A 41,821-nucleotide genomic window follows, 5' to 3' on the forward strand; every position below is an offset into this window, starting at 1 on the left:
TTATATTCTTTATTAATCACCCAGTTACCCCATTTATCTTTTTCTAATAATGATGGTGCAAGGCGATAATAACGAAATCCGCCGCCACCTTTCCAGTTAACAGTTTGGGTAATACCTCCTTTATCTTCACCATCAATTACTTTTTTGAGTCGGGGAATAATATGGGTATGACAATGTTCGCCTAGTTCTATCATTATCCAGCGTCTTCCCATTTTTTGTGCAACTGCGCCTGTTGTTCCTGAACCTGCGAAGGAATCTAATACTAAATCACCTGGATTTGTGGCAATTTCCAAAATTCTTTTGAGTAACCGTTCGGGTTTTGGAGTTGAAAATGCACTGTTAGGAAAAAGTGATTTCTGTTCTTTTCGTGATTCATCATTATGACCGACTTCATCATGAGGCCACCATGAAATAGGAACTACGCCTTGTTGAACTTCATTTAAATATCGTTTAAGTTGTGGTGCGCCTTTACCATCTTTTCCCCAAAAAACTCTATTATTCTCAATCATTACTTGCATTTTATCTTTACTTGTACACCATGATCTTCCTTTAGGTGGCCAATAACTTATACCCGTTATAGGATTAATAATTTCATAATCATAATTAGCAGAATAAGTTTTTACGCTTAGATTATCGGTTCTCCATAAACCACGACCATCATTATCATCATATTTATAAAGTGAGTTTTGTTTATCTGTTCTTGGCAATAAATTACGGTAGTAACTACTTGTTTTACTGAAAACTAAAATATGATCATGAGAATCAGGGATACCTTTAGAATCACTAGCTGATGTATATTTTTTTTGCCACACAATATTTCTAACAAAATTTGCACGCCCAAAAATCTCATCACACATGACTTTTAAATAATGTGCTTCATTGTCATCAATGGTAATCCAAATAGAACCATCTTCAGATAATAAATTATGCAGAATTTCTAGACGATCTCGCATTAAACCAAGCCAGATAGAATGCTCAACTCCATCATCATAATGTTCAAAAGCTGAACCTGTATTATAGGGAGGATCAATAAAAATACATTTAACCTTTCCTGTAAATTCCTGTTCTAAAGCCTTGAGGGCTAACAAGTTATCCCCAAAAATTAAGCGATTATCAAAAATATCATTTTCACTGACTCGATGTGTAGCATGATAAGATTTTTCAGTGTCTTCTAATAAAATTCGCGGTTCTAACTTGGGGCGAATTTCTTTACCTATCCATGTTAATTCTAGTCTCTGTTTTTTAGTCATAATTAGGGTTTGCTTTTATCGGAAAATCAAATTTTAAAGGTTAATTTAATATTAAAAATATTATAAACCATTATTTGATGTTTGTCATTAACTGGCTGATAATTAAATTAATGCTTGTATACTGATAATTTGAGTTTAAGAATTATTTTGTGCTAATTCTTGCATTACTTTAGTCATTAATTGTTGAACATCCGTTAAACTCCTAAAAATAGCAAGATAGCCTTTTTCATCACTAGCAAACTGAGATTCAGCAAGAGTATAAATTAACTCAGCAAGTTCTATACCAACATTGGAAAACTCAGTCATATCATCTTGAGATAAATTAACCTCCGGTTTATTGATTAAAGATTTATAGCGTCTTGATAAAATATTCAATATAAATAATCTACCATGTTGATAGAAATTTTTACGTCGAGTTTCTGTTTCTGCTTTGCGAGAATCTTCAAAAATCTGATCAAGATATTGAAATATACGCACATAACGACAAAGTGTAATTCCTGAAAGTTCATTACTAAAAAGTGTAGAATAATGATCCTTATACAAAAGATTCAAGTTTTTCTTAGCTGCAACAATTATTTCAGCATTACCACTAAAACAAGCAAGTGCTATTGCAGCTTGTTCAATGGTAATAGCATCTTGATTATCTGCTGATGGACGATATTGATAAACAATATTTGATACCATACATTCTTGCCGCAACCGTTCCTGATTGGGATCTAATGCTGCAAAATAAATATCACGGACTGTATTTTGTGTATTTCTCGCTTTGGTAATTTCTATCCCTATAGTATCTGATTGTGTGCCTACTTCAATGATGGTAACTAATAATTTTGCATTGGGAGATATTGCACGATTGTCATTAAATACAGATGCAATAGATCCCACTGTTTGCGCTCCATTGACTATCGAAAACCCCTCTAAAGTAAATTGAGTTGAGTCCTGATTGTGTCCAGATGGTAAACTAACTTTTGCACAAGTAATAGTTAATCCATTATTGAGATAAAAAAGTTCTAATGGTTGTTCTTTAACAGTTTGAGCAATTGCTTCATTAACATCTTGTGTACCCAGATAATAACGGATATTTCTCTCGAATAATAATTTATTATGCTGTTTATATAAATCTGCTAGTTCAGCAGCATTAACTAATCCATAAAAAGCTCTACGTTTATGTTCTAAACAATGCCATTTTTCTAATGTTAATTTAACTTCAATAGGTGCATTTTCTTGTTTTGCTGTCAACCAGCGATAAATATTTTCAAAATTCAAATCTCGCCATTCAAAACGCGAATCAAATTGATTGAGTTCATCTTTTAATTGATTGAGATCATTAACTACATGAGTTCCCAAACTATCATCTAAATATATATTACAACCAACTATTTTGACTCCATTTCTGTCTAAAGCATCTTCAACATCATGCTGCAAGCGTGAAAAACTGGAATTAAATTTTTGAAACCGTTTATGGACAAGATCCCTAATTCCATCACAGAATTTCTTATTATCACCCATATTTGGGGCTTTCCCCGCTTTAGCCTGTACTAACCAAAGCCGATTATTAACCCGATCAAAATAAACTGCATCAATACCATTATCATCTCCTCCATTGATAATCGAGTGAGCAGCTTGAGAAGGAGTAAGATCAGCAAGATTAGCGATCGCAAATGCAGCCAAAGAACGACTTAAACGATTTTTATCATGTTGTTCTGGTGTCCAATTTCTCTCAAGTTGAGGGATCATGGGAAAATAATCCTGTTTTAGCACTTCAATAATTTGGGTTTTTTGGGCTTTAGTATTCGGCTTTGACATTTTTAGACATTGAGTGATTAGAATTGTTTTTAATATATCATCCCAGAATTAGGTACAGGTAGGATACTTATTTTCAAAACAGCCATAACCAAAGAGGGAGAGTAAATAACAAGACTATAATCCCCATTGCTAAAGCGGTGACAGCCAAATCACGATCTAAATCAAAGGTTTCTGCTATTACCAGTGTAGCTAAGGCTGGAGGCATGGCCATTTGCAAAACTATCACCTGCGCTGCTTTACCAGTGACACCAAAAAGAGAGAGGGTACTACCTAAAATCAGGGGAACTAGTACCATTTTAATGAAGATACTACTCCCCGCTTGTGGTAATTTAGTCCAAGATTTTAATTGTGAAAGTCTCATACCAATTAACATTAAGGATAAAGCTACTGTACTCCAAGCCAATTTTTCTAACAAAAATACTACTGACTCAGGAAGCGCGACTTGACGCAACAGTAAACCAAATCCAAAACTCCACAGCGCGGGGTTAATAAAAATTACCTTTGCTACTTGGATGCGATTTTGGATATTATTGCCGAATTTAGCGGCTAAAACCACACCTAAACCATAAGCACCAAAGAGTGACCCTAACATATCATAAAATAAAGCCCAGGCAAAATATTCTTTACCTACCATTGCTAAAGTTATGGGAAAACCCAGATAACCTGTATTACCTACCATTGCTGCTAGAATCAGACTACCTTGAGTTGCTCTTTGGGGGACTGAGTTGGTGAAATGACCTTTTACTTTGATTCTTAACCAAGCTAATAATGCCCCCAAAAAGATTGCCAAATGAGCTATTATCGGTGCAATCCAAATTTGTCCTGATAAGTCTGTTTGCAGTAAAAAACCAATAATACCAATAGGTACTCCCACCCAATAGAGAAACTGACCTATGTAAATGGAAGCACTACCGGGTAATTTACGTCCTAGTATAAATCCTATCAGGATTAATCCTACTAATCGGAGATATAGTTCTAAAATATCTATCAAAATTACACCTAAAATAATTAAGAATTAAAAATGCAAAAAACTCGTGCCTTTGACCTTCTTTAACCATTAAACACAAATAGGAGCAAAAACTTGAATAAAGCTGGGTTTCCCAAAAAACCACACAATTCCTCTCCTCACTCTGATGATGATATTCCCATAGCTATTCGTGATAATTCTGATGCTGTAAGTAGTATAAAATTAAAGCCACAAGTTTTAATCATCAGTGGATTTGCTGGATTTTTGCTGCTGGCTGTCTCTAGTGGTTTTTTATTTTCTCTGACAACACCTCAGCAAACTCCCAATTCCGAGCCGGAAGCGATTAGCTCTACATCGGTAGCTAATAATACTCCCGCTAGTGATGATACAGTTCTGGGACATTTCCCATATTCAGAAGCACCAGAGTCAGAATTAGCCCCAATTACGGCTGACAATAGGATCAGAATGCGAAAATCTGCTGCTGTCAAATTTCAAGCCATGGTACAAGCGGCCAGGAGTGCGGGTGTAATTTTAGTGCCAATTTCTGGCTTTCGTTCCGTAGAAGAGCAAAAGCAGTTATTTTTTGATATTGGCGCACAACGTAACCAAACTCCAGCAGAAAGAGCGTCTCTAAGCGCACCTCCTAATCATAGTGAACATCATACAGGCTATGCTGTAGATATTGGCGATGGTGCAGTACCAGCCACTAATTTACAAGCTAATTTTGAAAATACTAAAGCTTATCAGTGGTTACAAGACAATGCTGCCAGATTTAGTTTTGAAATTTCCTTTCCTCAAGATAATCTTCAAGGTGTCAGTTATGAACCTTGGCATTGGCGTTTTGTGGGTGATAGTGATAGTTTAGAAACATTTTATAAAGCCAAAAATATTAAACCTATAAAAACACCATAATGATAGTCAGAGAATATCAGATATTTGACACTGAAGCCATTATGAAACTGTTTTATGACACAGTTCATCAAATCAATATTTTTGATTACACTCAAGAACAAGTAAATGCTTGGACTGGCGAAACTATGGATTATGAATTTTGGCATGAAAGGTTAAAATCCAAGCTGCCTTTTATTGCAGAAAAGCATGGTGAAATAGTTGGTTTTGCAGAATTAGAAGCAAATGGGCATATTGATTGTTTTTATTGTCATAGCCAATACCAAAGGCAAGGTATAGGTTCAAAACTCTTGACTCATATAGAAAATATGGCAAAATCTAGAAAAATTAATCGGCTATATGCAGAAGTAAGTATTACCGCAAAACCATTTTTTCAATACTGGGGATTTACTGTAGTCAAAGAACAAGAAGTAGAACGTCGAGGAATAAAATTTAAAAATTATGTAATGGAAAAATATTTATAATTTCTAGTTTTACATTAGTTCAGATTTCATGTATTTATTTCTTCCTTTGCCTCTTTGCGCGAAATAAAATTAAATGTAGTTTATCGGTGCAGTTTTCCCACACCGATTTGCATAGCTTAACTCTAATTTTCCGTGGTTTATCTGTTACGCTAAGGCAGAAGCTTGGGGTTTGGCAAAAATCATTCTCCCAGCGGAAGTTTGTAAAGCGCTGGTAACTACTACCCGTAATTCACCACCCACATAAGGACTACCTTCTTCCACTACTACCATTGTGCCATCATCTAAATAACCAATTCCTTGACTTGGTTCTTTACCTTCTTTGAGAATTTTCAAATCAAGATTATCACCAGGTAAATAAGTTGGTCTGACGGCATTTACTAAATCATTAACATTCAAAACCGGGACTTTTTGCACACTAGCAACCTTTGATAAGTTATAATCATTAGTGAGTAATGTGCCATTAATTTCCTGAGCAAAACGGATTAATTTCGCATCAACATTAGGAGTGTCTTCATAATCTACAGTGTTAATTACAATACGCTCCGGGTAAGTTTCTCGAATGCGGTTGAGAATTTCTAGTCCTCTTCTGCCCCTGACCCGTTTTTGGTCTTTAGTAGCATCAGCTACTTGCTGTAATTCCTGTAAAACAAATTGGGGAACAAGAATTAACCCCTCTAAAAATCCGGTTTCTAGTAGTGTTTCAATGCGGCCATCTATAATGCAGCTAGTATCTAAAACTTTGGTATTAGCAGGTTTAAGAGTTCCTTCTACTACCATACTTTCTACCGTATTGGGGTTAATTAATCTTAACAAACCCCGTCCATGGGTATCGGCCAAGTTCATGCCTGTAACAGAGAGGATAATACTGCCAACAACAGCTACAAGGGGTTTAATAAAGCTAAAATCTGGAGGAATGGGTAGTAAAAATAGAGGTGCTAACATCAAGTTAGCTAATAGTAGTCCAATTATTAAGCCAATAGACCGGGTTAAAATCGCTTCTAGAGGCATTTCCCGGACTTGTGATTCTAAACGACGGTATGTAGTTTGGAAACTTAGCCCTACAGCACCGCCAATAATGGCAGCAAAGACGGCTATAACTAAGCGTAAGGCCTCTACATTCGTGACTCCATGGAGAGTACCTGGGGAGAGTAGATCAGTGCTGAAATAACCTATCCCTGACGCTGCTAAGATAAATGAGAGAATAATAAAGACATCCAGCATGGTGGTGTTGTGTTCCTACAACGGTATTTATTTGATAAAGTAAAGTATGTTTGCTTCTATCCTGTTGGGTAAATTCAGAAATATGAAATCATATTATCTGATCAGACCGAGAAAATATGCCAACATTATAACTAAAGAGTTTTAACTGCATATTATTTTTATTTTTAGGCAAAAAGGCCAAAATTTTGGCAACAAACTCCTCATTTTCATGATTTTTAATATTCAAATCATATTCACCTCACAATTTTTAAAAGAATGAGTCAACAAAATACTGATTGGGAAATTCCTCGTTCTGCTTATGTACATATTCCCTTTTGTCGGCGACGGTGTTATTATTGTGATTTTCCCGTATTCGTGGTAGGCGATCGCTCGCGGGGTGAAAATTCTGGGACAATTAGCGAATATGTGGAATTTTTATGTCAAGAAATCAGAATTGCGCCAGTTTATGGTCAACCTTTAGAAACAATTTTTTTTGGCGGTGGTACTCCTTCGCTGTTATCAACAGAACAGTTACAATGTATATTAACAACCTTAGAAAAGCGGTTTGGGATCACATCTAGGGTAGAGATATCTATGGAAATTGATCCAGGGACCTTTGATTTAGCACATATCGCTGGTTATTGCAGCTTAGGAGTAAATCGCGTAAGTTTGGGTGTACAAGCTTTCCAAGCAGAATTGTTGAAAACCGCAGGGCGATCGCATACACTGATGGATATTATTACAGCTATAGAGTTAATCCATAAAGTCGAGATTCCCGAATTTAGCTTAGACTTAATTTCCGGCTTACCACACCAGAGTTTAGAATCATGGCAAGATTCCTTAACTCAAGCTATAGCAGCCGCACCAACCCACATTTCTGTCTATGATCTTACCATTGAACCGGGAACAGTCTTCAACCGTTATTATCGGCCGGGAGATCATCCCCTACCCACAGATGAAACCACAGTTAAAATGTATCATCTAGGGCATAAAATGTTAACACAGGCTGGTTACGAACATTACGAAATTTCCAATTATGCCCAACCAGGACACCAATGTAGACATAATCGAGTCTACTGGGAAAATCGTCCTTATTATGGTTTTGGTATGGGCGCTGCCAGCTATACTCAAGGTAAACGCTTTACTCGTCCCCGCAAAACCCAGGAATATTACCAATGGTTAAAAGCCGGTGCTGTCATGGATTGTCCAGTCACTTCTGCAAATGATATTTTATTAGAAACTTTAATGCTAGGACTACGGTTAGCGGAAGGAGTTAGTTTAAATTCCCTAGTCGCAAAATTTGGTAATCATCAAGTTGAGAAAATTCAAAGCTGTTTGCAACCATACTTTGATAGAGGTTGGGTAAAAATTGTTAAAGATAGGTTACGCTTTAGCGATACCGATGGTTTTATATTTTCTAACGTCATGTTGGCGAAATTGTTTGAAAAATTAGGAGAATAAGTCGAAGAGTATAAGTAGGTAAACGGGAAAAACCCGACATAAGTAACGAAAAGTAAAGTTGCCCAAAACCTGTAACCTGTAACCTGTAACCTGTAACCTGTTCCCTATTCCCTGTTCCCTTTAAAATACAGGCTGCTCAAACAATAGTAACGCCAATATAAAATCCATCATAAAAATTGCCACCCAGGTAGTAACAACAGCGGTAGTTGCTGACTCTCCCACTTCCTTTGCTCCCCCTTGAGTTGTCAGTCCCCAACTACAGCCATTAACAGCAACTATAGCCCCAAAAATTAACCCTTTAAGTAAAATAATAAAAATATCTGAGGGTACTAAAAACTCTCTCACTGATTCTAAAAATGTTTCGGGAACAACTTGATAAAACTGCATGGCCGCAAAAGTACCGCCCATAATACCTACAATTAAGGAAAAAATCATCATGATAGGCATCATTAAACAGCAAGCAATAACTCTAGGTAAAACTAAATAGTCAATAGGGTCTGTTCTGAGTATATATAAAGCGTCAATTTGTTCTGTTACTCGCATTGCTCCCAATTCCGCCGCAAAAGCTGAACCAACTTGTCCAGCGATAATACTAGCAGTTAAAATTGGCGCTAATTCCCGACAAAATGCTACAGCAAATGCACCGCCAACAGTATTTACAGCCCCAAATCTCACTAATTCCCTAGCAGTTTGAATAGTGAAAATCATCCCCGCAAAACCACTGACTAATAAAACTGGGTAAATTGCACCCGGTCCTGCTTTTACTGTATGTTCTAATATCTTGCGATAATAAGTTTTTCCGCACAGAAAATGTAATGAAATTTGACCTAACAACAGAAATGCTGACAAACACCGAATTAGCCAAGATTGCTCTGAATTTCTTTTTGGTTGCAAGTTTACGGCCACTAATTGAAACTAATTGAATTTTTTAACTGGGGAATTATGACAATTTAATTTTCTATTTTAATTTTCTATGAATAAGGTATTCCAATCACTAATTGCATTTCTTTGAGCAATTAATAATTGCTGAATTCCTTGTTCAGAAAAATCTAAAATTTGATTCAATTGTTGACGACTAAAACTTCCCTCCTCCGCTGTTCCCTGAACTTCAATAATTTGCATTTTATGATTCATAACTACATTAAAATCCACTTCTGCTGACACATCCTCAATATAGTTTAGATCCAAATATGGTTCACCTTGTAATAAGCCTACAGAAATCGCCGCTATTTGTCTACATAAAGGCGATCGCTCTAACACCCCTTGCTGCAATAATTGAGATATAGCATGAGCTAAAGCCACAAAACCCCCTGTAATTGCCATTGTCCTCGTTCCCGCGTCGGCTTGTAATACGTCTGTGTCCACCATTAGCGTCCGTTCTCCTAAAACCTCAAAATCTAACGCAGCCCTTAAACTTCTGCCAATTAAACGCTGAATTTCCTGGGTTCTCCCTGATAATTTCATTAATTCCCGTTCCTGACGTTTTTGGGTAGCAGAAGGTAGCATTCTATACTCTGCCGTTAACCAACCTTGACCAGTTCCCGCCAAAAATTTAGGTACTCCTTCAGCTACACTCACGGTACAAAGAACTTGAGTATCACCACATTTAGCCAAAACCGAACCAGGGGCAAAGCGGGTGAAATTAGGATAAAAACTATGGGGACGGAGTTCGCTGGGTTTTCTGCCGTCAGGACGTTGCCAAGCCATTACAATTGCCTTTTGAATTTTTGCTTACTGCCTTATACATATTAACCGCATCAAGTCAGAATATTTTACTATGGGAATCCTAAATACTGCTGTAGGATGATTATGTGTTTTGCTATCAATTGACCCGTAAATTATTAAATTGGCTTCAATGGATTTAAGGATGAATCTTTCTCACTCCCAAACGCAAAGACGCAGAGGGTAAAAATTTGAGCAATGCAATTTTTGATTTTTATACGTCAATTTAGTAACACCATTTTAGTAACACCATTAAATTTATCACCAAGTTTTCAAGTTTGTCCTATGGTTGCCCAATTAGAAATTTCAGCCTCAAATTCTACTCTCAGTTTACCATATTCCGTAGCAGGATTAGTGCAAGTTTTTACTAGTTCTCAACGTAGCTTTTTTACAAGCGTCATGGCACAAGTGCTGAGAATTGCTGGACAAGGTACACCAGTACTAATAGTTCAGTTTCTTAAAGGTGGTATCCGTCAAGGGCATGAACGACCCATTACAATGGGACAAAACTTAGATTGGATTCGCTGTGATTTGCCTCGTTATATTGATAATTCCGATTTGGACGAAGGGGAAAAGCTTTCCCTAGAAAAACTGTGGCAATATACTCAACAGGTAGTTAATCAAGGTAAGTATTCTTTACTGGTATTAGATGAGTTGAGTTTAGCGGTTAATTTCGGTTTAATTCCTGAAAGTGAGGTTTTAGATTTTCTTTCTCACCGTCCTCCTCATCTTGATATTATTCTTACAGGTTCTCAAATGCCAAAGTCTCTTTTAGATGTAGCAGATCAGATTACAGAAGTTCGTCGCTCTCATCAACCTTAAGTATTTTTACAACAGTAATAATCTTTACCAACAAAAAGAAACTCTATTGACGACGATTTTATCGGGTTGTACCGATATTTCTCGCAAGAGAAAAAAATCAGAGATATTCCATGGGTAAAAGCCAAAAATTGTAAAATATTGTTACAGGATTCATCAATTCTACAATCAAGTTTGATAGAGTAATTGAGAATTAAGTACAAAAACACTCATGTCACAAAACCATGTCAGACATATATAATATTGCTGTCGTAGGAATGGGTTGCTGTTATCCTGGGGCTAAAACTTTATTAGAACTTTGGGAAAATATACTTACTCGCAAACAACAATTTCGTTCCAATCCAGATGTAAGATTACCTTTATCTGAATATTATGACCCAAATCCGCAAACACCGGATCACACTTATGGAAGTCGTATGGCTGTGATTGATGGTTTTGACTTTGATTGGCGCAAACATCGCATTCCTAAAAGTACCATAGATTCTACTGATATAGTGCTAATAAATCTCCTATTCCGGGGCTTTATTTTGCCTCAGCTTGGACTTATCCAGGACATGGGTTTGGAGGAACTATTATAAGTGGCTATTTATGTGCTAGACAAGTTCATAAATTTCTCAATATTAAAAATTAAAATACAACTTAAAGGTATATTAAGATAATAACACAATTAAAAACGTGAGAAAATATGAATTCACAACTATTCAATTCTTTCAAAAAGAGCGGTACAACTACCTTAATTATTGCTATAGTCAGTTCAGGATTTGTGATGGCGATCGCCTACTCTATAGTTAAAAAACAGTTACCTAATCAAACATCTTTACCAGTTTCTTTGCAAAATCAAAATCTTCCTCAAGCAATAGCAGCTTTAGGATATTTAGAACCCCAGGGAGAAGTTATTCAACTATCAGCCCCCGCTTTTATGGAAGGTGCAAGAGTTAAAAAACTTTTAGTTAAACGTGGACAACAAATAAATGCGGGACAAATCATTGCAATTCTTGATAATAGCGATCGCCTCACTGCAATTTTAGAAGAAGCTAAAACAAACGTTAAAGTTGCCAATGCACGTTTACAACAAGTAAAAGCTGGTGCAAAACAAGGCGAAATTACTGCTCAAAAATCCAAATTTCAAGCAACTCAAGCCGAATTACAAGGACAAATTACCACCCAAAAAGCCACCATTGCTAGTTTAAAATACGATTTAGAAGGGCAAAAAAATACTCAAAAAGCTGTCATTCAGAGAATTGAATCTGAATTAAAAAATGCCCAAACAGAATGTAGTCGCTATGAAAATTTATATACAGATGGTGCTGTTTCCACTTCTCAAAAAGATAACATTTGTCTGCAAAAAGAAATCAAAGAAAATCAACTAAAAGAAGCAAAATCAACTTTAAATCAAGTTATTACCACTAAACAAGAGCAAATTAATCAAGCCACGGCAAATCTTAATCGTACTATTAACACAGTTAGTCGTCAAATCAGTCAGGATCAAGCAACTTTAGCCGCAGTATCAGAAGTAAGACCTACAGATGTAATTTTAGCAAATACACAATTAGAAGCTGCACAAAAAGCCGTCAAAACTGCTCAAGCTAATTTAGATTTATCCTATGTTCGTTCCCCTCAAAATGGGCAAATTATTAAAATTCACACTTGGCCTGGTGAACTTATTAGCAATAAAGGCATTGTTGCGATTGGTAATACTCAGCAAATGTATGTCACAACTGAAATATATGAAACCGATATTAATAAAGTAAAATTAGGGCAAATTGCCACCATAAAAGGCGATGGTATTGTGGAAGAATTAACGGGAATTGTGGACGAAATTGGCTTAGAAATTAGTAGTAAAAATGTATTAGGTACAGATCCAGTAGCAGACGCAGACGCTAGAGTTGTAGAGGTAAAAATTAAGTTGAATCCCCAAGACAGTATCAAAGTTTCTCGGTTGACTAATTTACAAGTTAATGTCATTATTAATCCTGGAAAAACTGATAATTAATATCTTGTTTAATATCTCAATTATCACTCATAAAATCAATCATGTTTAACAAATTACCCACAGCTTGGTTACAACTAAGATATCAAAAAATTAGACTAATTGTCGCCCTTTCTGGCGTAATTTTTGCCGTAGTTATTGTTTTTATGCAGTTAGGTATTCGTGATGCTTTATTTGATAGTGCTGTTCATTTACATCAGGGATTAAATGGAGATTGTTTTTTAATTAGTCCTCGTAGTACCGCTTTAATTGCTATGGAAAGTTTTCCTGAACGTCGTTTAACTCAAACTTTAGCTTTTCCAGAAGTAGATTTTGTTACCCCAATTTATTTGGGTTTTGGTCAATGGAAAAATCCTCAAACCAGAAATAATTGGCGGAATATTTTTGTTATTGGTTTTGATATTAGACATCAAATTTTTGATTTACCAGGTGTTAATGAAAATATAGATAAATTAAAAATACCCGATCAAGTACTATTCGATCAAGGTTCAAGAAGTGAATTTGGTCCGGTTGTTGCTGAATTTCAAAAACAACAAAAGGTAATTACTGAAATAACAGCTAGTGGAAATAATCGGAAAATCAAAGTAGCTGGTTTATTTCAATTAGGTACATCTTTTGGTTCAGATGGTAATTTAATTACCAGTCATCTGAATTTTCAAAGGATTTTTTCTAATCGTAAAAAAGGTATCATAGAGGTTGGTTTTATTAAATTAAAAAGTAATGCAAATGTAGAAAATTTTGGCAAAAAAATTAAGCAGTATTTACCCAAAGATGTGAAAATTTTAAGTAAACAAGAATTTATTAACTTTGAAAAAAATTACTGGCAAACTAGCACAGCAATTGGCTTTATTTTTAACTTAGGAGTTGCATTAGGAATTATCGTAGGAATTGTCGTTGTTTATCAAATTCTTTATTCTAATGTTTCTGAACATTTACCCCAATATGCTACATTAAAAGCCATTGGTTATCGTAATAAATACCTCCTATCAATGGTATTACAACAAGCTGTTTTAATTGCTATTTTAGGCTATATTCCCGGCTTTCTCATTGCCATAATTCAATATCATTTTACAAAAGCAGCTACTCTTTTACCTATAATTATGACTTGGGAAAGAGGAATCTTTGTCTTCGTTGCCACCATGTTAATGTGTTTTATTTCTGGTGCAACCGCCGTTGCTAAACTAAAATCTGCCGATCCTGCTGATATTTTTTAAAAATTGTTTAATAGTTTAGGAGTTCTAATTATGAAAACCAGCATAAAAATTGAGAATTTAAACCATTTTTACGGACAAAAAGAGTTACAGAAACAGGTGTTATTTGACATTAATTTAGAAATAAAAGCGGGAGAGATTGTCATTTTGACAGGACCTTCTGGATCAGGAAAAACAACTTTACTTTCCTTAATTGGCGCTTTACGCTCAGTACAAAATGGTAGTTTACAAGAATTAAATCAAGAATTATATGGGGCAAGTGAAGAGCAATTAGTCCAAATACGTCGTCATATTGGTTATATTTTTCAGGCACATAATTTATTACCCTTTTTAACAGCAAGAGAAAATGTACAAATGTCCATAGAACTTCATGAAAATATTAGCAAAAAACAAGCGATCGCTAAATCAGAAGCTATATTAAAAGAAGTTGGTTTAGGTGAAAGAATAAACTATTATCCTGATAATTTATCTGGAGGACAAAAACAAAGAGTAGCGATCGCTCGTGCTTTAGTCAGTCATCCTAGCATAGTTTTAGCAGATGAACCTACAGCAGCATTAGATAAAAAAACAGGTAGAGATGTAGTTAATTTAATGCAAATTTTAGCCAAAGAGCAACATTGTACTATTTTACTTGTTACCCATGATGATCGAATTTTAGATATAGCTGATCGTGTTATTCACATGGAAGATGGAAGACTTAATACTGCTACAAATTTACTTATAACTAACTCCAAAAAATAAATCCCAGACTTGTTTACAAGTCAAATTTAAACCCACATTTAATAATTCTCTAGAAAATAGATAAAAGTTGAGCTATCATTTATTTGATGTTTTGATTTTTATCCCACATTCCGCACTTCATTATATACATAACATTTTGAACTGCAAAAAGGCAGTCAAAATATCCTAAAATTAACGTTAGTGCTTTCAATAAAAAAATCAACCCGTGATTAAAAACGACATCTGGATTACTAAAATGGCTGAAAAAGGCATGATTTCGCCCTTTGAGTCTAGTTTAATTCGTAAATTACAACCTGATCCATCTCAGATTCCCCAACCTGTAATTAGTTACGGACTTTCTTCCTATGGCTATGATATCCGTCTTTCTGCATCTGAATTTCGGATTTTTCGCCACATTCCTGGTACTGTCATTGACCCTAAAAATTTTAACCCCCAAAATCTAGAGTCCACTCAGTTACATACAAGTGAAAGTGGTAGCTATTTTATCTTACCTGCTCATTCTTACGGTTTGGGTGTAGCCTTAGAAAAGCTAGAAGTTCCAGCCAATATTACAGTAATTTGTATCGGCAAATGTTTGACAGGAGATACAAAAATTGTTGATGCAGCTACAGGAGCATATTTACCAATTAAGGAATTTGCAGGTGGACAAACAGCAAGTTATAGCGAAGAAAAAGGGATTATTAAAACTGATGCTACGGCTGTTATACCACAAGGAGTAAAGCCGATTTATCAAGTGACAACTAAAAAAGGTGCGGTTATTCAAGCTACTTCAAATCATCCTTTTTTGACAGAGACAGGATGGAAACCTTTAGAAGAATTAACTTCAGGAGTTAAAATAGCTACTCCTAAATCTATACCAATATTTGGTCATGGAGATTTAACTATTGATGAAGCAACATTACTAGGTTTAATGATTTCTGAAGGTCAATGTCATACTCCTGGTAGTAGTCCATGCTTTACATCTGAGGATGAAGTGCTAGTCAATACTTTAAAAAACTGTGTTAAAACAGTTCTTGATCAAGAAGTGACTTATAAAGGTAAAGATTTTGGTTATCGTTTAGTTAATCAAGCTGGTAGAGGTGGTGTAGTAACTCATAATAGAGCTAATCTATGGTTACAATCTTATGGTTTGAATGTAGGAGCATTAGGAAAATTTGTTCCTCAACGAGTATTTACAGCACCAAAAGTAGTAGTAGCAGCTTTTCTCCGTGCTTTATTTTCTGGTGATGGTAGTGTTTATTTAGTGGGAGAATCTACAAGAGCAAAACCAACTTTAGCGGTTGAATATTGCTCTATCAGTGAACGTCTGATTCGTGACGTTCATCATTTATTATTAAGATTTGGTATTCCCAGCCAAATTAGAGTTAGGAAGCCAGCAAATGGTCGTAATGCTTATGTTTTGGCTTTTCAATCATCCGAGGCGGTTTGGAAATTCTTTAATGAAATAGGCTTTTTACCTGATTCAATTAAACAAAGAAGATTTGAAGAAAAAATGTATTCTATTCTCTTAGCAACAAAGTCTAGACTACAAATTCATGATCATATACTTTGGGACGAAATTAAATCTATAGAATGTGCAGGAATGGAAGAAGTTTATGATATTTCTGTACCTGGTTTAGAAAATTTTCTTGCTAATGACATAATTGTGCATAATTCTACTTATGCTAGATGTGGTATAATAGCAAATTTAACACCTGCCGAAGCAGCATGGAGGGGTCATCTTACCTTAGAATTTTCCAATTCTTCCAGTGCTGACTGTCGTATTTATGCTAATGAAGGTGTAGTACAATTGCTATTTTTAGAAGGTGAACCCTGTGCTGTTAATTATGAAACTCGCCAGGGTAAATACCAGGATCAGTTAGAGATTGTGACAATAGCTAGAGTTTAGATTTGAAAAACAAATCATTTTCCTGTTCTCCCCCGAAAATAGATACAATGTAGATGCAGTTTATAACCGCTAAAAATTGTATTGATACAGCCCTGCCCAACAACAGACAGTAACTAACCTCTATACAAAATTTCATTGCGATTAGCTGCACCGAAATTTGGTAAAGAATTATCTTTGGGAGGGACAAGGGTAGGGGGAATATCCGTAGATACTTCTAATTCTTTTTCTAAATGTTGGAGAAGTTTATCTTGTTCAGCCCGAAAAGCGGATATATTTCCACCACGGTTAATGATTGTAAACCAAACCAAACCGCGATCGCGTGTAGGTACAACTCCTGCTAAAGCACTTACATCATTAAGAGTACCAGTTTTCATCACAGTTGCCTTGGGCATATGTCGAGAATGCATTGTACCTCGGTTATCCAACCCCGAAGTAGGAAACAAATCAGATAAAGTCAACTTGTAAGAACTAGATTCCCGTTGTAATGCCATAAACATAGCACAAACGGCTCTGGGAGAAATCCGATTTTCCTTACCCAAACCAGAACCATTAATCAGAAGAATTTCTGACTTGGAGACTCCAGCAAGTTGGGCTGCTGTGGTACTAACTACATCAGCACCCCCCACAGATTCAGCCAACATTTCCGCAATATCATTATTACTAAAAACATTCATTTCCTTAATTATTTTTGGCAAAGGTAAGGAAAGATGACGTACTAGTAAAGTTTGTCCTACTTTCGGTTGAGGGTCTACCTTGATATTACCAGCAATAATAACTTGGGGTTTAGGTGTTCCCTTGGGCATAACAGAATATTGGAAAACCACAGAACGAGACCAAGTACGGTGATTTAGTGCTTGCTTGAGTAATTGACCAGCAAGTAATGGATCGCGTTGGAAATTCATCGCAAAAGCACCAGTAATGATTAAATTTCCCTTTACCTGCTTAATACCTATTTTATTCAGACTATTTCCCAGAGCGATAGCCTCTTCCCCGACAAACATAGGATCACCAGTACCAGTAATCACTAAATCGCCCTGTACCACCCCATTTACCACAGGTCCTGTGCTACTCACTAAAGTCTGAAACTGGTGATTTGGTCCCCAAGTTTTAAAAGCCGCTAAAGACGTAGCAATTTTAGTTAAAGAAGCAGCGGGTAAAGGTATAGTACCTTGATGGTTAGCCATTAACATCGGTCCTGACTGTAACCAAATCCCCTGAGAGGACATGAGATTTTGGTCAATTAATTTTGATGTAATTAAACCCTTGAGATATTCTTGTACGGTTATAGCTCCGGCCGGGCTAGGATCAGGGACAAGAATCAAACTAGGGCTACCTGGCCAAGCTAGTGTACTCAAGGCTTCTAGAGGTTGAATTTGTACCTTAGCCATTTCTAGCCACAGAGAAAACAAACCTGATCCTAATAATTCCAGCATAGTTAAATTCCTTTATTTTATTTTTTTTGTGAATCATTCAAGTAATCTACTAACGTAATACGCCACACCAGGTATCAGATAAAATCTGCTGTATTTTAACCACCCCGTATCAAGCCTACTCTGTGCGCTATATCTACGTAATCAGTTTCTATTTCCTAGTTCTTGTTTCCTCTTTTCCTAATCACATCTACTAATATACAAGCCTGATTATATTTATCAGTATTGAGTCATAATAATTAGTATGGTCACATATTTTAAAGTCAATTAGATTACATGATATTAGTTCACCTTTTTTGTTTATTTCCTATTTGCTGCCACATTTTGACTAATTAATAGCTTCCTGTAGTCTATTTCCTTTCTGGATGTGCTGCTTCCTCTGGAGTGGGAATTCCTATCTGATTAATTACCCCAATCATTTGATATAAACGCCCTAAATCTCGTTGATTGAAATATAAAACTAAGCGAGGTAAATTAGATGTTTCATCTTGTCCTTCTTGGGGTAATGCTTGACTCTTGACAATTTTGCCTGTTAGCAGAATATCACTAAAGTTAGTATTAAGTGCTTCCACTTGCTCATCTGATAAATCTTCTCTTAACCTGATCACTAGTTGATCACCAACATAACGACTAGAATGATAAACTTGGTAAAAACTAGTAATAGCATTACAAGCAACTTCTAGATTATCTGTAATTGTGTATAAACTAGGATCATCAGGACTAACAAGCCCCGTCTTTACCAATTTCTCATCAATATACTGATTCCAGGAGCGCCAATAATCACCTCCCGGTTGATCAATTAATACTAAAGGAACTGGACCAAATTTACCTGTTTGGCTTAATGTCATACATTCAAAAGCCTCGTCTTGAGTCCCAAAACCACCGGGAAACAAAGCCACAGCATCACTTTCTTTTAAAAGAAATAATTTGCGGGTAAAGAAATATTTAAAGTTAATTAGTTTAGTATCACCGTGAATAATGGGGTTAGCTTGTTGTTCAAAAGGTAACTGAATATTTAAACCAAAGGAATTGTCTCTTCCAGCGCCTTCTTGACCAGCTTGCATAATTCCACCACCACCACCAGTCATAATCATAAATCCTAACTGGGAAGCGGCGCGACCAAATGCAACGGCCATTTGGTATGCTGGTGTTTCTGGTGCTAGACGAGCCGAGCCAAAGATAGTAATTTTACGTATATGACGATAATTATAAAACAACTGGAAACCACGTTCCATATCTACTAAAGCAGCAGATAGTATTTTCCAGTCAAGACGTTCAATGTCACTATCCGCAAGACGCAAAATTGTAGATAGGGACTGCTGAATAAATTGCCGATGTTTTAGTGTTGGTAAACGGCCTATTAGTTCAGCAATATCCGCTTGCAGAGAATCTAATGAAGAAAAAGACGCTTCAGAGGTCATACGTACTGCCGTAATAATGGCATTATATTTTAACTCAAGTTACTAGCACACTGCGGCATAAGTCAACTAACAATCACTAAAAATCCCTAAAAGGCTTATGTAATTTGCTTTTTGAATGCCTTGCTGTACCAGTAACTTACGTTATTTTAGATGATATTTCCCATATTGACTGTAATTATTACAATATAGGTTTCTCAGTAACTAAGTTTTATCGAACTAACAATCATCACAAGAATGCCCGAAAGTGGTACTGACACTAGGCTTTTTCTGTAAGCACCATTTTCGGTACGTAATTGATCGTATCAATGAATAAATAACCCAAGAGAATTTTGTTACTTATTCAGCTTTAAGATACTTTTCCAAAGTGTTAGCTAAAGTGGTTTTAGGTACAGCACCGACCACCATATCTACTTTTACTCCATCTTTGAAAATCATTAGTGTGGGAATACTGCGAATACCATACTGACTTGCAATATTAGGATTTTCATCAGTATTGACCTTCACAACCTTGATTTGCCCTACGTACTGAACCGCAATTTCGTCAACAACAGGGGCTACCATGCGGCATGGACCACACCAAGGGGCCCAAAAATCAACTAATACGGGAACTTCGCTGTCGAGGACTTCTGGCTTAAACGTAGATTCTGTAACTTGTTGTGCTGCTGACATACCTAAAAACCTTTACATAAAATATTTCCGAGCTTGGTGAAAATTCTACCACAGCAAAAACCTCCTCTTAGGGTTTAAGGATGAGTATTTGCAAAGAAATTAGAAAATTCATGTCCAACATAAGGAACCGCCCGAACAATAGTCCGGGCGGAATGTGGTGTGAGGAGTGAACGGAAACATTTGTCTCCGCCACTTCTATTGTAGGCTAGATATGTGATTTTTCCAGTCATTCTCAAAGTTGTTGTCAATTGTCCGTTTTTAGTGGTCATTTGTCCGTTGTTAGCAGAAAACTCTCGACTAATGACCAATGACCACTAACCAATGACGTGAATGAGTTATTTACCCATGCCTAACTGTTGGGCTTTTTGGTAAACTTTGCCTTCGGTTAGTAGAGAAGGAGCAATGACGACTTCAACTTGCTGCATTTCTTTAATGTTTTTAGCGCCTAAAGTTCCCATGCTGGTTTTTAAAGCGCCTAAAAGGTTATGAGTACCGTCATCTAAGCCGGCAGGGCCTGTGAGTATTTGTTCTAGAGTTCCGGTAGTACCAACGCGAATCCGAGTCCCACGAGGCAATACGGGGCTAGGGGTTGCCATGCCCCAATGATAACCCCGTCCAGGGGCTTCTGCGGCTCTAGCAAAGGGAGAACCAATCATCACACCGTCTGCACCACAGGCGATACATTTACAGATGTCTCCACCAGTGATTAAACCACCATCAGCGATGATAGGAATATATTTTCCGGTTTCTTGGTAATAATCGTCTCTAGCGGCCGTACAATCAGCGATCGCAGTAGCTTGAGGTACGCCCACGCCCAGTACCCCGCGAGAGGTACAAGCTGCACCAGGTCCAATACCCACTAATACTGCTGCTGCACCAGCTTTCATTAATTCCAGTGTCACTTCATAAGTAACGCAATTCCCCAAGGCCACGGGAATGGGCATAGAGCGGCAAAATTCCTCTAAATTAAGGGGAGTAACAGATTCTGGGGATAGATGATCAGTAGAAACTACTGTAGCTTGGATAAAAAATAAATCTGCCCCTGAAGATGCTGCTACTTCACCATATTTGCTTGCACCTGCTGGAGTTGCACTAACCGCTGCAATACCGCCTTGTTGTTTAATTTCCTGAATACGTTTTTCAATTAATTCCGGCTTTATTGGTTCGGCATATAGTTCTTGCATCAGGCTCACAAATTCGTCTTTGCCCACGGAGGCAATCCGATCTAAAATCGGTTCGGGATCATCATAACGAGTTTGGATACCCTCTAAATTAATTACTCCCAATGCCCCCAACTGGGACAAACGAACGGCCATTTTCACATCAACCACACCATCCATTGCACTGGCAATAATGGGGATTTCTCGCTCAATATTGCCGATTTTCCATTTAGTATCAGCTAAACTCGGATCGAGTGTTCTGTTACCAGGGACTAAAGCAATTTCATCAATTCCATAGGCTCGTCGAGCCAATTTTCCCCGCCCAATTTGAATTTCCACGCTTTAACTTTTCTCAAAACTGTTTAAGATAGGGTATCAAATTGTGGTGATATTGGGAATTGGAAACTATCGAAAATTTTGAACTTTTAATTTCGTTCTGATCTAGAACTTACGCAAGTTCCACAAAAAAATATCATATCATTTGTTTTTAGTCAGGGCTTTAGCCCTGATCTTATTTCCGTAACGTCTCCAAAAGCAAACTCAAGTCCTGACTACAATCTAGAATATTATACCTACGTTAAGTCCTGTAATGTGCTATTTCCCGTTGGTTGAACTTGGTGTTAACAGATTCTTATACAGAATAAACTTCATCCTCAGATTTATGTCAATGGTTAGCTTTTTGGGATTGGTTTATTTTTAGCATGATTAGCACCTGTGTAACCTGTAGCTACCCAAATCACTGCCCTAGCACCATCCCGAATAGATTTTTCAATGGGTTCTGGTGAATTTTTGGAAGGAACTGATACGGGTTTAAAATTTATGCCTCGACTACCTAAAACAATTTCACCAATTACGCAAGCACGAACCATATGAAAGTCAGATGTGATTAAGTAAACACTTTTTATCCCACGAGATTGTAATTCATCTACTAAAGTGGTAAAATTAGTAACTGTGTCTACAGCTTCATAATCTAAATTTAAACGACGAAGATCAACTCCTGCATTAGCAAATATTTTTTTGGTATGCTGAGGTGGACTACCCCCAGAAATCCAAATCGGTATATTTGGATGTTGATGCGCTAATTTAGCTGTAAACTTTTCCCTTTCTAACAGGCGAGTAGAACCGCCTAGAACTAATATTGCTTGTGGTTGTACAACGTGATTTTGTACAGTTTTATACCCCCATAATGTGAATAAGGCTATTATGCAAGCCATAAACCGTAAAGATTTACCTGTCAACAGTAGCTGATTCAAGGCCTTTAAGGTATGTCTATTTCGATGAGAATCTTTTTTAACAATCAGCACCATGACGGAAAAAGATGATGGTTGATATAGGTAATGCGTGACCCGCTGACAAGAGTTTTGGTTGATTTGCAATTAAAGTTACTGAATCTATGTTGCTATAATTTCTGCTGTATCCTAGCTGAGAAAATTAATCCAAGAAAGGTATAAGAGCAGTTATTTACGATGTTATTGTTAGATACACATCTAAGACCCAGTAGACTTAAAAGCTGAAATTAAGTAAATAGACGTGAGATCACTAAAATATGTGAAGATAAGTAAAATTATCTCAAACTTCTTCACTCTGGCTATGTATCTCTGGCCTGACCACAGCGACAATTTTTAACGCCACCCTGCTCATTGTAACTTATTGCTAATGGGACTCAATACAATTTTCTGCTCCTAATTAATACAATCAGGACAAAATCTACGGATTGTGATATTCACTCCAAGATGTCTCTGAATTTTACACCTGTGCTGCCTTCAGAATCAATCCAGGCTTTACTTTGGTGACTTTATTTTTAACAACTGACAACTGGCAAAGGACAAATAAGATACATCAACTTAGTAACAAGGCAAATAGTCCACATAAAGCAATCCCATCAAACACACCAGCGCCCCCAAGACTCAACACACCCGAACTCATCGCTTGAATGTCTTTGAGATGCAGCAAATCAGCACCAATCAGAGTCCCCAAAACACCACCAGCAAAGGCTACAGGAGCAGCATGGGGTGAAGCTATTAGTATTGCCGAGACGGCTGCACTCAAAGGGGCAAGTAAGGGATTGATTTGAATCCCAATTCCTGGTACTACTTGGGCTGCAAAGTAGCTAACAACGGTAACAATTGCTGTAACTAGCAGAATTGCCAGGGCATTTCCCTGGGAAAATTGGTATAATGCTAACACCACAGGTATTAATCCACCACCCACATTTAGAGCTACCACTGTAGAACGTTGCACTTGTCTTAACGGAATCCCCCAAAATTCTTTTAACCACAGTGCTGCAAATTCGTCTGCTAATTGGACTGGAGCTTCTAAGCGGTAAATAGGAATATTGATTGTGCTGGTAACAATAACTAGCACTAATAATAAAAAAGCAGTGTTAGAAGAAAAACCTAACTTAGCTACTGCAATTTCCACTACGTCTATTGCCACCGCAAACCAAATAAATGGTAGCAATAGCAATAAACCAATAAATAATAGTATTGAAACCGGTAAGTATATCATGGAAATGGGAAAATAGAATGAATTTGGCAATCAACATCAAATCCAACTGATACACAATACTAACAATGACAATCACTCAACTGTCTACTTTTTGTCAGGTTTTATATTTATAAATATTGTAGAAACTCAAGGGTAAGGTTTAAATTAGTATATACCCTATAAAATCATGTATTTTGCCGCACTGTTATGGAAAATCAACACGGCTACACCCCACAGGCGATCGGATTTTTGTTGAAACTGCTATTATTTTCGGCTTTGCTCTCGGTATTAATTAAATATGCTGCTCCGTTTCTATTGATTCCAGCAACAGTGACAAGTGCGCTAATTATGGTTTTATCACCAACTATGGTGATGGCAACCGTTCTATTATGGCGAGTCCCAAGACAAAAGTAAAGTTAACAAAAAAAATATAGGTGGTGTTGTTAAAATCAGCTAACCTAACGGCATTGACATCAAAAAGCATCTTACTAAGCTGGGAGTCTCGTTTGTGAACATTGGTCAATGGATAGGTATAATTGCCTTAGTTATATCCTTATATATATTGTGGCAACTTCGTGAGGTTTTGCTACTAATATTTGCTGCTGTGGTGTTAGCAACGACTTTAAATCGTCTAGCTCGACGTTTCCAAAGCTTGGGAATCAAACGAGGATTAGCTGTTTTATTGGCTGTGGTGATTTTTTGGGTTGGTGTGGTTTGTTTTTTCTGGTTAATTGTACCACCCTTTGTCCAGCAATTTCATGAACTTACCTATAGAGTTCCTCAAGGTTTTGAACGTTTTAATGCTTGGGTTGATGAACGCAGAACTTATATCCCTCCACAATTATTACCTTACATACCGGATTTGAATGGTTTAATTGAACAAGCACAACCGCTATTTAATCGCCTATTAGGTAACTCTTTTGCTTTTGTCTCTGGATCTTTAGAAGTTGTTCTGAAAATTTTATTAGTATTAGTTTTAACAGGAATGTTTTTAGCTAATCCTCACGATTACCGAAAAGTATTTATCCGCCTATTTCCCTCATTTTATCGCTCGCGGGTCAATGGGATTTTAAATCAGTGTGAAATATCGTTAGCGGGATGGATCACAGGGGCTATTATTGCTGTCGCGGTTGTGGGATTAATGAGTCTATTAGGATTGTCAATTTTAGGTGTAAAAGCAGCATTGGCATTGGCAGTATTAGCCGGATTTATGAATTTAATTCCTAATCTCGGTCCAACTATGAGTGTATTACCAGCTATGGCGATCGCTCTATTAGATAATCCTTGGAAAGCCCTGGCTGTCTTCATTCTCTACTTTGTGATTCAACAGGTTGAGAGCAATTTTATCACACCTGTGGTCATGGCACATCAAGTATCCTTACTCCCTGCTGTCACCCTAATTTCTCAATTATTCTTTGTGACATTTTTGGGATTTTTAGGATTATTTTTGGCACTTCCTCTTACCGTTGTGGCAAAAATTTGGGTTCAAGAAGTTTTAATTAAAGATGTCTTAGATCAATGGGTTCATGATCATAAACATCATCAAGAATTATCAGTAATTGATGAATCTGCTGATGGAAATGATGATGACGGTTGACTGTAAAAAATACTAGTATAATTACTGTTGGTAAGGGATTTTACCTGGGTAAAAACCAAACACTGTAAAGTTTTATTGCAGTATTTAACACTTCTGTTTTCTTGGATTTCAATATTTGATATATATATCAATATTTGGGTAATTTCAGGTTTGACAAGTTGATTTGTTTAATGAAATTTAACCTACAATATACTGTTTTTTGTAATGAGTAATTAGAGGATGTAAGAAAATATGCCAGATATTTCTATACTTTTTTATGTAGCGATCGCTATAGTTGTTATAGGAGGAATAATCGGGGAAATAATCTCACTAAAAAAATATTATAGACAATCTAACTTTGATCAAAAGATAATTAAACATTTATCAAAACAGAAAACCAATATAGCTACAAAGAATGTCAAATCTTCGATTAATGATTATTTAGAAAAGGTAATTGAAGATTTATTAGGACACAAAATCAACATAGATACAATACATTTAAAATCTTGGATTAACGATCATTTAGAAACAGAAAATGATAAACCTATTATAAACAATAATAAATATATCCTCAAACAATATCCCGATATTTTTAACGAATCTACTCGTAGTAACTTACGTTTTATTGGTACTCTGTGTACCGCTATTGGTGTATTAGGAACATTTTATGGTATTCAAGCAGGAATAGCAGATATTCCTTTAGGTAGTTTAAACAAGACAGATGCTTTACTGGAAGCAGTAGGAACATTATTAGAAGGTATGAAAACTGCATTTTCTACATCTTTAATGGGATTAGGATGTGGAAGTTTATTTACAATTTTTTTGTTTTTTACAGACTCGATTAAACAATCCCAACACGATAAACTAAGAAAGAGTTTACACAGAATTACTGTTACTAAAAAAGATGGACGTGATGATGCAGTTAATAGTTTAAAAGAAATAGCTGCAAGTTTTAGAAACTTTGATTTTAATGCTAATTTAAGAGCATCTCAAGCATTAGAAAGAGTAGCTCAAAATCTTGATGCTAGAATTATTGGTACAGAAGTAGGAAATGCAGTTAGTGTGCAATTAGATAGAACAATTGAAACTAGATTAACTCCTGTATTTAATAATATTGCTGATTCCCAAAAAACATTAACTGAAATTAGCACAGTTCAAAGAAATGTACTGGAAAACTTAATTATTGAAATGAAAAATCAATTAATTATTCCATTAGTAGATAGACTAGATCAAAGTGCAACTTTAACTCAACAAGCATCCGCAGCAGTAACTAAATTAAATAATGAATTAGGAGGAATCTCCGAAAAATTAGCTGATTCAATTGTCACTATTCAACAGTTTCAACAAGAGACATTAGGAGAATTAAATAATTTTGCTAGTAGCTTACAATCTACCTTACATGATTTCCAAAGAGACACCACTAACGTTTTACAAGAAACAGGAGTTTCTATTACTAAAGCAGTGGAAACAAGTATTACAGGTATGGAATCTCAACGGGAAGCATTTCAAGAAAGTGCAGCACAAGCAGCAAATACATTTAGAGGTATTCGAGAAGATTTAGAACAATCTTTAAAAACTCAATCTGATCAGCAAAAAGAGATATTACAAGTAGTTTATTCTCGATTTTTACAAATATTAAATCAAGCCAATGAAAACTTCACAACTCAAACACAAACATTAGAAACTGTAGGTAAAGAAGCATCACAATTAATGAATAATGCTAAGGAAAACTTAGAACAAACATTAACTAATATTGATGATACTTTACAAAATACCCGTGTCACTGTACAAGAGGAATTACAAACATTTAGAATTGAATATCAAAATAGTTTAACTCAATTCTTTAATGAACAAAATCAATTATTAGAAGGTACATTAGGAACTCAAAGAAATGCTTTACAAGAGGTTGTTGATAATTTACGTGATGCTTTCGCAGAAGAAACCCAACGGATACAATCATTAATGAATGATTTAACTAATACTATTAATGAAGTCACTAGAGGTATGAATGAAATTGATCAGGTAACTAATACTATGCAAACAAGAGTGAGAGAAATACAACAATTAGCAGCAGCAATGGGTTTAAACTCAGGAGAAAGATTAACCCAATTACAAGAATTGTCTCGAAATATTGGTACAGTAACTCAAGAGTTTAATACACTTCTTCATAATTGGGAAAATCATCTCAATCAATATATTAATACATCAAAAAATCATCTTGATCAATATATAGATAAATCAACAAATTGGCAAACTGAATTTTTTAATCAAGCTGATAGTTCAATTGCAAAAGTATGTAGTGGTTTATTAGAAACTGCTAACGTTTTAGTTAAAATTGAAAATGATCGTCGCTGGAATCAATAATGTATTTTGATATATTTTCCTAACCTCAAAGTAAATTACCAAAAATCAACATCAACAGGTAAATTATCCCATGTTTAATGATCTCAACTTCAACAAAAATCACGATGATCAAGATGAAGAAAGTTCCGCAACTTATCTTTCTATTGGTGATTTAATGTCAGGTTTATTAATGTTTTTCGCTTTGCTTTTTATTACTGCTTTAATTCAACTAAATGAAGCCCAAAAATATATTAAAGTAACATTCATAGATGAGTTACAAAGAGAATTAAAAGCTAATAACATTCAAGTGAAAGTTGACCCTAATACCGGAGATATTAGCTTGAGAGATAGCATATTATTTGATACTAATAGTTCTAAATTAAATCCTCAAGGTGAAAAAACATTACAAAAATTAATCCCCATTTATAGCAAAGTAATTTTTGAAACTCCCAAAGTTAAAGATCAAGTTGAAAGAGTGATTATTGAAGGTCATACTAGCGCTTATGGTGACAATGATATCAACATGGAATTAAGTTTAATGAGAGCGTGGCAAGTTGCTAAATATACATTATATCAAATGCCATTTTCTAATAAAACTCATAAATCACAGTTAGAAAGAAAAATTATGGTAGTAGGAAGAGGTGAAAATGATGCTAAAATAGGAGATTTACCAACAGATAGAAAAGTAGTATTTCGTATTCAATTTAAAGGACAAGACTTAGGTAATTTAAACACACCAAAAAAATAGACCAAAAAAAAGAAACTTATGATTAATAAAAATCTCCATGAAATTATTCCACCAGATCATCAACCTCATAGATTAATTGCTCTAGCAGCACAACAGAAACCCAGTAATATTAATCTATCTATATTAGCATTGAAAGAAAAAATTGATCAAAATAGAGTTGAAGAAATTAGTTTTATAGAATGGATATGGTGTATTGATAATGATCAAGTTTGGGAAATTTTACCAGCATTAGACAGAAAACAATTATCTTTAAAAATTTGGCATATATCGTTAAATAACGAATGGTTATATTTTACCTTAGTTCGTCGTTTAGCTTGGTTTTTTAATGGTCAAAAAAATGTGATCATATCCGATTTAGTTAATAGTTTTTACACCTGGAGTAACTCAATTTCTGTACAGAATAATCTAGTTATTAAAATTTTAGTTACTTTAGGAACAGATCAAACAAAAAGAGAACTGGTAAAAATTACCTGTGAACAAAATTTAACTCGCAATGAATTATTAAAAAAAATAAATAATGTATTACCAAATATTCCTATTTTCAAAGATTATGTTTTGGAAATATCACCTTATTTTACTAAAGTTCTACATCCAATTACATTGGATAAAGTTAATTGGTTATTACGTTGTTTTGATGAAATGGAAGAAACGACCCAAATTACCTCAGTGGAATATATCTTAAATCATCTTTCTACGTCCATAGTTGGTAATTTTCCTGAGTTGGTTAATTGGCTAAAAAATAACTTTACTAATTCTAGTAAACAATCAAAATTATCCAGTCAAGCTAGACAGAAATTAAGAATTTGGATCGGTGCAGTTAATTATCAAGACTTTTCTAACTTAGTAGATTTAATTATTGATAAAATCTCACTTAGTACAACAGAACAAAAGCAGTTAAAAAATCGTCAAAGTTTTTGGTCTAATTATAGTAATAGTTTTGTCAGACTCAAAATTTTACTTCCTAGTCGTTCCTGTGATATCATCAATAATGATATTAGACTAGATCAAGATATTCAAATATTAGAAGATGATGGTAGCGATGAAACAGAAATATGTATTTTTGATTTAGGAGAAAATGGTTTTATTGTGGAATTTTTCAGAGGTAAAGGTAGTGAAACTAGATTATTTCCTCAAAATGATTATATAGAAAGTGTTTTATTTAGTTCTCAAGCATTATCAGTAAAAAAGATTAGAAAATTAGGTAGTGAAAAACATGATCACGCTTATTTTTGGCAATGGTCTTGTGAAAAATTATTAAGAGTCAAATATAATATTATCCCCAATGAAGGAACTAGAGAATTTATTGTTATTTCTATCAAGTATACTAGTCCATCATCAGCAACATCAAATAAACCTATTCTGATAAGAGATAAAACTAGACATTATGAACAAACGAAACTGCGATATAATTTTCAATATGGTTTACCAGAACCTTCTGAAAATCAACTAGAAAGGAGAAAACGAGATCAAAGAAGATGGTTAAATGAAATTGAAAGATTAGAATTAGAAGCCAAACAATCATCATTATAACCATATAAATCACCATGAAAGATATTTTTAAAAACCCATCAATAGAAACATTAGTTAATGAAATTGTTGCTTTAAATCATAGTTGGAAAGCGGCTGTAGAATTATTTGGAGATGATAGTCCTTTATCCCAAAGTGCAAGAGATTTAAAAGGATGTTTACAGGTAAGATTATTACAGAGTTATCCAGATCAAGTTTATTTAATCATAGATAAAGAAACTTCAGAAACAGCAGGGGAAGAATTATATAGTTTGCGTTTAGTAACTCCTATTAATAATCGTAATAATGCTGAACATCTACCTGTAAGAGTTGCGAAAAAATTACTTTCTCAGCAGGAAATTGCTAAACGTGAAAACGATGTGATGTAAAAATCTCAAGTTCCTTAACGGTTGACTGTTTTCTGTTTCAAACCCCTGCTCCCCTGCCCCTACTACATCAACCAAAACCAGGAATTAATCGCTTCAAGGCACGACCAGCGACATCACCATAGCGCAATTCACCACAGAGGATTTTACCCATAATCTGAGCGCCGGAGGGGCGTTTGACACCGACTTTATAACCAATACCGGGGAAGCGATAAAATGCTCCTGCTAATTTTTGCGCCCAAGCCATATCAGTTCCCCATTGTTCGTTAATGGCATCGGTATAATTTGCTAAAGCGTTGGCATCACCACTTAAAGCATCGTGAATAAATCCTGCTGCTAAGACACCGCTAAAAATAGAGGGACGAATACCTTCAGCGGTAAAAGGGTCAACTACACAAGCTGCTTCTCCTGCTAAAACTGCGTTTTGGGTGTGTAGCTTTTGATTACCATCCCAAATACACAAAGGATGACCGTATTGTTTACTATTTTTGACATCTACATTAAAAAATTGAGCGTATTCATCTAAAATTTTCTTAAAGTCTTGGGGTTCACCACCGATAAATGTACCAACACCGATGGAATAACCGTCATCTTTGGGAAAATTCCAGATATAGCCGTTTTTGATTAAACCAAATTCAAAGTGAATTGTGGTTTTCTTTTCAACGGTTGCGGGAATTTCAGCCTCTAATGCGCCAGCTAGACGGCGTTTACGGTCTTTAAAACCGAGCCATTTAGCCATTGGACCCTTTGCACCGTCGGCGGCGATAAGATAACGACCCGTGACTATTCCTGTAGCTGTGGTCACTTGCCAAGAATCGTTTTTAAATTCAATACCTGTGACTTCTGTATTATCTTGTAGTTCAGCCCCTTGCTGTTGAGCTTGTTGGATTAAGAAGTGGTCAAAAATTTCCCTGCGTACCATCCATACGGGTTCTTTAATATCTATTTTTGCTTCCACGGGATCACCTAATTTCCAGGTAAAGCTCAAAGAGTCTACTTTGGCGGAAATTGCGGGGTTAAAGTCAAAGTCGAACCATTGAGCAATTACTGGTGAGACACCACCACCACAAGGCTTATATCTAGGTAAGGATTCCTTTTCTAGGACTAACACTGAGCGACCCTTTTTAGCTAGATGGTAAGCGGCTGTGCCACCGGCAGGTCCAGCCCCGACAATTATGCAGTCGTACATGATGGCTAATTTTTTAATCTGATTTTAATTAGTTTATTTTCCAGTATATATGAGGGATTATGATCTTTTATAAATTTTTAATGAATATAAGCTGCACTATATTTAATTTGTATGATTCTAGCGGGCAAGATGCCCACACCACAACTTTAGATCAATTTTAAATGGGTAACAGCTTTTAACTTCTCACCTCTTACCAACTGAGGGGATGAAGATAAAATTCTTAAATTAATACCTAGCAATTGGGTTATAAACCGCGTTTATACGGAAAAACCCACTTTATGGTGGGTTTACAAACCTTGATTTTTCCTCAATCAGACTCAAGTAGGACTTTAGTTATATAGTAGCGAATTATATTCGCCATTAACTTTTAAAAGATCCTCTTAAACGGTTGAGATGTCCTTTTCCTTTTCTGCCAGCAGTTCGTCTATTTTGGCAGTATACTTGTTGGTTAGTTTTTGGAGTTTGTCTTGTTGATCCCGTGCTTCATCTTCAGGAATTTCAGCGTTTTTTTCCTGTTTGCGAATGGAATCAATAGCATCCCGGCGGATATTACGAATTGCTACACGACCTTCTTCCGCGTATTTACCCGCAAGTTTGACAAATTCTTTACGGCGGTCAGTTGTTAACGGGGGAATATTCAACCGGATCACACTACCGTCATTGCTGGGAGTTATACCCACATCTGACAGAGAAATGGCTTTTTCAACAATATTCAAGCTGTTCTTATCGTAGGGCTGAATCAGGATAGTGGAAGCATCAGGTGTGCTAATGTTTGCCAGTGATTTTAAGGATGTTGGTGTACCGTAATACTCGACCTGTACTTTATCTAACAAACTCGCATTGGCGCGACCAGTGCGAATTGTATTAAAAGCCCGTTGAGTAGATTCAACGGTTTTCTGCATTGTACTTTCAGCTTCAGCTAATTTCACAAGAACCTCCCACAAGGGTGCCAATAGATTCTCCCATAACTGCCCGGTGGATATTACCTCGCACCGTTAAGTCAAATACTAAAATGGGGAGATTATTTTCTTTACATAGGGCAATTGCGGTACTATCCATGACTCGCAAATCTTTAGCCAAAACGTGGGCGTAGGTAAGAGTAGTAAAACGCTTGGCATCAGGATACAATTTAGGGTCAGCATCGTAAATTCCGTCCACTTTGGTGGCTTTGAAAATCACTTCTGCTTCGATTTCTGCTGCTCTTAAAGCCGCAGTGGTATCTGTGGTAAAAAAGGGATTACCTGAACCAGCCCCAAAAATTACCACCCGACCTTTTTCTAAATGACGGATAGCACGTCGTCGAATATATGGTTCTGCTAGTTCTTGCATAGCAATGGCGGTTTGAACCCTTGTCTGTATTCCCATTCGTTCTAGGGAATCTTGCAGGGTCATGGCGTTCATGACTGTGGCAATCATGCCGATATAATCGGCAGTAGCCCGATCCATACCGGCTGACGCGGCTTTAACACCTCTAAAAATATTACCACCACCAACAACGATGGCGATCTGAACACCGGTGGCTATCACCTCTCCTATTTCCTTGGCTATTTCCTCGACCACTTCCGGGTCAATGCCATAGCCCAGGTTGCCCATTAAGGCTTCACCGCTCAGTTTAAGTAAAACCCGTCGGTAATTCGTTCCCATGAAGTTCCGCTTTATCAAAAAAGTTGCAATTGCCTCCAATTTAAGATAGCAGTACAGTGGCTATCTGTCTCTAGTTACCTTGTCCCTGATCTAAATCTACATTTTCTATGACAATTTCTACAAACGGACTTACTTCCCCAAAAACCTGGCTTTGGCAAGGTTTCCCCATTTGTTACCAAACCCAAGGAACTACAGGACCTGCTATTATCCTGATTCATGGTTTTGGTGCTTCCTGGTTACATTGGCGCAAAAATATTCCCGCTTTAGCTGTAACCTGTCGGGTTTATGCCATTGATTTAATCGGCTTTGGTGGTTCAGCTAAACCTAAACCGGGGGAAAAAATTACCTACACATTAGAAACCTGGGGACAACAGGTAGCTGATTTTTGCCGGGAGGTCATTGGTGAACCAGCTTTTTTCATCGGTAATTCTATCGGTTGTATTGTCGCTATGCAAGCGGCGGTAATTAACCCAGATATGGCTCTGGGAACTGCTTTGCTTAACTGTTCTTTGCGATTATTGCATGATCGTAAACGTCTAAGTTTACCTTGGATAAAACGTTTTGGTGCGCCAATTTTACAAAACTTTTTAGCGATTGAATCGGTAGGTAATTTCTTTTTCAGTCAGTTAGCTCAACCAAAAACAGTTAAAAATATTCTTTTACAAGCTTATGCTCAGAGGGAAACAGTAACAGATGAGTTAGTAGATATTTTAATGACACCGGCAAAAGATCCTGGGGCTGCGGCTGTATTTTTAGCTTTTACTGCTTATTCCAGTGGTCCTTTACCGGAGGATTTATTACCTATAATATCTTGTCCAGTAATTATTTTATGGGGAACGGCTGACCCTTGGGAACCTATTAATTTAGGTAGAGAGTTAGCCAATTTTCCCCAGGTCCAAAAGTTTATTCCTTTAGAAGGTGTAGGCCATTGTCCTCAAGATGAATCTCCTGAGTTAGTTAATGGTATTTTACTTGATTGGATTGGTGAACAACATTAATCTCTATCTATTTTTGACAAATAACTTGGTTTTATACCAAGTTATTTTATTTACCACCAATAGCGATCTCCATGACTTCTATGACATCCATAATCTCTATGACCTCCATGATATCCATGATATCCATGACCTCCAGATAGAAGTTGCTGTTCTTCTACGGATAAATCTACCACTAAATCAGATGCAACACTTTGATTTAACATAATAATTGTTAACCTCAATTCAGCTATGGATCGTGTACCTACTTTTATTTTATAAAGGTATTTTTGATAAAATTAATGATGCTTTAGTTAGAAAATAATAATTATAATTTGTATCTTTTGACTTATCTATCTTCTATTTGTAAATCTATTTTTGGGTATTTTGAGAAAATTTACTTGTCCTGAAGTTATAAATTTAAAAAATAAAAGTATGAATTATAATCTCATAGGGGAATAAGTTACTCCAACAAAAGTAAGAATAAAGAAAAAAGTAACTACTACAAACAGCAGTTACTTTTCCATCTTCAGCACTTTTAATTAAATCTCTGAAAAGAAAAAATGAGAATACCTAAATATTCTCAAAACTTGACTTATTTTGAATGAATTACCTAAGTTTTCCCCTATTTTGAATCATTTCAGAGTTTAAACTAAGAGACTACCTGATTAGCAATATTAGGTCTTGTCTTGACTATCTGAAGAACTTTGACTAATATCAGAATCATCGGCAGGTCGTGTTTCAGAAGGATATATATTGATCACTGGACTGAACACTGGATTATTTTCTACTTTCTGTCTTATTCCACCACGTCGTCGACGTAAAGGTTCGTAATTATCACATCCTCCAGATAAAAGTTGTTGTTCTTCTGAGGATAGTTCTATAAGTAAATCAGTTGTGATGTTTTGGTTTGACATAATTATATGCCTCAATTAAGGATCTGAAATTTTTCAAGAAATAGATAGTGGTGAAAGTATAGCTGTAGCCATCAAGATTAAGACATAAACCATAATGACCAGACTTGATTGCTATAGGACTCCTATTTGATTTTTGAACAGAACTCGGTACATACTGAAATCCTTCTTCCCTGTTCCCAGTTAAGAGTTCCCTGTTCCCTAACTCAACCGAAAATTCACAGAATCAAACCGGATTCCTATATTTATTTAGTAACTTTTCTCCTCTCTTGACTAATGCCAAAGTTTCAAAGTAACTACTGGTAATTTATATTACCATATTCATTATCCCTGCGATCACCACCACCGTAATCACCATCGCCCTGATCACCACCGCCGTAATCACCCTCGTATCTGCGGTCTGGAGGAAGGATTAAGTTAACGATCTGAGTATTTTTTTGCCTTTGTCCCCCTCTGCGCCGACGATGAGGATGATGCTCCCAATGGTGTCCCCATCCTCCAGATAAAAGCTGTTGTTCTTCTGTGGATAACTCCACAAGTAAATCAGATTTAATGTTTTGATATGACATGATTCTTAGCCTCAATTTATGAATAGGTGAATAACACCTATGCTTCTTTTATAACTATTTATTATGGGAAATAAATGATCCTCTGGTTATAAAGTTCTGTAATTTTAAATTACTCTTAGGTTATATATCTATTTAGATAAATCTCTCTCTTTTAACTCATGTTTGTTTATTTTATTTATCTAATTAACAGTACATAATTATATACTCTATTTTTTTATCTTCAAAGAAGTTAATTATCAACTCAAACAGCAGAAAATGTAGAGCAGGAAATCAACCTGTCTCTACAAGAAAATGTTTTAATTTAATTAAATCTAGCTATTTTAGGAAAATAAATTATTTAGAAAACCGGGTAATAAATTGCTCAATTTATCACCACTAGAACTAATTGTTAGTAACCCAAATGTTAACGAAAGCACCATAGTGACTTGGGATAATTTATATTTGGTGGTTTGTGAACTAGAATCACCTGAAGCAAGTTTTAAATCATTTTTACCTTCATTTTCAATATCAGTTTTTTGGAAAAATGAATTACCTTCAACTAATACACCTAATTGGGGAGATATTTGCCCACCAATTAGAGATTCTTGTTCTGCATCAGAAAGATATCTGAATAATTGAGGATGATTAAATTGAGTATTTTTAGACATATTATTTGTCCCTACATAAGTAAGTAATTTTGGTTAAGTAGCGCGATAAAAGCTTAAAAAATATTAAGAAAATATTAATTTACGCCTTAATTTATGCAGTTAAAAACTGCAAATGTTCGCCAGGTTTTGATAAGAAAGTATCAGCAGTTCCTTGAATTTTTACTTGACCTTTTTCGATAAGAACAATCCAATTAGCGCGATGAATGACACTAGGACGATGGGTAATTAAAATTGTGGTTTTACCTGCGCGATATTCCAAAAGACGATCTAAAACATTAGCTTCACTCATAGGGTCTAATCCGGCGGTAGCTTCATCTAAAATTAGTATAGGTGGATTTGTGAGAATGCCGCGAGCGATCGCTAATCTTTGTCTTTGGCCACCAGAAAGATTTGCACCAAATTCTCCTAAAACGGTTTGATATTTATTAGGTAATTGACTAATAAAACCATCTGCATCAGCAATATCACAAGCTTGAACTACCTCTTCAAAAGAAATATTAGGTGTGCCTAAACGGAAGTTTTCTAAAATAGAACGACTCCAAAAATGAGGCTCTTGGGGAACATAAACTACCTGTTGTCGGTAACAATCTAAAGCAATATCTTGGATATTTAAAAAACCGATGCGAATATTACCAGAATCTGGGACATATAAACCAGATAATAATTTAGCTAAAGTGCTTTTACCACAACCTGATTTACCAATTAAAGCAATTGTTTTTCCTCCCGGAATCTGAATAGAAAAATCATCTAATAAATCAACTCTTCCGGGGTGATGAAATTTAAGATTTGCACAACTAATATCGGCATTGCTGGAAATTTGTACAATTGGTTTTTGACTTCCTCCTACTACTTCTGGTGTGGCATCAATAACTTCTAATAATCGAGAAACTGCGGTTTGAGAGCGAAAATATTCATCCACAAAGCTAACTAATGAATTAATTAAAGTTAAAACATTTACTTCTAAAGCATTAAAAGCTAACATTTGACCGATGCTTAAATTTCCTCTAATTACCAAAATACTGCCAAATCCTAGTAAGAGAACGCCACCAATTGTAGATATAATTCTAGCAAGAGTACCGTTGATAATTGCTATTTGTACTGTACTAAAGGTAAGATTAGCTAGACGACCAAAACGACTTTGAAATTCATCCCAAAATTGAGGAGCAGCATTGGTAGTTTTAATTACTTGTGCGCCTTTAAATGTTTCTACTAAAACACCTTGATTTTCTGCTCCTAAAACTAAGAGACTGCGGGTTTTTTGTTGCAAAATAGGCAAGAAAGGTAAAGTAGATAAAGTCATTAAGCCAGCAACTAATAAAGCAGCTATTGTTAATTGCCAGCTATAAAATAACATTAAGCCAAGAGAAATTATAGCGATAAAAAACTGACTAGGTAAAACAATCACAATTTGTGATACTAATTGGTTAATTTCGCCAATATCTCGGAGTCTGCTAGTAATTTCACCACTGCGACGGGATTCATAATAATTTAAAGGTAATTGCAGAAGTTTACGACCAAATTCTAAGACTAAACCTAATTGTAATCTTTGTCCAAAATGAGAAATCATTAAAGCTTGGAATACTTGTAAACCACCACTAAATAAACTCATAACGACAACAGCAGAAACGACAACAGTAAGTAATTGTACATCTCCACGAACGAGAACATCATCTGTTAATAATTGAATCAAAACCGGAGTTCCTAAAGCTAGTAAACCCAGGACAATATTAATCATTAAAACCTGAGTTAGTAAACCACGATAGGGTAAAATGCGACGAAAAAAGCGCGTTATTCCATCTTTTGATTCTTCTTGGGGTTGGTCAGAAAAACGATCTGGATCTGGCTCTAATAAGAGCATTACACCGTTCCAGGCAGCAGTTAGTTCTTCTTTTGTCAAATAACGGATTCCCACCGCAGGATCGGCAATAACGTATTTTTTTCCTTTTTTACCATATAAAACAACCCAATGATAACCTTGCCAATGGATAATTGCGGGTAATGTAATTTCTGTAATTCTGTCTATAATTTCTGGAGAAGCTTTAACTGCTCTAGCATTAAAACCGAGATTTTCTGAGCCTCTTTTTAAACCTAATAATGTTGTTCCTAATTGTCCAGTACCAACAGCTTCCCGACTTTTAATCATACTTAAAAAATGTCCATAATGCTTGCTAATAGAAACTAAACAAGCTGCTCCACAGTCTTCTTCACTTAACTGTAAAGTACACTGATAATCTTGATGATTTTTAAAAGTATTGAGCATATTGAAAATAATTATTAAGAGTATTTTAGTAGGTTGGGTTGACGTGAGAAAACCCAATTTTAAAAAGCTGATGTTGGGTTGCGCTATCCCTTAACCCAACCTACATTTTCACCTATGAATTAGTAATTAACTTGCTTTTTCTCAGGATGAATTGGAGTACAGTTTCCCGACGAGAAATAATATCAGCGTGTCCTTCCATACCAGATTTGAGATTACATAAATGATTACCTTTTCCTAAAAATAGACTTTCTGGTTCAATATTAATTTCATAAGTAGCTAATTGGGGTGTACTAATAATTGAATTATTCGGATTATTTTGTGTGGTTGCTAAAACATCTGCTCCAACAGTTTTGACAGTTCCTTTGAGAGTTCCATAGTCAGGATAGGGACAAGCGGAAACCTGCATTTGCACTGCTTGACCGGTTTTGACTTTGTCAATATCTTTAGCAGGAACGTGAGCTTTGATAATTAAAGGAGCATCTACAGGAGAAATTTGAGCGATAGCTTCACTGAGTTGTACAACCTGTCCAGGGTTGCGGAGTTTAAGTTGCATAAGTGTACCATTAGTTGGAGAGCGAATCACACTTTTATTCAACTCATTTTCTAATTGTTGTAGTTCTTGACGGGTGCGAATTTGTTGTTTTTGTAGTTCTAAACGTTGTTGAAACAAGGTTTCTCTTTCTTTTTTTAATGCTGCTAAATTAGCTTCACCTTTGGACTTTTCTTGTTTAATTCTTTCCGATGCTACTGTTACTATGGCATGACTGGGATTGACGGCACTTTTTGCTTTTTGTAGGTTTATTTGTGCTAATTTAACAGCTTGTTCTTTTTCTTCTTGGAGATTTTTAGCACTAAATTTAGCTTGTTCTAATTTTGATTGAGCCGATTTAACGGCTTGTTCTTTTTCCTCGACTAGATTCTGAGATATTGCTCCCGATTCAGCTATATTCTGCAAGCGATTTCTCTGTAAGATAGCCAGTTTTAATGCTGCTTCTGCTTCTTGTACCGTTGCTATTAATACCTTTTCTTTTTTTAATCTTTCTAATTGTTCCTTGGCTAAATTTATAGTTATTTTAGCTTGTGTCATTTCTGCAATGGCTTTAATTTGTTGATCTTTATAGTTACGTTGAGTTCCAGTTAATTCAGCTTGTGTAGCTATAATAGTCCGGTTATTTAAGTTAGTTTGAGCAATTATTTGAGTATTGATTTGATTAATTTGAGCATCAATTTGAATAAGTTGTAATTGACTTTTCTCAAAAGTATTTTGCAGTTGTCTTTTTTGAGATTGCAGTTGGGAGTCATCAATATAAGCAATTATTTCTCCTTTATTTACTACCTGATTTTCTTTGACAGCAATTCTTTTAATAGTTCCCGTCATTGCTGATTCAACTAACCGTAATTCTCCCAATGGTCGGATAGTTGCAGGAACTTTAACCGTGACGTTATAATAAAGAATGGAGGTAAGACTTGCAGCAACTACAAACATACTAATCATCACTCCCCCACCGATATGAATCCATTTACCGATATGGGGAAGAAACTCATTAGCTTCTAAAATATGGAGATGATCAGAATTTGATTCATTTAAGTTATGGGAATAATTCACGGTATTACACCTTTAGTTATAAATCAATAGTTGAATTGCATAAATTTTCCATAAATAAAGATTCCAGAAACTAATTCACTAATGCTATTCTCCCAAATTCAACTGGTGATATGAATTGGGTTTGGCAAAAGAGAAAATGGTAAAATAACTCTGGAATCCTAATTTGTTTTTATTATCGAAATCTATGAAGGAAGAGTGACAACCGGTACAGCGGGAACAGCAGGTGCAACGGGTGCAGTTATACCTACTGCACCTGTTGACGCGGTAACGGTGGTATTATTTAGACCTCCACCTTTGACTGTACTACCTTGAAGATTAGAATTGCTTTCACCCAATGTGCCTGAACGTCTGTTACCAAAAGCACTTGAGTTTAGAGAAAAATCTGCACCACCGGTTAGTAACTCTTGTTCTTGATCTGATAAGACGGTTAACATTTTATTTGACACGATTATTAGCCTCACCTATGTGATTAAGTGTTTTATTACCTAACAACTCAACTATAAGCATTGTTGGCTAATATTTCATAAATCTAAGGGTAGAAAGTAATGTTTGCAAATTTACCTCTATAAGTAGAGACAAAATAACTTCTAAAAGTAGAGACAAAATAGTTTTTTATCACTAAAATAGTGTTAGCTAATACATTGTTAATACATTAATTTTCTTTTCTAATATCTTCATAATTCATAATTTTTATTGTTTAATTTTTTGTTTTCATAGAAAAATATGATGATAGGAATTTACTTTGGTTTTTCTCTCAAGACAAAATTTAATCTCTATACTTTTAGATATTTGCCTATACCAGCAATTATTCAGTAATTAAAGAGTATCTGAACTAACAGATAACCACAAGTAGCACTACCGACAGGAACGGTTAAATTATCTATTCCCCAAAAAGAAAATGCTTCTAAAATCGTAGCTACTAAGGCAACTATTAAAGAAACTATCCAAGTTTGCCAAATATTACCTTGAGTAACAAGTAAAATAGTTACACAAATCAAATAACTAATTAAAGTCACTGTTAAAGAACCTTCCCAGCTTTTTTGAGAACCGAAAAATATGTATTGATGTTTGCCAAAACGTTTACCAATTAAAGCAGCTAATCCATCTCCCCAAGCCATAATCATAATCCCTAAAACGGCGTATTCAGGTTGATGTAAATGCCAAAAAATACCCACTAAAACCCCAATACTCACAGCATAGAAAAATGTTCCTAAACTATGACGACCGACGCTATTAATACCAGGAAAAATGGGGAATTTATAGGATAACAAGGTGATAATACTCGCCAAAACTGAAGCAGTAATTCCCACATAAGCAGGAATATCTAACCACCAAGCAATTAAAATCACGTTACCCATGCCAATATGCACGATTTTACGAATGATTTCCGTTTCACTATCAGTAAAACGATATACTACCCAAGCAATGCAGATAATTAATCCCACCCAAACCGCAGCGGGGGCAATTTGCAGCGATAATGGAGAAATGGTTTCCAAGCCGAGAAATGTGTTAAACAATGTCAAATAGGGGTATTTTTCACTTTAATCCTACTTTATTAGATTTGGGTATGAAAATGTTATTGATTTGGCTCATTCAAGGTTATCGTTTATTTATTTCTCCTCTGTTTCCCCCCACTTGTCGCTTTCAACCGACTTGTTCTATGTATGCGATTCAAGCAATTGAACGGTTTGGGGTGTTTCGAGGTAGTTGGATGGCTATTATGCGGATTTTACGCTGTCATCCTTTTCATCCAGGAGGTTATGATCCTGTTCCAAATGTCAAGGAAAAATCTTGTTGTGAACATGAACACTGAGATAGTTTCTTGTATTTAATATTTATTAATATTTATTAATAAATAATAATA

The 41,821-nt window shown here is 35.7% G+C and carries 41 protein-coding genes and 1 pseudogene; 18 read left to right on the top strand and 24 right to left on the bottom strand.

The window, feature by feature from the left end; genetic code table 11:
- The 3 genes from ACIR131C_RS23070 to ACIR131C_RS0116900 all read right to left on the bottom strand — a co-directional run.
- Nucleotides 1-1,250, bottom strand: a 1,250-nt coding sequence (locus ACIR131C_RS23070) for a site-specific DNA-methyltransferase (RefSeq protein ID WP_196811792.1), incomplete at its 3' end; no start/stop codon positions are given.
- 135 nt (nucleotides 1,251-1,385) lie between these two features.
- Complete coding sequence (locus ACIR131C_RS0116895; RefSeq protein ID WP_028091155.1) at nucleotides 1,386-3,056, bottom strand: AIPR family protein; 1,671 nt, start codon at nucleotides 3,054-3,056, stop codon at nucleotides 1,386-1,388.
- Between the two features lie 73 nt (nucleotides 3,057-3,129).
- Complete coding sequence (locus tag ACIR131C_RS0116900; RefSeq protein ID WP_028091156.1) at nucleotides 3,130-4,047, bottom strand: AEC family transporter; 918 nt, start codon at nucleotides 4,045-4,047, stop codon at nucleotides 3,130-3,132.
- 90 nt (nucleotides 4,048-4,137) lie between these two features.
- Here ACIR131C_RS0116900 and ACIR131C_RS0116905 point away from each other — a divergent pair, with 90 nt between their 5' ends.
- Nucleotides 4,138-4,935, top strand: coding sequence for a M15 family metallopeptidase (locus ACIR131C_RS0116905; protein WP_028091157.1), 798 nt, complete (start codon nucleotides 4,138-4,140; stop codon nucleotides 4,933-4,935).
- Nucleotides 4,935-5,396, top strand: coding sequence for a GNAT family N-acetyltransferase (locus tag ACIR131C_RS0116910; RefSeq protein WP_028091158.1), 462 nt, complete (start codon nucleotides 4,935-4,937; stop codon nucleotides 5,394-5,396). Before ACIR131C_RS0116905 ends, ACIR131C_RS0116910 begins: the two co-directional genes overlap by 1 nt.
- A gap of 144 nt (nucleotides 5,397-5,540) precedes the next feature.
- Here ACIR131C_RS0116910 and ACIR131C_RS0116915 read toward each other — a convergent pair whose 3' ends face one another.
- Complete coding sequence (locus ACIR131C_RS0116915; protein WP_028091159.1) at nucleotides 5,541-6,617, bottom strand: PIN/TRAM domain-containing protein; 1,077 nt, start codon at nucleotides 6,615-6,617, stop codon at nucleotides 5,541-5,543.
- A 255-nt stretch (nucleotides 6,618-6,872) separates the two neighbouring features.
- Between ACIR131C_RS0116915 and hemW the strand changes: the two genes are divergently transcribed.
- The gene (hemW, locus tag ACIR131C_RS0116920; RefSeq protein WP_028091160.1) at nucleotides 6,873-8,057 is read left to right on the top strand and encodes a radical SAM family heme chaperone HemW; all 1,185 of its coding nucleotides are present in this window, start codon (nucleotides 6,873-6,875) and stop codon (nucleotides 8,055-8,057) included.
- Between the two features lie 120 nt (nucleotides 8,058-8,177).
- Here the strand turns inward: hemW and ACIR131C_RS0116925 are convergent, their stop codons facing one another.
- Nucleotides 8,178-8,951 carry an MlaE family lipid ABC transporter permease subunit gene (locus ACIR131C_RS0116925; RefSeq protein ID WP_028091161.1) on the bottom strand — a complete coding sequence of 258 codons (774 nt, stop codon included), beginning with the start codon at nucleotides 8,949-8,951 and terminating at the stop codon, nucleotides 8,178-8,180.
- Nucleotides 8,952-9,020: 69 nt separating this feature from the next.
- Complete coding sequence (gene rph, locus ACIR131C_RS0116930) at nucleotides 9,021-9,764, bottom strand: ribonuclease PH (RefSeq protein WP_028091162.1); 744 nt, start codon at nucleotides 9,762-9,764, stop codon at nucleotides 9,021-9,023.
- Nucleotides 9,765-10,064: 300 nt separating this feature from the next.
- Between rph and ACIR131C_RS0116935 the strand changes: the two genes are divergently transcribed.
- From ACIR131C_RS0116935 to ACIR131C_RS25705, 7 genes and pseudogenes are all read left to right on the top strand, one after another.
- Nucleotides 10,065-10,601 (top strand): P-loop NTPase family protein, encoded by a 537-nt coding sequence (locus ACIR131C_RS0116935; RefSeq protein ID WP_028091163.1) that lies wholly within the window; start codon nucleotides 10,065-10,067, stop codon nucleotides 10,599-10,601.
- A gap of 221 nt (nucleotides 10,602-10,822) precedes the next feature.
- Nucleotides 10,823-11,176: a beta-ketoacyl synthase N-terminal-like domain-containing protein gene (locus ACIR131C_RS0116940; protein WP_028091164.1), complete on the top strand. Its 354-nt coding sequence runs from the start codon at nucleotides 10,823-10,825 to the stop codon at nucleotides 11,174-11,176.
- Between the two features lie 107 nt (nucleotides 11,177-11,283).
- A complete protein-coding gene (locus ACIR131C_RS0116945; protein ID WP_028091165.1) occupies nucleotides 11,284-12,591 on the top strand; it encodes an ABC exporter membrane fusion protein in 1,308 nt (435 codons plus the stop codon).
- A 41-nt stretch (nucleotides 12,592-12,632) separates the two neighbouring features.
- On the top strand, nucleotides 12,633-13,802 hold the full coding sequence (gene devC / locus ACIR131C_RS0116950) for an ABC transporter permease DevC (protein WP_028091166.1): 1,170 nt from the start codon (nucleotides 12,633-12,635) through the stop codon (nucleotides 13,800-13,802).
- 30 nt (nucleotides 13,803-13,832) lie between these two features.
- Nucleotides 13,833-14,540, top strand: a complete 708-nt coding sequence (locus tag ACIR131C_RS23075; protein WP_035372318.1) for a DevA family ABC transporter ATP-binding protein — start codon at nucleotides 13,833-13,835, stop codon at nucleotides 14,538-14,540.
- 235 nt (nucleotides 14,541-14,775) lie between these two features.
- A pseudogene (locus ACIR131C_RS27360) lies at nucleotides 14,776-15,111 on the top strand (dCTP deaminase domain-containing protein); the annotation flags it as partial.
- A gap of 3 nt (nucleotides 15,112-15,114) precedes the next feature.
- A complete protein-coding gene (locus ACIR131C_RS25705; protein ID WP_417033473.1) occupies nucleotides 15,115-16,428 on the top strand; it encodes an LAGLIDADG family homing endonuclease in 1,314 nt (437 codons plus the stop codon).
- Between the two features lie 113 nt (nucleotides 16,429-16,541).
- On the opposite strand, the gene ACIR131C_RS0116970 is transcribed toward ACIR131C_RS25705, so the two are convergent.
- The 7 genes from ACIR131C_RS0116970 to ACIR131C_RS0116995 form a co-directional block, all read right to left on the bottom strand.
- Nucleotides 16,542-17,861 (bottom strand): D-alanyl-D-alanine carboxypeptidase, encoded by a 1,320-nt coding sequence (locus ACIR131C_RS0116970; protein ID WP_028091167.1) that lies wholly within the window; start codon nucleotides 17,859-17,861, stop codon nucleotides 16,542-16,544.
- Between the two features lie 347 nt (nucleotides 17,862-18,208).
- Nucleotides 18,209-19,279, bottom strand: a complete 1,071-nt coding sequence (locus ACIR131C_RS0116975) for an LOG family protein (RefSeq protein WP_028091168.1) — start codon at nucleotides 19,277-19,279, stop codon at nucleotides 18,209-18,211.
- Between the two features lie 336 nt (nucleotides 19,280-19,615).
- Complete coding sequence (gene trxA, locus ACIR131C_RS0116980; RefSeq protein WP_028091169.1) at nucleotides 19,616-19,948, bottom strand: thioredoxin; 333 nt, start codon at nucleotides 19,946-19,948, stop codon at nucleotides 19,616-19,618.
- A gap of 74 nt (nucleotides 19,949-20,022) precedes the next feature.
- Complete coding sequence (locus tag ACIR131C_RS25710) at nucleotides 20,023-20,217, bottom strand: hypothetical protein (RefSeq protein ID WP_155963164.1); 195 nt, start codon at nucleotides 20,215-20,217, stop codon at nucleotides 20,023-20,025.
- A gap of 66 nt (nucleotides 20,218-20,283) precedes the next feature.
- Nucleotides 20,284-21,447 (bottom strand): GuaB3 family IMP dehydrogenase-related protein, encoded by a 1,164-nt coding sequence (locus ACIR131C_RS0116985; protein ID WP_028091170.1) that lies wholly within the window; start codon nucleotides 21,445-21,447, stop codon nucleotides 20,284-20,286.
- A 332-nt stretch (nucleotides 21,448-21,779) separates the two neighbouring features.
- On the bottom strand, nucleotides 21,780-22,322 hold the full coding sequence (locus tag ACIR131C_RS0116990) for a YdcF family protein (protein WP_028091171.1): 543 nt from the start codon (nucleotides 22,320-22,322) through the stop codon (nucleotides 21,780-21,782).
- Between the two features lie 625 nt (nucleotides 22,323-22,947).
- A complete protein-coding gene (locus ACIR131C_RS0116995) occupies nucleotides 22,948-23,616 on the bottom strand; it encodes a DUF1614 domain-containing protein (RefSeq protein ID WP_028091172.1) in 669 nt (222 codons plus the stop codon).
- Nucleotides 23,617-23,802: 186 nt separating this feature from the next.
- On the opposite strand from ACIR131C_RS0116995, the gene ACIR131C_RS26870 reads away from it, so the two are divergent.
- From ACIR131C_RS26870 to ACIR131C_RS0117020, 6 genes are all read left to right on the top strand, one after another.
- Entirely contained in the window at nucleotides 23,803-24,009 is a 207-nt protein-coding gene (locus ACIR131C_RS26870; RefSeq protein ID WP_071604969.1) for a hypothetical protein, read from the top strand.
- Between the two features lie 94 nt (nucleotides 24,010-24,103).
- Nucleotides 24,104-25,192 (top strand): AI-2E family transporter, encoded by a 1,089-nt coding sequence (locus ACIR131C_RS23090; protein ID WP_035372321.1) that lies wholly within the window; start codon nucleotides 24,104-24,106, stop codon nucleotides 25,190-25,192.
- 231 nt (nucleotides 25,193-25,423) lie between these two features.
- Nucleotides 25,424-27,535 carry a hypothetical protein gene (locus tag ACIR131C_RS0117005; protein WP_028091173.1) on the top strand — a complete coding sequence of 704 codons (2,112 nt, stop codon included), beginning with the start codon at nucleotides 25,424-25,426 and terminating at the stop codon, nucleotides 27,533-27,535.
- A 70-nt stretch (nucleotides 27,536-27,605) separates the two neighbouring features.
- Nucleotides 27,606-28,262, top strand: a complete 657-nt coding sequence (locus ACIR131C_RS0117010) for an OmpA/MotB family protein (RefSeq protein WP_028091174.1) — start codon at nucleotides 27,606-27,608, stop codon at nucleotides 28,260-28,262.
- Between the two features lie 18 nt (nucleotides 28,263-28,280).
- Entirely contained in the window at nucleotides 28,281-29,792 is a 1,512-nt protein-coding gene (locus ACIR131C_RS24775; protein ID WP_071604970.1) for an EH signature domain-containing protein, read from the top strand.
- Nucleotides 29,793-29,806: 14 nt separating this feature from the next.
- On the top strand, nucleotides 29,807-30,157 hold the full coding sequence (locus ACIR131C_RS0117020) for a hypothetical protein (protein ID WP_028091175.1): 351 nt from the start codon (nucleotides 29,807-29,809) through the stop codon (nucleotides 30,155-30,157).
- 67 nt (nucleotides 30,158-30,224) lie between these two features.
- Here ACIR131C_RS0117020 and ACIR131C_RS0117025 read toward each other — a convergent pair whose 3' ends face one another.
- The 3 genes from ACIR131C_RS0117025 to pyrH form a co-directional block, all read right to left on the bottom strand.
- Nucleotides 30,225-31,343 carry a geranylgeranyl reductase family protein gene (locus ACIR131C_RS0117025; RefSeq protein WP_028091176.1) on the bottom strand — a complete coding sequence of 373 codons (1,119 nt, stop codon included), beginning with the start codon at nucleotides 31,341-31,343 and terminating at the stop codon, nucleotides 30,225-30,227.
- Between the two features lie 380 nt (nucleotides 31,344-31,723).
- Complete coding sequence (gene frr / locus ACIR131C_RS0117030) at nucleotides 31,724-32,272, bottom strand: ribosome recycling factor (RefSeq protein WP_028091177.1); 549 nt, start codon at nucleotides 32,270-32,272, stop codon at nucleotides 31,724-31,726.
- On the bottom strand, nucleotides 32,259-32,987 hold the full coding sequence (gene pyrH / locus ACIR131C_RS0117035; protein ID WP_028084177.1) for a UMP kinase: 729 nt from the start codon (nucleotides 32,985-32,987) through the stop codon (nucleotides 32,259-32,261). Before pyrH ends, frr begins: the two co-directional genes overlap by 14 nt.
- 107 nt (nucleotides 32,988-33,094) lie before the next feature.
- Here pyrH and ACIR131C_RS0117040 point away from each other — a divergent pair, with 107 nt between their 5' ends.
- Nucleotides 33,095-33,985, top strand: a complete 891-nt coding sequence (locus tag ACIR131C_RS0117040) for an alpha/beta fold hydrolase (protein ID WP_028091178.1) — start codon at nucleotides 33,095-33,097, stop codon at nucleotides 33,983-33,985.
- A gap of 50 nt (nucleotides 33,986-34,035) precedes the next feature.
- Here ACIR131C_RS0117040 and ACIR131C_RS25715 read toward each other — a convergent pair whose 3' ends face one another.
- From ACIR131C_RS25715 to ACIR131C_RS0117080, 8 genes are all read right to left on the bottom strand, one after another.
- Nucleotides 34,036-34,188, bottom strand: a complete 153-nt coding sequence (locus tag ACIR131C_RS25715) for a hypothetical protein (RefSeq protein WP_155963166.1) — start codon at nucleotides 34,186-34,188, stop codon at nucleotides 34,036-34,038.
- A 450-nt stretch (nucleotides 34,189-34,638) separates the two neighbouring features.
- Nucleotides 34,639-34,878 carry a hypothetical protein gene (locus ACIR131C_RS0117050; protein WP_028091179.1) on the bottom strand — a complete coding sequence of 80 codons (240 nt, stop codon included), beginning with the start codon at nucleotides 34,876-34,878 and terminating at the stop codon, nucleotides 34,639-34,641.
- Nucleotides 34,879-35,171: 293 nt separating this feature from the next.
- Nucleotides 35,172-35,444, bottom strand: coding sequence for a hypothetical protein (locus tag ACIR131C_RS0117055; RefSeq protein ID WP_028091180.1), 273 nt, complete (start codon nucleotides 35,442-35,444; stop codon nucleotides 35,172-35,174).
- Nucleotides 35,445-35,764: 320 nt separating this feature from the next.
- Nucleotides 35,765-36,091: a hypothetical protein gene (locus ACIR131C_RS0117060; protein ID WP_028091181.1), complete on the bottom strand. Its 327-nt coding sequence runs from the start codon at nucleotides 36,089-36,091 to the stop codon at nucleotides 35,765-35,767.
- Between the two features lie 91 nt (nucleotides 36,092-36,182).
- On the bottom strand, nucleotides 36,183-38,351 hold the full coding sequence (locus ACIR131C_RS0117065) for a peptidase domain-containing ABC transporter (RefSeq protein WP_028091182.1): 2,169 nt from the start codon (nucleotides 38,349-38,351) through the stop codon (nucleotides 36,183-36,185).
- 112 nt (nucleotides 38,352-38,463) lie between these two features.
- Entirely contained in the window at nucleotides 38,464-39,957 is a 1,494-nt protein-coding gene (locus ACIR131C_RS0117070) for a beta-barrel domain-containing protein (RefSeq protein ID WP_028091183.1), read from the bottom strand.
- Between the two features lie 182 nt (nucleotides 39,958-40,139).
- On the bottom strand, nucleotides 40,140-40,403 hold the full coding sequence (locus ACIR131C_RS23100; protein ID WP_155963168.1) for a CTB family bacteriocin: 264 nt from the start codon (nucleotides 40,401-40,403) through the stop codon (nucleotides 40,140-40,142).
- A gap of 363 nt (nucleotides 40,404-40,766) precedes the next feature.
- Nucleotides 40,767-41,474 (bottom strand): diacylglycerol/polyprenol kinase family protein, encoded by a 708-nt coding sequence (locus ACIR131C_RS0117080; RefSeq protein ID WP_051347602.1) that lies wholly within the window; start codon nucleotides 41,472-41,474, stop codon nucleotides 40,767-40,769.
- A 50-nt stretch (nucleotides 41,475-41,524) separates the two neighbouring features.
- On the opposite strand from ACIR131C_RS0117080, the gene yidD reads away from it, so the two are divergent.
- Nucleotides 41,525-41,770 carry a membrane protein insertion efficiency factor YidD gene (gene yidD / locus ACIR131C_RS0117085; RefSeq protein WP_028091185.1) on the top strand — a complete coding sequence of 82 codons (246 nt, stop codon included), beginning with the start codon at nucleotides 41,525-41,527 and terminating at the stop codon, nucleotides 41,768-41,770.
- Nucleotides 41,771-41,821 lie beyond the last annotated feature (51 nt).

This window comes from Dolichospermum circinale AWQC131C, from assembly GCF_000426905.1.
Taxonomy (GTDB): Bacteria; Cyanobacteriota; Cyanobacteriia; order Cyanobacteriales; family Nostocaceae; genus Dolichospermum; species Dolichospermum circinale.

Coding starts and splice junctions, on each gene's coding strand:
- ACIR131C_RS0117025 (WP_028091176.1), bottom strand. CDS start 31,343: ATGTACGACTGCATAATTGTCGGGGCTGGACCTGCCGGTGGCACAGCC.
- ACIR131C_RS0116975 (WP_028091168.1), bottom strand. CDS start 19,279: ATGACCTCTGAAGCGTCTTTTTCTTCATTAGATTCTCTGCAAGCGGAT.
- ACIR131C_RS0116935 (WP_028091163.1), top strand. CDS start 10,065: ATGGTTGCCCAATTAGAAATTTCAGCCTCAAATTCTACTCTCAGTTTA.
- yidD (WP_028091185.1), top strand. CDS start 41,525: ATGAAAATGTTATTGATTTGGCTCATTCAAGGTTATCGTTTATTTATT.
- ACIR131C_RS0116910 (WP_028091158.1), top strand. CDS start 4,935: ATGATAGTCAGAGAATATCAGATATTTGACACTGAAGCCATTATGAAA.
- ACIR131C_RS0116915 (WP_028091159.1), bottom strand. CDS start 6,617: ATGCTGGATGTCTTTATTATTCTCTCATTTATCTTAGCAGCGTCAGGG.
- ACIR131C_RS0117050 (WP_028091179.1), bottom strand. CDS start 34,878: ATGTCAAACCAAAACATCACAACTGATTTACTTATAGAACTATCCTCA.
- ACIR131C_RS0116940 (WP_028091164.1), top strand. CDS start 10,823: ATGTCAGACATATATAATATTGCTGTCGTAGGAATGGGTTGCTGTTAT.
- devC (WP_028091166.1), top strand. CDS start 12,633: ATGTTTAACAAATTACCCACAGCTTGGTTACAACTAAGATATCAAAAA.
- ACIR131C_RS0116990 (WP_028091171.1), bottom strand. CDS start 22,322: ATGGCTTGCATAATAGCCTTATTCACATTATGGGGGTATAAAACTGTA.
- ACIR131C_RS0116970 (WP_028091167.1), bottom strand. CDS start 17,861: ATGCTGGAATTATTAGGATCAGGTTTGTTTTCTCTGTGGCTAGAAATG.
- ACIR131C_RS0116895 (WP_028091155.1), bottom strand. CDS start 3,056: ATGTCAAAGCCGAATACTAAAGCCCAAAAAACCCAAATTATTGAAGTG.
- trxA (WP_028091169.1), bottom strand. CDS start 19,948: ATGTCAGCAGCACAACAAGTTACAGAATCTACGTTTAAGCCAGAAGTC.
- ACIR131C_RS25710 (WP_155963164.1), bottom strand. CDS start 20,217: ATGACCACTAAAAACGGACAATTGACAACAACTTTGAGAATGACTGGA.
- ACIR131C_RS0117010 (WP_028091174.1), top strand. CDS start 27,606: ATGTTTAATGATCTCAACTTCAACAAAAATCACGATGATCAAGATGAA.
- rph (WP_028091162.1), bottom strand. CDS start 9,764: ATGGCTTGGCAACGTCCTGACGGCAGAAAACCCAGCGAACTCCGTCCC.
- ACIR131C_RS25715 (WP_155963166.1), bottom strand. CDS start 34,188: ATGTTAAATCAAAGTGTTGCATCTGATTTAGTGGTAGATTTATCCGTA.
- pyrH (WP_028084177.1), bottom strand. CDS start 32,987: ATGGGAACGAATTACCGACGGGTTTTACTTAAACTGAGCGGTGAAGCC.
- ACIR131C_RS0117055 (WP_028091180.1), bottom strand. CDS start 35,444: ATGTCATATCAAAACATTAAATCTGATTTACTTGTGGAGTTATCCACA.
- ACIR131C_RS23075 (WP_035372318.1), top strand. CDS start 13,833: ATGAAAACCAGCATAAAAATTGAGAATTTAAACCATTTTTACGGACAA.
- ACIR131C_RS0116995 (WP_028091172.1), bottom strand. CDS start 23,616: ATGATATACTTACCGGTTTCAATACTATTATTTATTGGTTTATTGCTA.
- ACIR131C_RS0117040 (WP_028091178.1), top strand. CDS start 33,095: ATGACAATTTCTACAAACGGACTTACTTCCCCAAAAACCTGGCTTTGG.
- hemW (WP_028091160.1), top strand. CDS start 6,873: ATGAGTCAACAAAATACTGATTGGGAAATTCCTCGTTCTGCTTATGTA.
- ACIR131C_RS0117020 (WP_028091175.1), top strand. CDS start 29,807: ATGAAAGATATTTTTAAAAACCCATCAATAGAAACATTAGTTAATGAA.
- ACIR131C_RS0117005 (WP_028091173.1), top strand. CDS start 25,424: ATGCCAGATATTTCTATACTTTTTTATGTAGCGATCGCTATAGTTGTT.
- ACIR131C_RS0117060 (WP_028091181.1), bottom strand. CDS start 36,091: ATGTCTAAAAATACTCAATTTAATCATCCTCAATTATTCAGATATCTT.
- ACIR131C_RS26870 (WP_071604969.1), top strand. CDS start 23,803: ATGGAAAATCAACACGGCTACACCCCACAGGCGATCGGATTTTTGTTG.
- ACIR131C_RS0116945 (WP_028091165.1), top strand. CDS start 11,284: ATGAATTCACAACTATTCAATTCTTTCAAAAAGAGCGGTACAACTACC.
- ACIR131C_RS0117065 (WP_028091182.1), bottom strand. CDS start 38,351: ATGCTCAATACTTTTAAAAATCATCAAGATTATCAGTGTACTTTACAG.
- ACIR131C_RS24775 (WP_071604970.1), top strand. CDS start 28,281: ATGATTAATAAAAATCTCCATGAAATTATTCCACCAGATCATCAACCT.